Origin of the sequence: Nonomuraea ferruginea, assembly GCF_039540635.1 — a bacterium.
GTDB lineage: Bacteria > Actinomycetota > Actinomycetes > Streptosporangiales > Streptosporangiaceae > Nonomuraea > Nonomuraea ferruginea.
In genome coordinates, this window is sequence record NZ_BAABFD010000007.1 from 1 (window position 1) to 56391 (window position 56391).

Consider the following 56391-nt stretch of genomic DNA (forward strand, 5'->3'; position numbering starts at 1 on the left):
GGGTTCGGTGGCCTGCGGCTGAGATGTGGGGGCGGTGGAGTCCGTCAGGGAGTGGGGGGTTTTCGGTGGAGATGGGGTGGTGGGGGAGTGGTCTGCTTGAGGTTGGGGGGACTGAGTCCGGTGGGGAGGTTCGAGCGGGGGGAGGCGGAGGGCTGAGGGTAGTTCGTGGGGGAGGACCTTGGTGTGCCAGTCCGCTACCCGGGCTTCCACCTCGTGGAGGATCCGGCCTAGCTCGTCGCGCCCCGAGATGCCGAGCCGGGTCTCGCCGGTGGGCTCCATGGCGATGACCTCGCCCTGCCAGAGCGGTGGGATCTCCTCCCGGCGGGGGTGGGTCTCCATGACGCCGCTCCGGTAGGCGGCGATGATCTGCTCGGCCCGGGCGTGCACGGCCTCCACCTCGTGGTCGTGCTCGACCAGGGCGTTCTCCCACTCCTGCGCGTACTGGCCGATGCGGGCGCCGGCGCGTTGCACGCTCTCCTGGCTCTCCCGCACCGCCTCCCGCCGCCGCGCCTCACCCCGCCTCCATCGGGCCTCGGCGATGGAGATGAACGCGTCCTCCTCGTAGGGAGCCGCCGGGTGCCCGTCGCGATCACCGTACGATCCCGCCGCACGTGCCCCTGAGCCACCGTACGGTCCTGCTGCGCGTGCCCCAGAGTCACCGTACGGTCCCGCGGAATCGGGGTCTGGCGGATCGCCGTACGGTCCGGGTGAAGGCCTGGAACCTGGTGGATTGCCGTACGGTCCTGCGGAATCGGGTGAAGGCCTGGAACCTGGCGGATACGGATCAGCGGGTGGGCCGGGGTGGCCGTTGGGTGGGGGCTGGGGGAGGAGGTCGGTGCGGCTGAGTTCCAGGAGGATCGCTTCCCGGGCGGCCAGGGACTGGTCGAGTAACTCGCCGCGCCGGGCGGCCAGCCGGCGGCCGGCCTCGGCGATCTGCTCGCGGGCGCGGGCACGTACCTCGGCGACGAACGGGGGCCGGCTCTCAGGGTCGGTGAAGGTCGTCAGCGGGTGTCGCCGGGCGTCGCGCATGCCCTGCCGGCGCGCCTCCTCACGCTCGGCCAGCGGGTCGCCCCGCTTGAACAGCCGCGACAAGAACGCCATCCGGCTCCTCCGGCTCAGAGTCCCTGAGTCCTCAGCCTAAACGCTCCCCTCGCGGAAGCCGGGGTGCCGGAGGAAACGCGAAAGGCGGGGCCGTGAGGGCGGCCCCGCCTTTCGCGTAGGGGAGATCAGGCTTTCTCGGCCTCGCCGGCGGCCTGCTCCAGCGCGTCCTCGGGGGACTGCTCCAGGTCCTGCTCGGCGTCGGCGGCCGCCTGGGCCGACGCCTTGTCCAGGCGGACCCAGCTCGTCACGCTCTCGACGGCGAACAGCACGAACAGGTAGGCCGTCAGCACCGCCAGCACCGGCGTGACCAGGCCGAACGCCGCGCCCGCGCCGATGATGAGGAGCCGCAGCTCCCAGCCGAGCCCGGCGTAGAACACCCAGGCCGGCGGCCAGATGCTCTGCCGGGTCCGGTAGACGGTGTCGTAGGTGTGGTAGCCGACCACGTACACCAGCACGAACAGCAGCCACTTCGGCGCCCCCGCCGCGAGGCCGACCACGATCATGGCGAGGAACTCGGCGGCGCGCAGCAGCGGCGGCGTGAGCCAGTCGAAGCGGCCCAGGTGGTCGCGCGGCGCGGTCGGCAGCACCAGCAGCAGCACGATCAGCGACGGCAGCAGCATCGTGAAGCCCGGCTGGACCAGGCCGGTCACCGTGACGGCGATGACGGCCAGCAGCGCGGCCAGCGTGGCGGGGACCGGCGGCAGGCCCTTGCCGAGCCTGCCCGACAGCACGTGGACGAGGGGACCGTCGTCGCGGTAGGCGAGCAGGCGGGCGGTCTGGATGCGCCGGCGCTCCTCGTCGGGGTCCGGCGTGGGGGTTGCGGCGGCCTGCGGCTGGGTGATCATGCGAGCGACCTCATGAGGCGTCCGGTGAGAGTGTAAACGGCGGCGACGGAGCCCCAGATCACCAGCGTGAGGAAGGTAATGCGGGCGTCGAAGAGCGCAGCGGTGATCGCGATGGCCGCGAACCGCTCGCCGATGGGGAACACGATCATTTTACGCGCCCAGTGGACCGCGCGGTACTTGCCGGCCTTGGACCACATCTTGAGCATGCGCTTGACGCCACTGCTCTGCTCGACCTTGCGGCGCTCCAGGGCCTGGCGCAGGTCACGGTCGTCGCGGGCGTCGAGCGCCAGCGTGGGCAGCTTGGCCGGGGGCTTGCGGCGGTTGGAGATGCCGAAGGAGAAGTCGAGCAGGTGGCGCACGGACTGCAGGCCGATGGCGGCCAGCGCGAAGATCCAGATGTCGTCGCCGCCGTTGCCCGCCACGACCCAGCCCACGGCCAGTCCGGCGAAGACGACGTACTCCTTGAACCGGTCGAACGTGGCGTCGAGCCACGCCCCCAGCACCCCGAACTTGCGGGCGTAGCGGGCGACCTGGCCGTCGACGCAGTCGAACACGAAGGCGAAGTAGATCAGCAGCCCGCCGGCGATCATCCACGGCCGCTGGCCGGTGGCGAAGCAGGCGGCGGCGGCCACGCCGAGGGCGATCGAGATGAGCGTGACCTGGTTGGGCGTCAGCCCCCGCCGGGCCGCCCAGCGGGCGATGAACCGGGAGTAGGTCGAGACGAAGTAGGTGGTGAAGAAGCCGTCGGCGCCCTTGACCGCGTTGTTGAGCCTGGCGCGGTCCTCGTCGAAGCCGGACATCTCGACGGCGGCCTCGTTGGCCTGCTCCTGGGAGGTGACGCGGCGGTAGAACAGGTCGCGGCGGCCCCGGATGCCGACCGACACGCCCTTGCGCACCAGACCGAAGGCGATGATCTGGACCAGGTCGTCGTCGTCGCCGAAGGCGGACGCCATCGCGGCCAGCTCGCGGCAGGTCTCGGCGAGCATCGGCGCGTTGCGCGCGCTGATGTACATCGGGCCGAGCAGCACGGCGTTGGGCCTGGTCACCAGGTGGGTGGCGGTGCCCACCGAGATGACCCTGGTCTTGCCGATGCGGGAGCGGACCGGCAGGCCCTCCACCTCGTTCATGCCGATCTCGGGCTCGGCCTCCGCTATCGGGACGTTACCGTTGAGCTGGTCGTCCTCTGTCTCCTCGCCCTCCTCTTCCGCCACCGGGCGCGGCTCCTTGGCGACGAGGACCAGCGCGCCGCGCTTGGTCTTGTTGATCTGGTAGATCAGCTCGTCGTGGATGACCGAGTTCTCCGGGATGATGAACAGGGGCTCGGTCGCGGACTCCGCGACCTCCGCCAGTGCGCGCAGGGCGGCGGCCACGTCGCCGGAGCCGATCGTGGCGGGCGTCGGGTCCATGGTGAGGACCTGGTTGCGCAGTCGCTCCGCGACGGTGGGATTGCCGGGAAGTGCGGCGAGCCTCAAGCCGGTCGGAGCGGTGTCGGGGCCGGGTGAAGAGCCCAGCAGGACCACGCGGGTCATGACTACCTTTCGGCGGTAACGGAGGGGTGAACAGTGGGCAATGCGGAACAGGCGTCAAAGTCTAGTGACGGTTGCGGAAAGGCGTGTCACACCGCCATGGGAGTAGCACGAAGTGTCGTCACTTTGATACGACCGTAGGATGGCCGGGTGAGTCTCTATCGTGACGAGGGCGTGGTCCTGCGCACGCAGAAGCTCGGCGAGGCCGATCGCATCGTCACGGTTCTGGCCAAGCGCACCGGCAAGATCCGGGCCGTCGCCAAGGGGGTGCGCCGCACCACCTCGCGCTTCGGGGCGAGGCTGGAGCCGTTCACCCACGTCGACCTCCAGCTCCACACCGGCCGCACGCTCGACGTCGTCACCCAGGCGGAGACGATCAGGCCGTACGGCGAGGCGCTGGCGAGCGACTACCCGCGCTACACCGCCGGCACCGCGATGCTGGAGACCGCCGACCGGCTGACCCACGGCGAGAAGGAGCCGGCCCTGCGGCAGTTCCTGCTGCTGGTGGGCGGGCTGCGCACGCTCGGCGAGGGCGATCACGAACCCCGGCTGGTGCTCGACGCCTATTTCCTGCGCTCGCTGGCCGTCGCCGGATACGCGCCCGCGCTGGAGGCGTGCGCCAAGTGCCGGGCGCCCGCGATCAGGGCGTTCGCCATCGTGGCGGGCGGCGTGGTGTGCGGGGCGTGCCGGCCCGCCGGCGCGGCGGTGCCCGCCGGTGAGACGATCGGCCTGATGACGGCGCTGCTGCGCGGCGACTGGGCGACGGCCGACGCGTCCGAGCAGCGACACCGCAGCGAGTGCAGCGGCCTGGTCGCCGCCTATCTGCAATGGCACCTCGAACACGGGATACGCTCGCTCCGCCACGTAGAAAGGGAGCCCGTTTGAACGTCCGCCCGCCGACACCCCATCCGTCCGGCGCGACCCCGCCGCCGATCCCGCGTGAGCTGGTGCCCCGCCACGTGGCCATCGTCATGGACGGCAACGGCCGGTGGGCCAAGGCCCGCGGGCTGCCCCGCACCGAGGGGCACAAAGCGGGGGAGTCGTCGCTGTTCGACGTCATCGAGGGCGCTCTGGAGCTGGGCATCCCCTACCTGAGCGCCTACGCGTTCTCGACGGAGAACTGGAAGCGCTCGCCCGACGAGGTGCGCTTCCTCATGGGCTTCAACCGCGACGTGATCCGCCGCCGCCGCGACGAGCTGCACGCGATGGGCGTGCGGGTGCGCTGGGCGGGCAGGCCGGGCCGGCTGTGGAAGAGCGTGATCTCCGAGCTGCAGTCCGCCGAGGAGATGACCCGGGCCAACCGCAAGCTGACGCTGCAGTTCTGCGTCAACTACGGCGGCCAGGCCGAGATCGTCGACGCGGCACTCAGGCTGGCCGACGACCTCCAGGCGGGCCGGGTCAAGCGGTCCAAGGTCGACGAGAAGGTCTTCGCCCGCTATCTCGACGAGCCCGAGATCCCGGCCGTCGACCTGTTCGTGCGCTCGTCGGGCGAGCAGCGCTTCTCCAACTTCCTGCTGTGGCAGTCGGCCTACGCGGAGATGGTCTTCCTCGACCGGCTCTGGCCCGACTTCGACCGCAGGGACCTGTGGGAGGCGTGCGAGATCTACGCCAAGCGCGACCGGCGTTACGGCGGAGCTCTGCCCAACCCGGTCTAACCGTTCCCCGCGCGGGGAACTCTTCCCGCATGCGGCGACTCGCCTGGCACACCGCGCTGATCATCGCGGCCTACTACGTGGTGCCCCTGCAGGAGGACCAGCCCGACTGGGTGCGGTTCCTGCGGGTGGCCTGCGTGATCGCCGGTCTCGCCCTGGTGTGCTGGAGCGTCGTGAGGGAGGCCAGGCAGCAGTCGGCCGGCGACGAGGGCGGGCTGACCCCGGCCACGCTGGCACTGATCACCGTGGCGGGCGTGGTGCTGTTCGCGCTCGCCGACTACAACGTGGCCTACTGGCGGGAGGGGGAGTTCGCAGGCCTGGAGACCAGGACGGACGCGCTCTACTTCGCGGTCTCCACGCTGGCCACCGTCGGGTTCGGCGACGTGCACGCGCAGGGTCAGCTGGCCAGAGGGCTGGTGCTGGTGCAGATGGCGTTCAACCTCATCGTGCTGGCCACCGCCGCGACCCTGCTGACCGGCAAGCTCAAGGCGGGTCAGGCGCGGCGGCGGGCGCGGTAGGCGGCGACGTGCATGCGGTTGCCGCAGGTGCGGCTGTCGCAGTAGACGCGGCTGCGGTTGCGCGACTCGTCGACGAAGACGTGCTCGCAGTCGGGCGCCGCGCAGGTGCGGAGCCGCTCCCACTCGTCCTCCACCAGCAGGTGGGCCAGCGCGACGCCGCAGTCGGCGGCCAGGTGCTCGGCCAGCGTGGCGTCCGGGGCGAAGTAGTGGACGTGCAGCGGATGGCCGTCGTGCTCGGTCAGGCGCGGCGTTATGCGCGTCTCGGAGAGCAGCCCGTTGAGCAGGCGCACCGCCGTCGGCTGGTCGGCCGCGGTGAAGACGCGGTAGAACGCCTCCCGTATCATCCGGACCTGGCCCAGATCACGCGCGGTGAGCCCGCCCAGACCGCTGACCTGCCGCCCCTCGACGAAGGACTGCAGCTCGGTCAGAGTGGCGAGCCGGTCTTCGCCGCCCGTCGACGGGGAGGTGTTGACGAGCTCGACGACGGTGCCCAGGGAATGCTGCATGTCATGGCCAAAGGGCATGTTGACTCCTGTCGGGGCCGGTTCTAGCGTGGTCGCAGCGTATCTCTCCCACGGGGGGCCTGGGATTTCCGATGAGTTCACACCGCCGAATCGTGCTGATCGCGATCGCAGGCGCTCTGATCATTTCCACCTCCGGGCCGCTCGTCCGGCTCGCCGACGTGGCGCCGGCGACCTCGGCGATCTTCCGGTGCGCGTACGCGATCCCGCCCCTGATCGTGCTCGCCACGCTGGAGCGGCGCCGGCGCGGGCCGTTCAGGGGCAGGCCCCGCCTGCTGGCGTGGGTCGCGGGCGTGATGTTCGCGCTCGACCTGTTGTTCTGGCACCACTCGATCGCGTACGTGGGCGCCGGGCTGGCCACGGTGCTCGGCAATCTCCAGGTGTTCATCGTGGCGTTCGCCGCCTGGGCGATCTTCCGTGAGCGGCCGTCGCGCGCCCTGATGGCGGCCACCCCGGTGGTGTTCGGCGGCGTCGTGCTGATCTCCGGCGTGTTCGACCGGGCCGCGTACGGCGTCGACCCGGTGCTCGGGGTGGTCACCGGCGTCGCCACGTCGCTCTCGTACGCGGCCTTCCTGCTGCTCATGAAGAGCGCCTCCGACCGCTCGGCGGCGCCGCTCGCGCACGCCACCGTCGTGGCCACGCTCGCCATGACGGCGCTCAGCCCGGTCTTCGGCGGCGCCGACCTCACCGTCAGCTGGCCCGAGCACGGCTGGCTGCTGGTGCTCGCGCTCGGGCCGCAGGTGCTCGGCTGGTCGCTCATCACGTACTCGCTGCCCCGCCAGCCCGCCGCGCTGACCGCGCTGCTGCTGCTCGTCCAGCCGATGACGACGGTCGGCCTGTCGGCGGCCGTGCTCGGCGAGCGTCCGTCGGCGCTGCAGCTCGCGGGCTGCGCGGTGGTCGTGCTCGGCGTGCTGTGGGGGTCACGTCGCGATCAGCCCGCCTCCGGCGGCTTGGAGCAGGACGAGCAGGTGCCGAAGACCTCGACGGTGTGAGTGATCTCGGTGAAGCCGTGGTCGGCGCCGATGGTTTCGGCCCAGCGCTCCACGGCGGGGCCCGCCACCTCGACGGTGTGGCCGCAGCGGCGGCAGACCAGATGGTGGTGGTGCTCGCCGGTGGCGCACGCGCGGTAGACCGACTCGCCTTCGTCGTTGCGCAGCACGTCGACCTTGCCGTGGTCGGCCAGCGTCTGCAGCGCGCGGTAGACCGTGGTCAGCCCGATCTTCGCGCCGTGCTGGCGCATCTCCGTATAGACGTCCTGGGCGCTGCGGAACCCCTCGCTCTGACGCAGGGTTTCGTGGACGGCCTGCCGCCTGGAGGTCATCTGACCTCCTTGACGCGGACGCTGCCTGCCTGCTGGCTCACGTTCGACTCCTGGGATCGGCCTTGACGTACGAATCTACCGACACCGAGGGCCAGGACGAAGCCGGCCAGGGCGAGAAGGACGATGGCCGCCCCCGGCGGCACCCGCGTGGAGGCGGTCGAGGCGAGGAGCCCGCCCACCGACGCCACCACGCCGAACACCATGGCCAGCAGCATCGTCGTGCGGAATCCTCTGGTGAGCTGCTGGCTGGTCGCCACCGGGATCACCATGAGCGCGCTGACCAGCAGCAGGCCGACCACCCGCATGGCGATGACCACGGTCAGCGCGGCCGTGACCGCGACCAGCACGCTGAGGAAGCGCACCGGCAGCCCGCTGGCCCTGGCCATCTCCTCGTCCTGGCAGAGCACGAACAGCTCCCTGCCGAAGACCGTGACCACCCCGAGCACCAGCACGGCCAGGCCGCCGATGACCCAGATGTCCTCGGTCGTGACGCTGGCGATGGCGCCGAACAGGTAGGAGTTGAGCTTGGCGTTGCTGCCGCCGGGCGCGATGCCCATGAGCATGACGCCGCCCGCGATGCCGCCGTAGAACAGCAGCGCCAGCGCCACGTCGCCGCTCGTGCGGCCGCGCGCCCTGACCAGCTCGATGGCGAGGGCCCCCGCGATCGCCACCACGACGGCCGTCAGCACCGGGGCGGTGCCGGTCAGGAAGCCGAGCGCGACGCCGGTCAGCGCCACGTGGCCGATGCCGTCGCCGAGCAGGGCCAGCCTGCGCTGCACGATGAACGTGCCCACGGCGGGCGCGCAGAGCCCCACCAGCAGGGCGGCGATCAGCGCGAGCTGGAAGAACTGCTTGTCGAGCAGGCTCAGGTCGATCATGGTTCTCCCTGCCAGCCGCGGAGCGGGCCCGCGGCGGCTTCGGCGGCGTGCGGGTGCACGTGCTCGTGACCCGGTCTGGCGCAGTCGCCCTCCGGCTCGGGGGGCGGCCCGTCATGGGCGATGCGGCCCTCCCGGACCACCACGCCGCGCGTGATGAGCGGCTCCAGCGGGCCCAGCTCGTGCGCGACCAGGACGATGGTCTTCCCGGCGGACACCAGGCGGGCGAGCGTGTCGGCGAGCAGCCGCTGGGTCCCGGCGTCGACGCCGGCGGTCGGCTCGTCCATCACGTAGGTGTCGGGCTCCCCGGCCAGCGCGCGGGCGATGAGCACCCGCTGCTGCTGACCTCCGGACAGGGCCTGCGCCGAGTCGCCGGCCCGGTCGGCCAGCCCCACCGCATCCAGGGCGCGGGCCACGGCCTCCCGGTCCTCCTGACGGTAGGGGCTCAGCCTGCGCCGCCGGGCGACCCGGCCGGAGGTGACGACCTCCCGTACGGTGGCGGGCACGCCGCCGCCGATCGCCAGGCGCTGCGGCACGTAGCCGATGCGCCACCAGTGGCGGAAACGCGCGGGCGGTGAGCCGTAGAGCAGGGTCGTGCCGCCGGACAGCGGCGTGAGCCCGAGCAGCGCGCGCACGAGCGTCGACTTGCCCGAGCCGTTGGCGCCCATGATGGTCACGACCTCGCCCTCGCGGACGGTCAGGTCGACGCCTGCCAGCACAGGCCGGCCGTCGAGCGCGACCCGCCCGCCGGTCATCGCGAACGCGGTCTCGCTCATGTGGTGCACCCCAGGGCCGTCTGCAATGTCCTCAGATTGTCGCGCATCGCGGACGCGTAATCGCCGGAAGGCGCGCTCTCCAGCGGGTCGAGCACCGCGGTCTTCGCGCCGACCTCGCCGGCCAGCACCTCGGCCACCTTGGGGCTGACCAGCGCCTCGGTGAAGATCGTGGTCACCTTCTCGCGCTTGGCCAGCTCGGCCACCTCGGCCAGCCGGGCGGGCGAGGGCTCGGACTCGGGGTCGAGCGTGATGCCCACCTGCTCCAGCTTGTAGCGGTCGGCCAGATAGCCGAACGCCTCGTGCGCGGTGACCATCGTGCGCGTCGAGCAGGTGGCCAGGCCCTGGCTGAACTCCTCGTCCAGCGCGGTGAGCGAGGCGGCGGTCTTGGCGGCGCGGTCCTTGAACGCCTGCGCGTGCGCGGGGTCGGCGGCGGCCAGCCGCTCGCCCAGCTCCGTGGCGACGGCGGCGAACCTGGACGGGTCGAGCCACAGGTGCGGATCGTAGGAGACCTCGTGGTCGTGGGCCTCCTCGCCTTCCTCGTGCTCGTGCTCGTCGTGCCCGCCCGCCGGGATCGTCCGGACGGCGGTGGCGGCGTCGAACGCCGTGTCGGGCGTGACGGCCTCGTCCACGGCGGGCTGGACGCCCTTGATGTAGACGGTGAGCGCCGCGTCCTCCAGCTGGGCCATCTGGTGGGCGCCCAGCTCCATGTCGTGCGGCTCGACACCGGGAGTGGTCAGGCTCGACACCTGGACGTCGGAGCCGCCGACCTGCTCGGTGATCCACTGCAGCGGATAGAAGGCGGCGACCACCTGCGGAGTGTCTCCGGTGGCCGCGCCGGTCCCGGCGTCGGCGCCGCACGCGGTCGTGGCCAGCAACGTCGCGCCCGCGAGCGCCCCAGCGACCCGCATACGGGAATGTCCTGACATCATGTGAGTCAGTATGCCGGGAAATGAAAATGGTTGTCAAAATCGATGGCTTGGGATGCCGGACGGCGGCTGGGGGCCAGGCCTTCCGCACGGCATCCCGCCATCACCTCGGGGGAGGTACGCCGGCTGAGCCGTAGCCGGCACCCGAGGTGAGGTCCAGCCGCTGTTCGCCCGCGTAGACGTTCATCGAGTCCCCGCGCAGGAACCCGATGAGCGTCAGGCCCTCCTCGGCGGCCAGCTCGACCGCGAGGGAGGACGGGGCGGAGACCGCGGCGAGCACCGGGACGCCCCCCATCACCGCCTTCTGCACCAGCTCGAAGGAGGCCCGGCCGGACACCATCAGGACGGTGCCGCGCAACGGCAGCCGCCCGTTCCTGAGCGCCCAGCCCAGGAGCTTGTCCACCGCGTTGTGCCGGCCCACGTCCTCGCGGACGCAGAGCGGCTCCCCCTCGGCGGTGAACAGACCGGCGGCGTGCAGCCCGCCGGTCCGGTCGAAGACCCGCTGGGCCGCGCGCAGCCTGCCGGGCAGGGCCGCCACGGTCGCCCGGCCGAGTTCGACGGGGTCGTCGTGCGCGGCCCAGCGGGCGACGGTGCGCACCGCCTCCAGCGAGGCCTTGCCGCAGACCCCGCAGGAGGAGGTGGTGTAGAAGTTGCGCGGGGCCGGGGCCTGGACGCCTGGCGCGAGCCGCACGTCCAGGACGTTGTAGGTGTTCTGCCCGTCTGCGGTGGCGCCCGCGCAGTAGCGGATCGTGGCGATGTCGTCCGCCGAGCCGACGGCCCCCTCGCTGACGAGGAAACCGGCGGCCAGGTCGAAGTCGTCGCCCGGGGTCCGCATGGTGACGGTCAGCGGGGTGCCGTCGAGCCGGATCTCCAGCGGCTCCTCCGCGGCGAGCGAGTCGATCCTGCGCGTCGGGGCGGCGTCCCTGATGCGCAGGATGCGGCGCTTGACGGAGACCCTAGACATAGCCGAACCCGAACCGTCCCTTGACGCAGAGATTGCCATGGGTGACCGGGTTGTCGTGCGGCGACGTCACCTTCACGATCTTGTTGTCCTGCACGTGCAGGGTCAGGTTGCAGCCGACCCCGCAGTAGCTGCAGATCGTCGTGGTCTCGGTCTGCCGCGACTCGTCCCAGGTGCCCTCGGCCCGCATGTCGAACTCGGTCTTGAACGACAGCGCCCCGGTGGGGCACACCTCCACGCAGTTGCCGCAGTAGACGCAGGCCGAGTCGGTGAGCGGCGCGTCGAACTCGGTGGAGATCGTCGCGTCGAAGCCCCGGCCGGCCACGCCGATGGCGAACGAGTTCTGCCACTGCTCGCCGCACGCGTCGACGCACTTGTAGCAGAGGATGCATTTGCCGTAGTCGCGCACGTACAGCTCGTTGTCGACCTTGGCGGGCTGCTCGACGGTGGCGGCGTCGTCGCCGAACCGGCCGGGTTCGGCGCCGTACTCCTCGATCCACTCGGCCGCCCGCGGCGTCGTGGACAGGTCGACCGACGAGCCGAGCAGTTCCAGCACGACCTTTCGGCTGTGGCGGGTGCGCTCGGTGTCGGTGCCGACCGTCATGCCCGGCTCCACCTTCCTGGAGCAGGCGGGGGCGAGCGTCCGCGACCCCTCCACCTCGACGACGCACACCCGGCAGGCGTTCTTCGGGGTGAGCGTGTCGCCGTAGCAGAGGGTCGGGACGTCCTTGCCCGCCGCCGCGCAGGCGTCCAGGATCGTCGAGCCTTCAGGCACGCGGACGTTCTCGCCGTCGATCTCGACGTCGACGAGCCGCCGAGGCGGCTGCAGCGGGATCACCGGTACACCCCCAAGCGGTCGATGGCTGATTCCACGGCGTTCCAGGCGGTCTGGCCGAGCCCGCAGATCGAGGCGTCCCGCATGGTCTGCCCGACCTCGCGCAGCAGCAGCAGGTCCCGCTCGTCCACCCGCTCCGACAGGCGGTGCAGCGCCTCCTCCTGTCGTACGGTGCCGACCCGGCAGGGCACGCACTGCCCGCACGACTCGTCACGGAAGAACTCGGCGATGCGCAGCAGGATCGCCTTGAGGTCCACGCTGTCGTCCAGCACGAGCACCACGCCGGAGCCCAGCGTGGCGCCCGCCTGCCTGGTGCCCTCGAACGTCAGCGGGATGTCGGGATCGGTCACGAACGCCCCGGCCGCGCCGCCGAGGAGCACCGCCCGCGGCTCGCCCACCGGGCCCGCCAGGTCCATCAGCTCGCGGAGCGTCGCCCCGAACGGCAGCTCGTAGATGCCGGGCCGGGCGACGCCGCCGGACACGCAGAACAGCTTCGTGCCGGTCGAGGACCCGGTGCCGGTCGCGGCGTACGCCTGGGCGCCGTGCTCCAGGATCGGCAGCACGTTGACCAGCGTCTCCACGTTGTTGACCACCGTGGGCTTGCCGAACAGGCCCTTCTCCACCGGGAACGGCGGCTTGCTGCGCGGCTCGCCGCGGAAGCCCTCGATGGAGTTGAAGATCGCGGTCTCCTCGCCGCAGATGTACGCGCCCGCGCCCCTTCTCAGCTCGATGTCGAAGTCGAAGTCGTGGCCGAGGATGCCGGCGCCGAGCAGGCCCCTGGCGCGGGCGGTGGCGATCGCGTGCTCCAGCCTCCTGACGGCCCTCGGGTACTCGCCCCTGATGTAGAGGTAGCCCTTGGCGCAGCCGGTGGCGTAGGCGGCGATCGTCATGGCCTCGACGAGCGCGTACGGGTCGCCCTCCATGATCACGCGATCCTTGAAGGTGCCCGGCTCGCTCTCGTCGGCGTTGCACACCAGGTAGTGCGGGTGGTCGGGCTGGCGTGCGGCGGCGTCCCACTTGCGGCCCGTCGGGAAGGCCGCGCCGCCCCGGCCGACCAGCCCCGACTCCAGCACCTCGCGGATCACCCCGGCGGGGCCGAGCCGGAAGGCCCGGCGCAGCGCGGCGTACCCGCCGTTGGCCCGGTAGTCGTCCAGGCTCGCCGGGTCCGCCACGCCGATGCGGCGCAGCAGGACGAGCCCGTCCTGCCCGGCCTGGGGCACGGCGGCCTCGGCGGGAGGCTCCCCGGCGTCCCCCGTCTGCCTGGCGCGCGGCCCGTCGGAGGCGGCCGTGCCGTTCGCGGCCGCGCCGTTGGAGGTCGTGCTGGAGGAGTCGTTGAGCGGGACGCCGCCCGAGCCGGGCAAGCCCGTCCAGATTCCGTCCCCGATCGTCTCCGGGAGAACCGGCCCGTACACGTCGGCCGTGGGCGGGTCGCCCGCCTCCAGGGCGAGGGCCGCCGGGGCGCGCTCGCACAGGCCGAGGCACGGGCTCGGCTGCCAGGACTCGCCGGGCGGGCCGAGCCGCTCCTCGACGCGCCGCCGTACCGCGTCCGCGCCCTTGGCGTGGCAGGCGAGGTCGGTGCAGACGTGCAGCACCCGGGGCGGGCGCGGTTTCACGGAGAGCAGCGAGTAGAAGGTCGCCACCCCGTACGCCTCGGCGGGCGGCACGGTGAGGCGGCGGCAGATGTAGTCGAGCGCGCCCTCGCTGATCCACCCCACCCGGTCGTTGACCGCGTGCAGGGCCGGCAGCAGCAGGTCGCGGGAGCTCTCGGCGCGGGCCGCGACCCGCAGGTCGGTCGCGGTCCGCTCGCCGCCGTCCCAGGCGGAGGCGGGCGGCCCGAGCAGCGCGTCGACCGCCTCGCGCTCCTCGGCCGTCGGCTCCGCGTCACGGAATCGCAGATCCATCGCTCACCCGACCTTGACGAGCTTCTCGACGCGTACGGCGGCCGCCTTGAACTCGGCGGTGCCCGCGATGGGACAGGTGGCCTCGATGGTCAGCGAGTTGACGTCGACCTCGTCCGGGAAGTGGAACGTCATGAACACCAGCCCCGGCCGCAGGGCGGGGTCGATGTACACGGGCGCGACCACCGAGGCCCGGCGCGAGGTGATGCGCACCTCCTCGCCGGCCACGAGGCCGAGCCGCTCGGCGTCCTCCGGGCACATGTCGATCGTCTCCCCGCGCCGCAGCGGCGAGGCGAACCCCGAGGACTGCACACCCGTGTTGTACGAGTCGAGCCTGCGCCCGGTGGTGAGGCGGAGCGGATACTCCTCGTCCAGCAGGTCGACCGGCGGCGAGTGGCGCAGCACCGCGAACGCGGCGGGCATGCCGCGCTTGACCGGGTCGGTCTCCCACAGCCGCGCGTGCAGGTACGGCGGCTCCAGCGTGTCCTCGGAGAAGCACGGCCACTGGATGCCCTGGTGCTCGTCCAGCCGCCGGTAGGTCATCCCGTGGTGCACGGGGGAGACCGAGCGCAGCTCGTCCCAGACCTGCTCGGCGCCGTCGTAACTCCAGTCGTGGCCCAGCCTGCGGGCCAGCTGGCAGAGGATCTCGATGTCGTCGCGGGCCTCGCCCGGTGGATCGAGCGCCTTGCGCACCCGTTGCACCCGCCGCTCGCTGTTGGTGAACGTGCCGTCGGCCTCGCACCACGCGGCGCTGGCGGGCAGCACCACGTGGGCCATCTGGGCGGTCTTGGTGAGGAAGATGTCCTGCACCACGAGGTGGTCGAGCATGGACAGGCGCTTGATGCAGGCCAGCGAGTCGGCCTCGGACTGAACCGGATTCTCACCGATGAGATAGCAGGTGGTGACGTGGCCCTCGGCCATCGCCTCCAGCATCTCGGTGAGGTTGTGGCCGTACTTCGGCTGGATCGGCGCCCCCCACGCCCGCTCGAAGGTGGCCCGGATCTCCGGGTCCAGGATGTCCTGGAAGCCCGGCAGCCGGTTGGGGATGGCGCCCATGTCGCCGCCGCCCTGCACGTTGTTCTGGCCGCGCAGCGGCGACAGGCCGGAACCGTAGCGGCCGACGTGGCCGGTCAGCAGGCTGAGGTTGATCAGCGCGCGGACGTTGTCGGTGGCGTTGTGGTGCTCGGTGATGCCGAGCGTCCAGCAGAGCTGGGCGCGGTCGGCGCGGGCGTAGGCGTGCGCCAGCTCCCTGATCGCGTCCGCGGGCACGCCGGTGACCTGCTCGGCCACGCCGAGCGTCCACGGCTCGACCGACGCGCGGAACTCCTCGAAGCCGGTCGTGGCGCGCTCGATGAACGCCTCGTTGTGCAGCCCGGCGTGGATGATCTCGCGGGCTATGGCGTGGGCGAGCGGGATGTCGGTGCCCACGTTCAGGCCCAGCCACAGGTCCGCCCACTGCGCGGTGCCGGTGCGCCGTGGATCCACGGCGAACATCCGGGCGCCGTTGTGTATGCCCTTCAAGACGTGCTGGAAGAAGATCGGATGCGCGTTCCGGGCCGCCGAGCCCCACATCACGATCACGTCGGTGTCCTCGACCTCCTGGTATGAGGAGGTGCCGCCGCCACTGCCGAACACCGCGGAGAGCCCCGCCACGCTGGGCGCGTGACAGGTGCGGTTGCAGGAGTCCACGTTGTTGGTGCCGATGACCACGCGGGTGAACTTCTGCCCCACGTAGTTCATCTCGTTCGTCGAACGGGCGCACGACAGCATGGCGAAGCTGTCGGGGCCGTGCTCGGCGACGTTGCGGCGGAAACCCTCGGCGGCGCGGTCGAGCGCCTCTTCCCAGGTCGCCCTGCGCAGCACGCCGTCCTCGCGCACCAGTGGATGGGTCAGGCGGTCATAGCTCATGATCCCTCCATTCTGTATACAGACTACGGTATGTGTCCTCAGACCGCACGGACAAGGTTCTCGTTGAGCAGATCGCTCACCGCGTGGATGGCGCGCAACGTGGGCACGTCGGCCCCGGTGAGATCGGCCAGCTCGACCACCGCCGCGAGCAGCACGTCGAGCTCCAGCGGTTTGCCCTTCTCCAGGTCCTGGAGGGTGGAGGTCTTGTGCTCGCCGGCCTTCTCCGCTCCGCGCAGGCGGCGCTCGATCGAGATCCCGGGATCGCAGCCGACCCGCCTGGCCACGTCCACCGTCTCGGTCATCATCGATCTGACCAGCTCCCGCGCGCCGTCGTGGCGGCAGATCCCGGCCATCGTGGCCCGGGCCAGCGCGCTGATCGGGTTGAAGGCGATGTTGCCCATGAGCTTGATCCACACGTCCCGGCGCAGATCCGTCTCCACCGGGCACTTCAGCCCGCCCGCCACCATGGCCTCGCTGAACTCCGCGCAGCGCGCGGTCGGCTCGCCGCTCGGTTCCCCGATGGAGAAGCGGGTGCCCTCGTAGTGACGGATGACTCCGGGCCGCTCGATCTCGGTGGCCGCGTAGACGACACATCCGACAGCCCTGTGCAGGGGGAGCGCGGCGGTGACCGTGCCCCCCGGGTCGACGCTCTCGATGCGGTAGCCCTCGTAGGGGCCCTTGAGTCCGTGGAAGTACCACCACGGGATGCCGTTCTGCGCGGCGATGACGCTCGTGGCCTCGTGCAGCAGCGGCTTGATCATGGGGCCCGAGGCGGCGTAGTGGTTCGCCTTGAGGCCCAGGAAGACGTGGTCCACCGGGCCGACCTCGGACGGGTCGTCGGTGGCATGGGGGTGGGCGACGAAGTCGCCCCGGGGGCTGAGCACCATCACACCGGACTTGCGTATGGCCTCGAGGTGCGGCCCTCTCGCGATGAGGTGGACCTCGACTCCCGCCCTGTGGAGGGCGGCCCCCACATACGCGCCGATGGCGCCGGCGCCAAGAACAGCGACCTTCATGCTCTCGCTCCGTTCTCGCGTCGGATTTGCATTCGGTATACAGTATGGAAAAATTCGGGTCAAGGAGCACGTCGATGACCGTTGTTCGACATGAGGCCGCCGTGCGCGCGCTCTCGTGGCCGGCCGCCCGCGACCTCGCGGCCCGCTCCGCCCGTCCGCTGCCCCCGGCTGACCTGCCCCTCTCCTGGGCGCTCGGCTGCCGCCTCGCTGGGCCGCTGCGTGCCCTGGTGGCGGTGCCCGGCTCGGACGTGTCGGCGATGGACGGGTACGCGGTGGCGGGGGCGCCGCCCTGGCGCGTGGTGGGCCGGGTCCTCGCGGGAGGTCTCCCGTACGGGGACGCGCTGCGGCCTGGTGAGGCGGTGGAGATCGCCACGGGCGCCCCGGTGCCGCCGGGGTCCGAGTCGGTCCTCCCGTACGAGCGGGCGTCGGGCGGGACGTGGGTGGACGGGCGGATCGAGGCCGGGCGGCACATCCGGCGGCGGGGCGAGGACATCGCCGAGGGCGCCGTCGTGCTCGGGGCCGGGGCCGTCGTGACGCCTGTCGTCGCCGGGCTCGCCGCCGCGCTGGGTCACGACATCCTCACCGTACGGCCAGTGCCGTCCGTCGCGGTGCTGGTGACCGGCGACGAGGTGGTCGACCACGGCCTCCCGGGACCGGGCCGGGTCCGCGACGCCATCGGCCCGTTCCTCCCGGGACTGATCGCCTGGGCCGGAGGACGCCTCGCCTCCCACACCCGCCTCCCCGACGGCGCCACCCCCCTCCACACAGCCCTGTCATCCCTCGCCCCGCCACCCCACCCCAGACAGAACCCCCAAGAACACCTCAGCTCCTGCCCCGGCGAGAACCCCCCACCCCGAGAAGGTTCTTCTCCCGAACCCCGAGGCGAGGAGCCTTCGCGAGAGGGGTTCTCTCCCGGAGAGAACCCCCAGCTCCGAGAAGACCTCCGGTTCCGTTCCGGTGAGGAGTCCCCGCCACGGGAGGGTTTCCGTTCCCGCGAGGAGCTTCCTCTCCGCGGAGACCTGCCGCTTCTTCCCGAAGAGGGCCGTGAACCCCGAGAAGACGTTCGGTTCCGCTTTGGTGAGCAGCCTTCGCCTCGAAGGGGGTCTTCTCCCGAAGAAAGTTCCCAACCCCGAGGTGATGAGCCTTCGCGAGAGGGGTTCTCTCCCGGAGAGAACCCCCAGCTCCGAGAAGACCTCCGGTTCCGTTCCGGCGAGAAGTCCCCGCCCCCGGAGGGTTTCCCTCCCCGGGAGGGACTTCCGCCCCGCGAAGACCCGCCTCTTCCCGGTGAGGGCCGTCCACCCCGAGAGGACCTCCGGTTCCGTTCCGGTGAGGAGTCCCCGCCGCGGGAGGGACTTCCGTCCTGCGAAGACCTGCGGGTTCTTACTGATGAGGGTCGTGAAGCCCGAGAGGACCTCCAGGTCCGTTCCGGGGAGGGAGGTGGGGTGGAGGTGGTGGTGGTTTGTGGGGCGTCGTCGCGGGGGCCGGCTGATCATTTGCGGGGGGTGCTGGGGGAGTTGGGGGCGGAGGTGCTCGTGGACGGGGTGGCGGTGCGGCCGGGGCATCCGCAGCTGCTCGCCCGCCTGCCCGGGGGGACGCTCGTGGTGGGCCTGCCGGGGAACCCGTTCGCGGCGCTGGCCGCCGCCATGACGCTGCTCGTTCCCGTACTGCGGGGGATGCGGGGGGCAGGGGTGCGGCGGGAGAGCAGCGCGCTGGCGGGGCCGGTGCGGGCGCACGAGCGGGACACCCGGCTGGTTCCGGTGCTCAGGTCGGGCCGGGGCGCGATTCCCGTCGGGCACGACAGGCCGGGGTCGTTGTGGGGAGCGGCGCTGGCCGAGGCCCTGGCGGTGGTGCCGCCGGGGTGGTCGGGGGAGCAGGTCGAGCTGATCGAGTTGCCCACTGGGGGCTAGACAGCTCGGTGAGGAGAGGGTAACCATTGCCTTCATACGGTATGCAGTATGCGATAGACAGTCGCCGGAAAGGGTGCATGATGTCGGAAACGATCTCTGGCGGTCATCTGGTAGCCAAAGCGCTCAAGGCCGAGGGCGTGGAAGTGATCTACACGCTCTGCGGCGGCCACATCATCGACATCTACGACGGTTGTGTCGATGAGGGCATCGAGGTCATCGACGTACGACACGAGCAGGTGGCCGCGCACGCCGCCGACGGTTACGCCCGCATCACCGGCAAGCCCGGTTGCGCGGTCGTCACCGCGGGGCCGGGCACGACCGACGCGGTGACCGGCGTGGCCAACGCCTTCAGGGCCGAGAGCCCGATGTTGCTGATCGGCGGCCAGGGCGCGCTGAGCCAGCACAAGATGGGCTCGCTGCAGGACCTGCCCCACGTCGACATGATGGCCCCGATCACCAAGTTCGCGGCCACGGTGCCGACCACGGAACGGGTGGCCGACCTGGTGTCGATGGCCTTCCGCGAGTGCTATCACGGCGCGCCGGGGCCGTCGTTCCTGGAGATCCCGCGTGACGTGCTGGACGCCAAGGTGCCGCTCGACAAGGCCAGGATCCCGAAGAACTACCGGGCCTCCACCCGCCAGGCCGGCGACCCGGAGTCGATCGAGCGCCTGGCCGACATGCTGGCGCACGCGGAGAAGCCGGCGATCCTGCTCGGCAGCCAGGTGCAGACCTGCCGGGCCACCGACGCGGCCATCGACTTCGTGCGCGGCCTCGACGTCCCGGCCTACATGAACGGCTCGGCGCGCGGCACGCTGCCGCCGGGCGACCCGATGCACTTCCAGCTCAGCCGCCGCTACGCCTTCACCGAGGCCGACCTGATCATCATCGTCGGCACCCCGTTCGACTTCCGCATGGGCTACGGCAAGCGCTTGTCGCCCACCGCCAAGGTCGTCCAGATCGACCTCGACTACCGCACCGTCGGCAAGAACCGCGACATCGACCTCGGCATCGTCGGCGACCCCGGCCTCATCCTGTCGGCCGCGGCGCAGGCGGCCAGCGGGCGGGTGGAGAACGGCGCCGCCCGCCGCAAGGAGTGGATCGAGGAGCTGCGCGCGGTCGAGACGCGAGCGTACGAGAAGCGGCTGCCCCGCCAGCTCTCCGACGCCCAGCCCATCGACCCGTACCGGCTGGTCCACGAGATCAACGAGTTCCTCACCGAGGACACCATCTACATCGGCGACGGCGGCGACATCGTCACCTTCTCCGGCCAGGTCGTGCAGCCCAAGTCGCCCGGCCACTGGATGGACCCGGGCCCGCTCGGCACGCTCGGCGTCGGCATGGCGTTCGCGATGGCTGCGAAGAAGGCCCGCCCGGACAAGGAGGTGCTCTGCCTCTTCGGCGACGGCGCCTTCAGCCTCACCGGCTGGGACTTCGAGACCATGGTCCGCTTCGACCTGCCGTTCATCGGCGTGATCGGCAACAACTCGTCCATGAACCAGATCAGGTACGGCCAGGCCGCCAAGTACGGCGAGGACCGCGCCCGCGTCGGCAACACGCTGGGCGACGTCCGCTACGGCGAGTTCGCCAAGCTGCTCGGCGGCCACGGCGAGGAGGTCCGCGACCCGGCCGACATCCGCCCCGCGCTGGAGCGGGCCCGGGAGTCCGGCAAACCGTCGCTCATCAACGTCTGGGTCGATCCCGACGTGTACGCCCCGGGAACCATGAACCAGACCATGTACAAGTAGGCAGGTCCGAACATGAAGGCACTCGAAGGTGTCCGCGTCCTCGACATGACCCATGTCCAGTCGGGCCCGTCCGCCACCCAGTTGCTCGCCTGGCTGGGCGCCGACGTGGTCAAGCTGGAGTCCATCACCGGCGACATCACCCGGCAGCAGCTGCGTGACCTGCCCGGCGTCGACAGCCTCTACTTCACGATGCTGAACTGCAACAAGCGCAGCATCACGCTCAACATGAAGTCCGAGCGCGGCAAGGAGATCTTCACCGAGCTGGTGAAGCAGTCCGACGTCCTGGTGGAGAACTTCGGCCCCGGCGCCGTCGACCGGATGGGCTTCACCTGGGAGCGGCTCCAGGAGCTCAACCCGCGCCTGATCTACGCCTCCATCAAGGGCTTCGGCCCCGGCCGCTACCGCGCGTTCAAGGCGTACGAGGTGATCGCCCAGGCGATGGGCGGCTCGATGACCACCACCGGCTTCGAGGACGGCCCGCCGCTGGCCACCGGCGCGCAGATCGGCGACTCCGGCACCGGCATCCACGCCGTCGCCGGCATCCTGGCCGCGCTCTATCAGCGCCAGACCACGGACCGGGGCCAGCGGGTGCAGGTGGCCATGCAGCACGCGGTACTGAACCTCGCCCGGGTCAAGCTCCGCGACCAGCAGCGGCTGGCGCACGGCCCGCTGCGCGAGTACCCGAACAAGACCTTCGGCGACGAGGTGCCCCGCTCCGGCAACGCCAGCGGCGGCGGCCAGCCCGGCTGGGCGGTGCGCTGCGCGCCCGGCGGGCCGAACGACTACATCTACGTGATCGTCCAGCCGGTCGGCTGGAAGCCCATCTCGGAGATCATCGGCCGCGCCGAGCTGGCCGACGACCCCGAGTGGGCCACGCCCGAGGCGCGGCTGCCCAAGCTGGACAAGATGTTCCAGCTCATCGAGGAGTGGACGATCAGGCACGACAAGTGGACGGTCCTCGACAAGCTGAACGCGGCCAACGTGCCGTGCGGGCCGATCCTGTCCACCAAGGAGCTGATCGAGGACGAGTCGCTGCGCGAGGAGGGCATGGTCGTCGCGGTCGACCACCCGGAGCGGGGCGAGTTCCTCACCGTCGGCAGCCCGCTGCAGCTGTCCGACTCCCCGGTGGAGGTCAGGACGTCGCCCCTGCTCGGCGAGCACAACCAGGAGATCTACGGCGAGCTGGGCGTGAGCCCCGACGAGCTGGCCGAGCTCAAGACGAACGGAGTCATCTAGTGGAGCAAGGGGCGCGCGGCGCGGTCAGGGACGTGCTGGACAAGGCGCTGGCCGAGGGCCGCACGGCACTGACCGCCCCCGAGGGGCGCGGCATCTGCCAGGCGTACGGGATCGCCACCCCCGGGGAGGGCCTGGCCACCTCGGCGGGGCAGTCCGCCGAGCTGGCGGCCGAGATCGGCTTCCCGGTCGTCCTGAAGATCGTCTCACCGGACATCCTGCACAAGACCGACGCCGGCGGCGTGCTGGTCGGGGTGAAGACGGCCGAGGAGGTACGGGAGGGCTTCGACGAGATCCTGGCCAACGCGCGGGCGTACGACCCCGACGCCCGCATCGACGGCGTCCAGGTGCAGCAGCTCGTCGGCGGCGGCCACGAGGTCATCGTGGGCGCGGTCACCGACCCCACCTTCGGCAAGGTCGTCGCGTTCGGCCTCGGCGGTGTCCTGGTCGAGGTGCTCAAGGACGTCACCTTCCGGCTTGCCCCGGTTTCGGGTGATGAGGCGCTGGGGATGCTGGACGACATCAAAGCGGCTGAGGTGCTGCGTGGGGCACGCGGCGCGGAGCCGGCCGACCGCAAGGCGCTGGCGGAACTGATCGAACGCGTGAGCAGGCTCGTCACGGACTTCCCCGAGATCGCCGAGGTGGACCTCAACCCGGTCTTCGCCGACGCGCGCGGGGCGGTCGCCGCGGACGTGCGCATCATCATCGGCGAGCCGGCCAGGGAGCCCGACCGGCTGCCGAGGGAGGAGATCCTGCGGCAGATGACGCGGATCTTCAAGCCGCGCTCGGTGGCCGTGATCGGCGCCTCCGCCGAGGACGGCAAGATCGGCAACTCGGTCATGCGCAACCTCATCAACGGCGGCTACCAGGGCAGGATCTTCCCGATCAACCCCAAGGCCCCCGAGATCATGGGGCTGCCCGCGTACCAGAGCATCTCCGACGTGCCGCACGACGTGGACGTGGCCGTGTTCGCCATCCCCGCCAAGTTCGTCCCGGCCGCGCTGGAGGACGCCGGGCGCAAGGGAGTGGCCGGCGCGATCATGATCCCGTCGGGGTTCGCCGAGACCGGCAACGTCGAGGGCCAGCAGGAGATCGTGGAGATCGCCAGGCGGCACGGCGTGCGGATGCTCGGCCCCAACATCTACGGCTACTACTACACGCCGGAGAACCTCTGCGCGACGTTCTGCACCCCGTACGACGTCAAGGGCAGCGTGGCGCTGACCTCGCAGAGCGGCGGCATCGGGATGGCCATCCTGGGCTTCAGCCGGACCACCAAGATGGGCGTGTCGGCGATCGTCGGCGTCGGCAACAAGGCCGACGTGGACGAGGACGACCTGCTGACGTTCTTCGAGCAGGACGACAACACCAAGGCCGTCGCCATGCACCTGGAGGACCTCAAGGACGGCCGCGGCTTCGTCGACGCGGCCCGCCGGGTCGTCAAGGAGAAGCCGGTCATCGTGCTCAAGGCGGGGCGCACCGCCATGGGCGCGCGGGCCGCCGGCTCCCACACGGGGGCGCTGGCGGGCGACGACAAGGTGTACGACGACATCCTGCGGCAGGCCGGCGTGGTGCGCGCGCCCGGGCTCAACGACATGCTCGAGTACGCGCGGGCGCTGCCGATCCTGCCCGCGCCCAAGGGCGAGAACGTCGTCATCATCACCGGGGCGGGCGGTTCCGGGGTGCTCCTCTCGGACGCCTGCGTGGACGCCGGGCTGACGCTGATGGACATCCCGCCGGACCTGGACGAGGCGTTCCGCGCCTTCATCCCGCCGTTCGGCGCGGCCGGCAACCCGGTCGACATCACCGGCGGCGAGCCGCCGTCGACCTACCAGAACACGGTCCGGCTCGGCCTGGCCGACGACCGGATCCACGCGCTCGTGCTGGGCTACTGGCACACCATCGTGACCCCGCCGATGGTCTTCGCGGAGCTGATCGCCCGCGTCGTGGCGGAGGAGCGGGAGAAGGGCAACGTCAAGCCCGTCGTGGCTTCGCTTGCCGGAGACACCGAGGTCGAGGAGGCGTCGGAGTACCTGTTCGAGCACGGCGTGGTCGCGTACCCCTACACGACCGAGAAGCCGGTGGCGGTGCTGGGCGCCAAGTACCGCTGGGCAAGAGCGGCCGGGCTGCTGAGCTAAGAGCCGAGCTCATCACCTGGCGAGGGGGCGATCGGGGCAGCGCAGGAGAACAACCAACCCCCCAGGAGGTCCGTAGGTGGACACATCCAACACCCCGGCGACGTCTGCGCCGCCGGATGAGGACAAACGAGTATGGAAAGCGGGCCGGCTTGAGCCGATGCCCATCAGGAAACTCCCCGATGCGCCTCCCTCGGTGCACATCCTGGGGCCCACCGTCTTCCTCGTCGCCCTGGGCGTGGGGATGGGCGAGTCCTACATGTGGCCCAGGCTCGTGCTGCTGTTCGGGCCGGAGATCAGGTGGCTGTTCCTGATCGGCGTCACCCTGCAGGCCGTGGTGATGCTGGAGATGGCGCGGTACGCCATGGCCACGGGGGAGAGCATCTTCTCCGGCGCGGCCCGGGTGTTCAAGCCCATCATGTGGTTCTTCTTCATCGTCGCCGTCCTGGTCTACATCTGGCCGGGCCACCTGTCGGCCGGCGCGGCGGCGTTCGAGCAGATAACCGGGATCCCGTGGATGGTCACGGCCATAGCCGGGCTCATCCTGGTCGGGGTGATCTTCAGCCTGGCCAAGGTGATCTACAACGTCCTGGAGAACGTGCTGTCCTTGCTCATCGGCACGCTCGTGATCGGCACCTCCGTGGTCGCCGCGATGGTGGGCTCGTGGAACGACGTGGTCACCACCATCACCGGCATGTTCGCCTTCGGCTATCTTCCGGAGGAGGCCATGACAGCGGCGTGGTTCCCGGTCATCGTGGGCGCCTGCGCCTTCGCCGGACCGTCGGGCATGCAGCAGATGTGGTACACGCTGCACCTGCGCGACTCCGGAGCCGGCATGGGCGCGCACATCCCGAAGGTCCGCGGGCTGCGGCACGCGGGCGAGGAAGAGGCCATGCCCTCGCGGGGCTTCATGTTCGACACCGAGGACCCCGCGGAGATGGCCAAGTGGAAGGGCTGGCGGCGCTGGGTCACCTTCGACGCGCTGGCGCTCTTCTGGGGCATCACCATGCTGGTCACGATCTCCTTCACGGTGATCGCCCAGTCGGCGGCGCGGCTGAACCCCGAGGTGCAGACCGCGCTGCGGGGCGACGACCGGGACGTGGCGCTGAGCGCCATGTCCGAGGCCGTCTCCTCGGCGGGCAGCTCGGTGCTCGGCGGCGTCTTCCTTGGGTTCATCGCGCTGATCGGGCTCAACGCCACGCTGGGGCTCTTCGACTCGTTCTCGCGCGGCCAGGCCGACATGACCTACAACTTCGTGCCCGGCGCGAAGAAGCTGCGCATGTCGCACCTGTACGCGGGCTTCCTGTGGGGCGTGATCATCTTCGGCATCCTGATCCTGCTCTTCGGCCCGGCCGACGGGCCTGAGGGGATCCTGGACACGCTGGCGTTCCTGTCGACGTTCGCGATGGGCGCGTACTGCGTGACGCTGCTGCTGGTCAACAACCGCATGCTGCCCAAACCGATCAGGCCGAAGTGGTGGACCAACGTGATCATCGGCCTCGGCGCGGTGTTCTATCTGGGCATGCTGTTCTACAGCCTGTTCGCCTTCGGGGTGGTCGTGGGTTGATGATCGATCGGGACGACCTCGAACTCGCCCTGCCCGGGGCGACGATCGGAGCCGTCGCCGGTGCGCTGGCCGGCGGGCTGACCCTCCTCGCGGAGGTCCCCGCCGGCCTGGCCGCCCAGTCCGCGCTCGCACTGTCCGCGCCGCTCGCCTTCTTCGGCGGGCTGTACGGGGTGCTGCTCGGACGCGGCGTGTTCCGGCCCGGCACGTTCGGCCCCACCGGGCTCTACTGGATGGCCGCCTTCCCGCTGTCCCGGCTGCTCCAGGAGAGCGTCGCCGGGGCCGGGGCGAACGACGGCGTGCTCACCTTCCTGCTGTTCCAGGCGATGGTGAGTCTCGGCTTCGCGATCGGCTTCGTCTTCCTGCACGAACGGGTCATGCCGCCCTGGCTGATGCGCCGCCGCGCGGGCAACCCCCGCGCCGAGGCGCTGTTCGGCCTGTACGTCCGCCATGCCCAGGTCATGCAGACCAGGAAGGGAGCTCGTCGATGAACCTGCCCGCCTGGGTCTGGCTCGCCACGATCGGCGGTTTCGCGATCGTGCTCGCGCTGGACTTCTACCTCGTCGCCCGCAACCCCCGCGAGCCCTCCTTCCGGGAGTGCGTGGCCTGGGTGTCGTTCTACGTCGCCCTGGCCATCGCCTTCGGGTGCGGGCTGCTCTTCGTCTCGGGGGCGCAGCACGGCGGCGAGTTCTTCGCGGGATGGATCACCGAATACTCGCTCAGCGTCGACAACCTGTTCGTCTTCATTCTGATCATGAGCAGGTTCAGGGTGCCTCGGCAGTACCGGCAGAAGGTGCTGCTCATCGGGATCGTCCTGGCCCTGTTGATGCGCGGCGCCTTCATCGCCGCCGGCGCCGAGGCCGTGGCCAGGTTCGACTGGCTGTTCTACGTCTTCGGCGCCTTCCTGGTCTACACCGCCTGGAAACTGATCGGGCACGAGGAGGACGAGGCCGAGTTCAGCGAGAACGCCGCCCTGCGCGCGGTGCGCCGGGTGCTCCCGACCACGGACACCTACTACGGCGCCCGGCTCACCGTGCACCTGGGCCGCAGGATGGTGACGCCGATGCTGATCGTCATGGTCGCCATCGGCACCACCGACCTGCTGTTCGCGCTCGACTCGATCCCGGCCATCTTCGGGCTCACCAAGGAGCCCTACCTCGTGTTCACCGCCAACGCCTTCGCCCTCATGGGGCTGCGGCAGCTGTTCTTCCTGATCGGCGGCCTGCTCGACCGGCTGGTCTACCTGAGCAAGGGACTGTCGGTGGTGCTGGCCTTCATCGGAGTCAAACTCATCTTGGAGGCGATGCACCACGACGGCGTGTCGTGGGCGCCGGAGATCCCGATCCTGGTCTCTCTGGGCGTCATCCTCGGGACTCTCGCCGTGACCACGGTGCTGAGCCTGATGAAGTCGGCCCGCGACGCGAAGGCGGCAGGGGAGCCGCTGGAGGAGGACTCGGCGTCGTCCGATCCGGTGCGTTCGGACTCGGAGCGCTGAGGCGCGCCGCGCGCGGGGGGCGCCACCCCTGTGCGCGGCACCTCAGCCGTCAGCGCGCGCTCTTGTGCACGTGGCGCTGCTCGGCCCACCGGGTCAGGAACCGCTCCGCGTCGTCGGCGGAACGCTGCTTCCTGAGCGCGGTGGCCAGGCCGATCCCGATCGGCCGGCCGTCGGCGGGCTGACCGAGGGGATCTCCAAGGAGGAAGCGGGCAAGCTTCTTCATCTCTGTTCACCTCCTTTCGTCGCCTGGTTTCAGACAAAAATCGTCCCAAACCTCTGCTCGAAGTGCCGGGGGCGACTTCCGCGTCCCCATCCTCTGCCCGAGGTGTTACGGGATAGGCGTCCGGGTGTGAACGCCGGGTCAACCGGTGGCCGGCGTCCGCGGGCGGCGGCGCCGGACCGGCTTGGGTGCGGGCTCCACCGGCTCGCTCTCGCGCTGCTCCATGTAGGAGGCGCGGGTGTGCTCGGTGTGCTCGCGCATGATGTGGGCGGCCCTCTCCTGGTCGCCGCGCTCGATGGCGTCGATCAGGGCGGTGTGCTCCTCCCAGGAGGCCATGCCGCGCTGCCGGGCCACGGGCGTGTGGTACCACCGCACGCGGCGGGCGACCTGGCTGGCCAGCTCGGACAGCACCTTGTTGCCGGACAGCTCGGTGACCAGGGCGTGCAGCTCGGAGTTGGTGGCCACCGCGCCGTCCACGTCGTCGGACTGGACGGCCTCGATGCCGCGCCGGCACAGGGCGCGCAGCCGGGCCACCCCGTCCTCGCCGGCGTGCCGCGCGGCGAGCCTGGCGGACTCGGTCTCCAGCAGCGCGCGGACTGCGAGCAGCTGGTCGGCCTCCTCCATCGTGGGGATGTGGACGAACGCGCCCTGACCGGGGTGCAGGTCGACCCAGCCCTCGCCGCTGAGCTGCTGCAGCGCCTCGCGGACGGGCTGCCGCGACACGCCGAGCAGCTCGGCCAGCTCGCTCTCGACCAGGTGCTGGCCGGGCTTGAGCTGGCCGGAGACGATGAGCTCCTGGATGGCCTCGATCACGCTCTCCCGGAGCGTGGCTGGGCGGGGGATCTTGGGGGCCGCCGCCCGACCGGCCTGATCCGACAGCAACATGATTCTGACTCCAGGGGCTGACGAAATGGTTTTGGTCGACTGCCTACAGCATACCGCCCCGTACCTTCGGCTGATCGTGAGTCTCATCACAGAGACCGAGGTCACAGGGGCATCATGACGGGGAGGCCCGTCATAGGGGGGATCGTGACGGGCCGGCCCGTCACAACGGGATCGTGGCGGGCAGGCCGGGGGTGCGCAGCCGCGTCGACGCCAGCGCGGGCAGCGCGGCGAGCCCCGCGGCGAGCAGGAGCGCCGTCGCGGGCGCGGTGAGCGCGTACGCGGCCATGGCCACACCGAGCACTCCTGCCACGGCCTTGGCGCTGTAAACAACCGCGTGGATCTCGCAGGTCTGCCGTTCGCCGAAGAACTCCCTGACCAGGCTCGCGACCAGCGGGTAGAACGCCCCGCCGCCCAGCCCGGCGGCGATCGCGCCGAGCCAGAGCAGCGGGCTCCCGGCCGCGACCCCCAGCACGGCCCCGGCGTCCAGCGCGGCCCCGGTCCCTGGCGCGGCCCCCGCGTCCAGCGCGGCCGCGTTCGCGGCTTCCGGGGGCAGGCCCGCCACGCCGCCGGCCGGTCTGGCGGTGGGGTTCATGGCGCCTGCCAGGAGGACCTGGCCCACCGCGAGGAGTCCGAGCACCGAGGCCAGCACCAGGCGGCGGCCGAAGAACTCCGACAGCCGCATCGCGACCGCCCGCCCGCCGCCGTTGAGCGCCACCATGAGGGCCAGCGCGCCCCACGCTCCGGTGCTCGCCACGACCACCACGTCGAACACCGACACCGCGCCCGCGCAGGCCAGGATCACCGCCAGGGCCGGCAGCGCCCGGGTGCGCAGCGCCTGGGCCAGCCCGAACTGCCGCACCGCGCCGGGCGTCCTGCGCAGCCGCGCCGCCTCCAGCGCGTGCGCGCGGGGCTCCACCGTCTCCGGCCACCAGCCCTCGGGGGCCAGCCGCAGGGACCTGGCCGCCGTCCCGATCGCCGCCGCGGCCAGCAGCGCCGCCACCGCGAACACGGCCGGCGTCATGGCGGGCGCGAGCCCGGCCCACACCAGGAGCGGCGCGGACCCGTACCCGAAGGCGCCCGTCACCATGCTCACCCGGGCGGCGGGACGGTCGGGATACCAGGAGGAGACCACTTCGCCGCAGACCCCGTACACGGCTCCGGCGCCGAGTCCGCCGAGCACGGCGTATCCGAGCAGGGCGAGGGGGAACGCCGCCGTTCCGGTTCCGGCGCCCACGACGGCGGCCGTCAGTAAGCCGAGCGTCGTCAGGGCGGCGCCGGCGGCCAGCGCGGCGCGGACCGGCAGGCGGCCGCGGCGGACCAGTCGCAGGGTGGGCAGCGCGCCCACGGCCTGGAAGACGATGCAGGCGGCCAGCAGGATCAGCCCGTTCGCGTCCGTGGCCAGCAGGGCCGCGAAGCCGTACTGCAGGGGACCGATCGCGGCCATGGCGGCCAGCGCGAGACGGAACATCCGGGTGCGGTCGGCGGGCACCGGTCCCACGAGGTAGGAGCGCCCGCGCCAGTCTCTGACAGTTGTTGCATTCTCCATACCGTATGGAATATCCGGTACACCGAGCCCTGTCGAGGGTCTGGACGAGGGATATTCCATACGGTATACCGTCTACAAAGGAGGCTCGAATGGACCTGTACGAGTATCAGGCGAAGGAGCTCTTCGGGCGCCACGGGATACCGATCCCCGCGGGCAGGGTCGCGGCCACCCCCCAGGAGGCCCGCGCGATCGCCGCCGAGCTGGGCGCGCCCGTCGTCATCAAGGCCCAGGTGAAGACCGGCGGACGCGGCAAGGCGGGCGGCATCAGGACCGCCCCCGGCCCGGCCGCCGCCGAGGACGAGGCCGGCCACGTGATCGGCATGGACATCAAGGGGCACACCGCGCACCGCGTGCTCGTCGAGACCGCCACCGTGCCCTTCGAGGAGTACTACGCGGCCTTCCTCGTGGACCGGGCCGAGGGCGGGTTCCTCGCCATGGTGTCCGCCCAGGGCGGCATGGAGATCGAGGAGCTGGCGGCCACCGACCCCGACGCCATCGTGCGCGTCCAGATCGACCCTGAGACCGGTGTGGACGCGGAGACGGCCCGGCAGCTCGCGGCCAAGGCAGGGCTGCCGGAGGCCGCCGCGCAGGTGCTGGAGCGGCTGTGGCGGGTGATGGTGGCCGAGGACGCCGTCCTGGTCGAGGTGAACCCGCTGATCTGCACCGCAGACCAGCGGATCGTGGCCCTCGACGGCAAGGTGACGCTCGACGGCAACGCCGCCTACCGCCACTCCTGGGAGTACGCGGAGCCCGCGGACAGCCTGGAGGACAGGGCCAGGGCCAAAGGGCTCAACTACGTGAAGCTCGACGGGCGGGTCGGCGTCATCGGCAACGGCGCCGGCCTGGTGATGAGCACGCTGGACGTGGTGGCGGGCGCGGGCGCGGCCCCGGCCAACTTCCTCGACATCGGCGGCGGCGCCTCGGCCCAGGTGATGGCCGACGGGTTGGAGATCATCCTGGCCGACCCGGACGTGCGCTCGGTGCTGGTGAACGTCTTCGGCGGCATCACCGCCTGCGACGCGGTGGCCAACGGCATCGTGACGGCTCTGGAACTGCTCGGCGAGCGCGGCCTCGGCCGGCCGATCGTCGTACGGCTGGACGGCAACAACGCGGAGGCCGGGCGGCGCATCCTGAGCGAGGCCAGGCACCCGGCGGTCCGGCAGGTCCCCACCATGGACGGCGCCGCCGAGACGGCGGCCAGACTCGCGGCAGGTGCGTGATGGCGATCTTCCTGACCAAGGACAGCCGGGTGCTCGTGCAGGGCATGACCGGCGCGGAGGGCACCCGGCACACGGCCCGCATGCTGGCCGCCGGCACCGACGTGGTGGCCGGGGTGACGCCCGGCAAGGGCGGCCGCACGGTCGACTTCGGCGAGCGCACGGTGCCGGTGTTCGGCTCGGTGGCCGAGGCCGCGGCGGAGACCGGCGCGGAGGTGTCGGTGGTGTTCGTGCCGCCGCGCTTCACCTTCGGCGCCGTCGAGGAGGCCGTCGCCGCGCGGGTGCCGCTCTGCGTGGTCATCACCGAGGGCGTGCCGGTGCACGACACGGTACGGTTCCGCGCCCTGGCGGCCCGCGCCGGCACCCGGATCATCGGCCCGAACTGCCCCGGCCTGATCAGCCCCGGCCAGTCGTCGGCCGGGATCATCCCCGCCGACATCACCTCCGCCGGGCGGATCGGCCTGGTGTCCAAGTCCGGCACGCTCACGTACCAGCTCATGTACGAGCTGCGCGACCTCGGCTTCTCCACCGCGGTCGGGATCGGCGGCGACCCGGTGGTGGGCACCACGCACATCGACTGCCTGGCGGCCTTCCAGGAGGACCCCGGCACCGACGCGATCGTGATGATCGGCGAGATCGGCGGCGACGCCGAGGAGCGGGCCGCCGCCTACATCGCCGGGCACGTCACCAAGCCGGTCGTGGCCTACGTCGCCGGGTTCACCGCGCCGGAAGGCAAGACCATGGGGCACGCGGGCGCGATCGTGTCCGGCTCGTCCGGCACCGCCCAGGCCAAGAAGGAGGCCCTGGAGGCGGTCGGCGTCCGGGTCGGCCGCACCCCGTCCGAGACGGCGCGGCTGCTGCGCTCGGCGCTCGGGAGGCTCTCGCCATGAGGTTCGACGTCAACCTGTCCATCCTGTTCACCGACCTGCCGCTGCTGGAGCGGCCCGCCGCCGCGGCCAAGGCCGGGTTCGACGCGGTGGAGCTGTGGTGGCCGTTCGGCACGGCCGAGCCGTCCCGCGCCGAGCTGGACGCGCTCCGCGCGGCCATCGAGGACGCCGGCGTGCGCCTGGTGGGGCTCAACTTCGACGCCGGGGACATGGCGGCGGGCGAGCGCGGCCTGCTCGCCCGGCCGGACGACTCCGCGCGCTTCCTGGCCAACGTCGGCGTCGCCGCCGACTTCGCCGCCGAGCTGGGCTGCGGCACGCTCAACGCGCTGTACGGCAACGACCCGGGCACCGACCGGGCGCTGGCCGTGGCGAACCTGCGGGCGGCTGCCGACGCGGCGGCGGACGCCGGCGCCACCGTGGTCGTCGAGGCGCTCAACTCCCGGGAGAACCCGCACTACCCGATCACCTCGTCGGCCGCCGCCTTCGACCTGATCGACGAGGTGGGCCGGGACAACGTGGCCTTCCTGGCCGACCTGTACCACCTGCACGTGATGGGGGAGGACGTGCTCGCGCTCATCGACGCGCACGCCGCCCGGTTCGGTCACGTGCAGATCGCCGACGACCCCGGCCGCGGGCAACCCGGCAGCGGGCGCATGCCGTACCCGGAGATCTTCGCCCGGCTGGCGGCGGCGGGCTACCGGGGGCACGTCGGGCTGGAGTACCGGCACGAGGGGCCGGGCGCGTTCGCTTGGAGGCGGCAGTGACCATAGCTTTCATCGGCCTCGGGATCATGGGCAGCCCGATGGCCGCCAACCTCGTCAAGGCCGGGTACGACGTCGTCGGCTACGACGTCAGCGCCGAACGGGTCGCCGAGCTGGAGGCCCGCGGCGGCAAGGGCGCGGCCGGGGTGGCCGAGGCGGTCGCCGACGCGGACGTGGTGATCACCATGCTGCCCGACTCGCCGCAGGTCGAGGAGGTCGCGCCGGTCGTCGTCGCGCACGGCGCGTCCGGCCTGATCTACCTGGACATGAGCACGATCAGGCCGGACACCTCCCGGTGGGTCGCCCGCGAGGCCGCCGCCAAGGGCGTCCGCGCCCTGGACGCGCCGGTGAGCGGCGGCGAGCGCGGCGCCGTCGACGGCACCCTGTCGATCATGGTGGGTGGCGACCCCGAGGACTTCGCGGCGGCCCGGCCGGTGCTCGGCGCGCTCGGCACCACGATCGTGCACGTCGGCCCGCCCGGCGCGGGCCAGACGGTCAAGGCCGCCAACCAGCTCGTGGTGGGCGGGATCTACGGCCTGGTGGCGGAGGCCATCGTGCTCCTGGAGGCGTCGGGGGTGGACCCGGTGGCCGGTCTGGACGTGCTCGCGGGCGGTCTGGCCGGCTCCCGGATCCTCGACATCAAGCGGCACACCATGATCAAACGGGAGTTCGCCCCGGGCTTCCGCATCGACCTGCACCACAAGGACATGGGCATCGCCGTGGCCGCCGCCCGCGAGGCCGGCGTCGCGCTGCCGCTCACCGCGCAGGTGGCCCAGCTCGTCGCGGCCGCCCGCGCCCAGGGCCACGGCTCGCTCGACCACTCCGCCCTGCTCAAGGTCGTCGAAAGGTTCAACGGATGAACGCCGTCCCGTGCATGGAGGCCGTGGTCAAGGTGCTGGAGTCGGAGGGCGTGGACACCGTCTTCGGCATCCCGGGCGCCGCCATCCTGCCGCTGTACGCGGCGCTCCAGCACAGCTCGATCCGGCACATCACGGTCCGCCACGAGGAGGGCGGCACGCACGCCGCCGACGGCTGGGCCCGCGTGACCGGGAACGTGGGCGTGTGCATCGGCACCTCCGGCCCCGCCGGCACCAACATGATCACCGGGCTCTACACGGCGATGGCCGACTCGATCCCGATGATCTGCGTCACCGGTCAGGCGGTCAGCTCGAAGCTGCACCAGGAGGCGTTCCAGGCGGTCGACATCGTGGAGATCGCCAAACCGGTCACCAAGTGGGCGGTGCAGCTCAAGGAGCCCGCGCAGGCGCCGTGGCTGTTCCGCGAGGCGTTCCGGATCGCCCGCTCGGGCCGGCCGGGGCCGGTGCTCGTCGACCTGCCGCTGGACGTGCAGCGCGGGACCTGCCGGTACGATCCCGCGGTCGACGCGCCGCTGCCCGTCGAGGAGCCCAGGCCGCTGCCCCAGGCGGTGCGCAGGGCGGTGGACCTGCTGGCCGCCGCCAAACGGCCGCTGATCCTGGCCGGCGGCGGCGTGATCATCGCCGACGCGCACGAGGAGCTGCGCCGCCTGGCCGAGCACCTTCAGGTGCCGGTGCAGGTGACGCTCATGGGCAAGGGCGCCTTCCCGGAGGACCACCCGCTGTTCGCCGGGATGGCCGGCATCCAGACCCAGACCCGGTGGGGCAACGCCGCCTTCCTCGACAGCGACCTCGTGCTGGCCGTCGGCGCCAGGTTCGGCGACCGGCACACCGGCGACCTCGACGTCTACCGGGGGAACCGGCGGTTCATCCACGTCGACATCGAGCCCATGCAGCTCGGCCGGGTCTTCGAGCCCGACCTCGGGATCGTCGGGCACGCCCGGCCGGTGCTGGCCGGGCTGCTGGACGAGGCGCGCTCCCGGCACCCCGCCCCGCGCCGGCCGGGCAAGTGGGTGCGCCGGGTCGGCGAGCTGCGCGCCACCCTGGTCCGCAGGGACGACTTCGAGGACGTGCCGATCAAGCCGCCGAGGGTGTTCCGCGAGATCAACGAGCACTTCGGCAGGGACACCACGTTCGTCACCGCCATCGGGCTCTACCAGATCTGGTCCGGCCAGTTCCAGACGACCTACCTGCCGCGCCGCTACCTCGTGTGCGGGCAGGCCGGGCCGCTCGGGTGGGAGGTGCCGGCCGCGATCGGGGTGAAGACCGCGCACCCGGAGCGCGACGTCGTGGTGGTCGTCGGCGACTACTCCTTCCAGTTCCTCATGGAGGAGGTCGCGGTCGCCGCCCAGTACAACATCCCGTTCGTGATCGTCATGATCAACAACGAGTATCTGGGTCTCATCAGGCAGGCCGAGATCCCGTACGGCATGAACTTCGCGGTGGACCTGCACTACGGGGAGGGCGGCATCGACCATGTCAAGGCCATGGAGTCCTTCGGCTGCCCGGCACGCCGGGTGGAACTGCCCGGCGACATCCGCGACGCGCTGGCATGGGCGTCCGGCGAGGCGGCCCGCCGGCGGCTTCCGGTGCTGGTGGAGGTGATGGTGGAGCGCGAGGCCAACGCCGCCATGGGTCCTTCGCTGGACGCCGTCAAAGAGTTCGAGCCGCTGCCCGAACTCGTCGCCGTCGACTGGTCAGACTGAGAGGAAGGCTCATGCAGGTCAAACCGGGCACGTCCTGGCAGGACGCGTACGACAGGTGCTGCGAGGGGGCGCCGGAGGCGTTCCACCACGACAGGGTGCTCAACCACTGGGGCGGGTTCTGGCAGCGGGACGGGCGGCCCGCGCCGGTGTTCTCGCCGGTGGACGGCACCGCCATCGCCGGGCCGCCCCGGCTCGACCGGGCCGGCGCCGCGCGCGCCGTGGCGGGCGCGGTGGAGGAGCACCGGCGGTGGCGGCACGTGCCGCTGGAGGAGCGCAAGGCGCGGGTGTCGGCGGCCGTGGAGTCCATGGCCGCGCACCGCGACCTGCTCGCGCTGCTGCTGGTGTGGGAGATCGGCAAGCCGTGGAAGACGGCCCGCGCCGACGTCGACCGCTGCCTCGACGGGGTGCGCTGGTACGTGGAGGAGATCGACCGGATGGCGGCGGGGCGCGCCCCGCTGCCCGGCCCCGTCAGCAACATCGCGAGCTGGAACTACCCGATGAGCGTGCTCATGCACGCCATGCTCGTGCAGGCGCTGGCCGGCAACGCGGTCATCGCCAAGACGCCGACCGACGGCGGGCTGTGCTGCCTCACCCTGGCGTGCGCGCTCGCGGTCCGGGAAGGGCTGCCGTTCACGCTGGTCAGCGGGAGCGGGGCGGAGCTGTCACCGGTGCTGGTGGCGGGCAGGTCGCTGGGCTGCGTGTCGTTCGTGGGCGGCAGGGACGCCGGCGGGAACGTCGCGGGCTCGCTGTCCGACCTGGACCGGCGGCACGTGCTGGAGCAGGAGGGGCTCAACTGCTGGGGCGTGTGGGAGTACTCCGGCTGGGAGCTGCTCAGCCGGCAGATCCGGGCCTCCTTCGACTACGGGAAGCAGCGGTGCACCGCCTACCCGCGGTTCGTGGTGCAGCGGTCGCTGTTCCACGAGTTCCTCGGGGCCTACCTGGAGGCGGTGGGGTCGCTGCGGTTCGGGCATCCGCTCGCCGTCGCCCATCCCGGCGATCCGCTGCCGGAGCTGGACTTCGGGCCGCTGATCAACGCCTCGAAGGCCAAGGAGCTGGCCGACCAGGTGGACGAGGCGGTGGCGCGGGGGGCGGTGCCGCTGCACCGGGCGTCCGTGGAGTCCGGAAATTTCCTGCCCGGTCAGGATATTTCGGCTTATTTTGCGCCGGTGGCCCTGCTCGACCCGCCCCGCTCGTCCCCGCTCCACCACGCCGAGCCGTTCGGCCCCGTCGACAGCTTCGTGCTCGTCGACACCGAGGCGGAGCTGCTGGCCGCGATGAACGCCAGCAACGGCGCGCTGGTCGCCACGCTCTCCTGCGACGAGGAGGACACGTACCGCAGGCTCGCCCCGGACGTGCGGGCGTTCAAGGTCGGCCACAACCGGCCACGCTCGCGGGGTGACCGCGAGGAGCTGTTCGGCGGGCTCGGCGCCTCCTGGCGCGGCGCGTTCGTCGGCGGCGAGCTGCTCGTCAGGGCCGCCACCCAGGGCCCCGACGGAGAGCGCCTGCCGGGCAACTTCCCCGGTTACACGCTCATCCCCTAGAGGAGCCCGAACCGGGTCGCCACCAGCAGCACCAGGAACGTCAGCATCGCCACCCGCAACAGCTTGCCGCCCACCCCGAGCGACGGCCACGACAGATAGGCCAGCCAGCCGACGAACACCACGACCGGCAGCGCGGCCAGCCCGCCCAGCCAGCTCTGCACCGCGAACCCGGCCAGCAGCAGCACCACCATCACGGCGGGCGTCACCCAGCGCGGCACCTGCGTGAACAGGAACGCCATCGGCGCCGCGCTGCGCCGCTCCACGGCCTTGCGCATCCCCGTCGCCCCGGGCGTGAAGAACTGCTCGCCCGGCGGCAGCGGCCGCTTGGGCTTGCCCTGGTGATCCTTGCGGGGCTGCGCCAGCGGATGCCTGAGGCGGTCGTCGTCAGTGGCCACGGCCCGAGCCTAGCGCCGCCCGAATCGCCCCGGCATCCATCGAACGTCTGACATGCTGGGGGCGTGCTCGCCGTGATCCGTTACACCGTTCCAGAGGCCCAGTCGCAAGGCTTCGCCAAGCAGGCCGAGGTCATCCTCGACACGCTCGCCGCCCAGCCCGGCTACCTGCGCGGCAGGCTCGCCAGATCGGTCGACGAGCCCAACCTGTGGGCCCTGGTCACCGAGTGGGAGGGCGCCGGGTTCTACCGCCGGGCGCTGTCCACCGCCCGGATGGAGATGTACCCGCTCATGATCCTCATGGTGAACGAACCGTCCGCCTTCGAGGACGTTCTCGTCCAAGACGGGGCGTAGCGATAGTCGGGCGCGGAGCCGCTCGCCCTTCCCCTAAGCTGGGATCTCACACATTCATTTCCTCGCCGACCTCCAGCCGGAAAGAGATCCGATCAACATGGCACGACGCACCGACGTCATGGACACCATCGTCAGCCTCGCCAAGCGCCGCGGGCTCGTATACCCGTCGAGCGAGATCTACGGCGGACTGCGCGCGTCCTGGGACTACGGCCCGCTGGGCGTCGAGCTGAAGAACAACGTCAAACGGCAGTGGTGGCTGTCGACGGTCCAGTCGCGCGACGACGTGGTGGGCCTCGACTCCAGCGTCGTCCTGGCCCGCGAGGTCTGGCAGGCCAGCGGCCACGTCGAGACCTTCACCGACCCGCTCACCGAGTGCCAGTCCTGCCACAAGCGCTACCGCGCCGACCACCTGCTCGAGGCGTACGAAGAGAAGAACGGCAAGGCCCCCGAGCGCGGCCTGGCCGACGTCACCTGCCCCAACTGCGGCAACAAGGGCGCCTTCACCGAGCCCCGCCAGTTCAGCGGCCTGCTCAAGACCTACCTCGGCCCGGTCGAGGACGAGTCCGGCCTGGCCTACCTCCGGCCGGAGACCGCGCAGGGCATCTTCATCAACTACCTCAACGTGCAGCAGTCGGCGCGCAAGAAGATCCCGTTCGGCATCGGCCAGATCGGCAAGTCGTTCCGCAACGAGATCACGCCGGGCAACTTCATCTTCCGCACCCGCGAGTTCGAGCAGATGGAGCTGGAGTTCTTCGTCAAGCCCGGTTCTGACGAGGAGTGGCACCAATACTGGATCGACGAGCGCTTCCGGTGGTACTCCGATCTCGGCATCGCCAAGGACAACCTGCGCCTCTACGAGCACCCGCAGGAGAAGCTCTCCCACTACGCCAAGCGCACCGTCGACATCGAGTACCGCTTCAACTTCGCCGGCGGCGAGTGGGGTGAGCTGGAGGGCATCGCCAACCGGACCGACTTCGACCTGACCGCCCACTCCAAGGCGTCCGGCACCGACCTGAGCTTCTTCGAGCAGGAGACCGGCGAGCGCTACGTGCCCTACGTGATCGAGCCGTCGGCCGGCGTCGACCGGGCCACGCTCACCTTCCTCATCGACGCCTACACCGAGGACGAGGCGCCCAACGCCAAGGGCGTCATGGAGAAGCGCACGGTCATGCGGCTCGACCACCGGCTCGCCCCGGTCAAGGCCGCGGTGCTGCCGCTGTCGCGCAACGCCGACCTGTCGCCCAAGGCCCGCGACCTGGCCGCGGCGCTGCGCAGGCGGTGGAACGTCGAGTTCGACGACGCGGGCGCGATCGGCCGCCGCTACCGCCGCCAGGACGAGATCGGCACTCCGTTCTGCATCACGGTCGACTTCGACACGCTCGAGGACAACGCCGTGACCATCCGCGAGCGCGACTCCATGGGCCAGGAGCGCATCTCCATCGACCAGGTGGAGAGCTACCTGCGCCAGCACCTCAACGACTGACGCGCGCCGCGTCGCGGGGGGCCTCTCTACGGAGGGGCCCCCTTCTGTTGTGTGCCGCGCCGCTCACTCCAGACCCCGTGCACCGAAAAATCATGTAAAAGCCGGTGTTACGCCCTTTTTCGCGTGCCCTTGATGGAGTGGCCCCCATAGCTGAAAGACAGGGGGATCCATGGCACGCACAACACTTCTCGCGCTCGTCCTGGCCGCCGCCGGTGCGCTCCTCGCGACCGGCGGCGCCGCCATGGCCGAGCCGGAGCCTTCGGCGCTGGAACTGCGGGTCGTCGTCGACGACTGCCCCGAGGCCAGGCCATGACCGACGCCGCGCTGCTCGAACGGGCGCTGTTCGAGGTCAAGAGGGTGATCGTGGGGCAGGACCACATGGTGGAGCGGCTGCTCGTCGCGGTCCTGGCCCGCGGGCACTGCCTGCTCGAAGGGGTGCCCGGCATCGCCAAGACGCTGGCCGCCGAGACCACCGCCACGGTCGTCGGCGGCACGTTCTCGCGCATCCAGTTCACGCCCGACCTGGTGCCGTCCGACATCGTCGGCACCCGGATCTACCGGCCGTCGACCGAGACCTTCGACATCGAGCTCGGCCCGGTGATGGTCAACCTGCTGCTCGCCGACGAGATCAACCGGGCGCCCGCCAAGGTGCAGTCGGCGCTGCTGGAGATCATGGCTGAGCGTCAGGTCAGCATCGGCGGGCGCACCTACGAGGTGCCCAGGCCGTTCCTGGTGCTGGCCACCCAGAACCCCATCGAGTCGGAAGGCGTCTACCACCTGCCGGAGGCGCAGCGCGATCGGTTCCTGCTCAAGGTGGACGTCGGCTATCCCAGCGAGTCGGAGGAACTGGCGATCGCCTACCGCATGAGCGTGGACCCGCCGCGACCACAGCCGGTCCTCACCCCTGATCAGGTTGTGGCGCTGCAACGGCGCGCCGACGAGGTGTTCGTGCACCACGCCGTCGCCGAGTACGCCGTCCGCCTCGTCCACGCCACCCGCGAGCCCGAGCGTTACGGGCTGCCCGACCTGCGCGGGCTGCTCGCCTTCGGCGCCGGCCCGCGCGCCACCCTCGGTCTGCTCGCCTCCGGCCGGGCGCTGGCGCTCATGCGGGGTCGCGAGTACGTGCTGCCCGAGGACGTGCGAGACCTGGCGCACGACGTGATGGCGCACCGGCTGGTGCTGTCGTTCGACGCGCTGGCCGACGACGTCCCGCCGCGGGCCGTCGTGGACCGGGTGCTCGCGGCGGTGCCGCTGCCGGTCGTCGCCCCGCAGCAGGAGTCAGCGGCATGAGCTCCTACCTGACGGCCGAGCCCGCGCTGCGCAGGCTGGAGCTGACCATCACCAGGCGGCTGGACGGGCTGCTGCAGGGCGAGCATCTCGGACTGTTCCCCGGGCCGGGCAGCGAATCCGCGGAGGCTCGCCCGTACCTGGCCGGAGACGACGTGCGGCGGATGGACTGGAACGTCACCGCGCGCACGAACGAACCCCATGTGCGCGAGCTCGTCGCCGACCGCGAGCTGGAGATCTGGGCGCTGCTCGACGCCAGCGCCAGCATGGACTTCGGCACGGCGTCGATGGAGAAGCGGGAGCTGGCGCTGGCCGCCCTCGCCGCGGTCGGCTTCCTCACCCAGCGCACCGGCAACCGCATGGGCGCGCACCTGCTGCACGGAGACGGCGTCCGGGTGCTGCCGGCCAGGACCGGGCGGCCGCACCTGATGGCGCTGCTGCGAGCCGTGTTCTCGCTGCCGCGCACCCCGCCCGGCACCCCTGGGTCGCTCCTGGGCGCCGCCGCCGATCAGCTCTGCCGGCCTGTCAGGCGGCGCGGCCTCGTGGTCGTGGTGTCGGACTTCCTGGACGCGCCGCGGACGTGGGAGGGGCCGCTGCGACGGCTCACCGCCCAGCACCAGGTGCTGGCGGTCGAGGTCCTGGACCCGCGGGAGCTGTCGCTCCCCGACGTGGGCGTCCTGACGCTCGTCGACCCGGAGACGGGGCGGCGGCGCGAGGTCTCCACGGCCGGCGTCCGTCTCCGCCTGCGCTACGCCGAAGCGGCCGCCGGCCAGCGGGCCGCCATCGAAGCCGGCCTGCGCCGCGCGGGGGTCGCCCACCTGCGCCTGCGCACGGACGGCGACTGGGTACGCGACCTGGTGCGCCACGTCCTGAAACACCGCCGCCTCGCCCACCGCTCCGCCACCGCGGGGCCTTCCCCGGCACCCCTTTCAACCACCACGACGGCAGGCCGCCCTTCCGGAAACGGCCCCTCACCCGAGCCCGCTGGATCCGGAGAGGGCCGGAGACGGGGGCTTGCCCGGCTCGCCGCCTTCCGCCGCGCCCTCGCCCGCTCCGACGCCCCGTCTGAGGAAGACCGTCCGCTCGGTCAGGGGCGGCCGGCTGGGAGGGGGCAGGTCGTCGGTGAGGGGCCTCCGCCGGGAGGGGGTGAGGTCGCATGACGCTGCTCTCGCCGATGTGGCTGCTGTTGCTGGTGCCCGTCGCGTTGCTCGCGGCAGGGTACGTGGTCGCGCAGAGGCGGCGCACCGAGTACGCGGTGCGGTTCACGAATCTCGATCTGCTGGACAAGGTCGCCCCGCGCGGGCCGGGGTGGCGCAAACACGTGCCGGCGGCGTTGTCGCTCGCCATGTTCGTGCTGCTGGTGGGCGGGTTCGCCAGGCCGACGGCCGAGGTGACGGTGCCGAGGGAACGGGCCACGATCATGGTGGCGTTCGACGTGTCCGCCTCGATGGCGGCCACCGACGTCAGCCCCGACCGGTTCAGCGCGGCCAGGCAGGCGGCCACCCAGTTCGTGGAGCACCTGCCGCCCCGGTTCAACCTGGGCCTGGTGGCGTTCTCCGAGAACGCTTCGGTCGTCGTGCCGCCGACCACCGACCGCCCGGCCGTGCTCGGCGCGCTCGACCGGCTGACCACCACCGCGGGCACCGCCATCGGCGAGGCCGTCTACTCCTCGCTGGACGCCATCGAGGCGCTCGACACCGAGGAGCAGGCCCCGCCCGCGCACATCGTGCTGCTCTCCGACGGCGAGAACACGACCGGCCGGACCGTCGAGGAGTCGGCGCGCGAGGCGGCGGCCCGAGGCGTGCCCGTCACCACGATCGCCTATGGCACGCAGGAGGGCGTCATCGAACTCCAGGGAAGACAGTTGCCCGTGCCGGTGGACGGCCCCGCGCTGCAACGGCTCGCGGAGACGGCCGGTGGCGGCTTCTACGAGGCGGCCAGCGGCGATGAGCTCCAGGCCGTGTACGAGGACATCGGCACCTCGGTCGGCTATCGGACCGAACGGCAGGAGATCTGGCAGTGGTTCGTCGCGGCGGGACTGATCGCGGCGCTGCTGGCGGCGGCCACCTCGATGCTCTGGTTCGCGAGGCTGCCGTGAACGGGCTCGGCAGGCCCAGCGGCCCCGCCTTCACGCAGGTGCCCCTTGCCGTCCCGCCGCCCTCCCGCCCCGTGGAACCCGCGCGCCGGGGCGGTCGTCTCCTGGTGACCGCCGTGCTCGTCGCGGCGGTCACCGGTGCCGCGGCCGGACTGGCGGGGGCGGCCGCCTTCCGATACGGGGAACCCGCCACCGCACTGCCCCGGGCGGCGCCGGCCGTCTCGGGCGGCGCGACCGGGCTGAGCGCGACGGCCTCGATGGTCCTGCCGAGCGTGGTGTCCGTCGAGGCGGGCCGGGCAGGCGGGTCCGGCTTCGTGGTGGACGGGAGCGGCCATGTCCTCACCAACGCGCACGTGGTGCGGGGCGCGTTCGACGTGACGGTGGTGCTCAGCGACGGCCGCAGGCTGGGCGCGCGGGTACTCGGCTCCGACGACGACGAGGACCTGGCCGTGCTGGAGGTGGTGGGCGCGGGTTCCGCCCGGCTGCCGCCGGCCACGCTGGGCCGGTCGGCGGACCTGTCGGTGGGGGAGCAGGTGCTCGCCATCGGCTCGCCGCTCGGCCTGTCGGGGACGGTCACCGCCGGCATCGTCAGCGCCACCGATCGGGAGGTGCGGCTGGGCGGCGCGTCCCGTACCGCGGTGCAGACCGACGCCTCCATCAACCCGGGCAACTCCGGCGGCCCGCTGGTCAACGCCCGCGGCCAGGTCGTGGGGGTGAACACCGCGATCGCGGCCGGGCGGGGCGGTGGCAACATCGGCATCGGGTTCGCCATCCCCATCGACCGGGCCGCGCCCATCGCGGACCGCCTCATCCGAAACTAGGGTCCGAAGTATGCGATTGCTGGTCGTCGAGGACGAGGAAGACCTGGTGGAGGCGTTACGCGTGGGCCTGGTCCGGGCCGGATACGCGGTCGACGTGGCCGCCGACGCCCTCACCGCGCACGAGAAGCTCCAGGTCAACTCCTACGACCTGGTGCTGCTCGATCTCAACCTGCCCGGCGGCGACGGTTTCCAGCTGTGCCGGGCGGTCAGGGCGACGGGCGACGGCGTGCGCATCATCATGGTCACCGCGCGGGACCGGCTGGACGACCGCGTGCGCGGACTCGACGAGGGCGCCGACGACTACCTGGTCAAGCCGTTCGCCTTTCCCGAACTGCTGGCGAGGGTCAGAGCCCTGCTGCGCAGGGACACCGGCGGCACCTCCGTCCTCGAGGTGGGAACGCTGCGGATCGATACCGCGAGGATGGAGGTGTCGCTGGACGGGCGGGCGCTGGCGCTCACCCCCAAGGAGTACGGCGTCCTGCACTACCTGATGACCAGACCGGGCTACGTGGTCTCCAGCGAAGAACTGCTGGAGCACGTCTGGGACGAGCACGCCGACCCGTTCACCAACACCGTCCGGGTGACCGTCGGCAACCTGCGCCGCAAGCTCCAGGCCGACGGCCTGATCGAGACCGTCATCAGCCGGGGGTACCGGCTCAGGGAGCCCGCATGATCCACACCATCCGGTTCCGGCTCACCGTGCTCTACTCGGGGCTGCTCTTCCTGCTCGCGGCGCTGGTGCTGGGCGGCATCTACTACGCGGTCTCCCGTACGACCGAGCAGCGCTCGTACGCGACCGAGATCGCGAAGACGTACCGGGACGGCGAGTACGTCGGCAAGCAGGAAGTGGTGTTCATCGAAGAGGTGGAGAACGCGATCAACGTCGGGACGCTCGCCACCCTGCGCGACTACTCGCTGTACACGCTGGGCGGGCTGTTCGCGGCGAGCCTGGGCATCGGCTGGCTGCTGTCGGGCCGGGTGCTGCGGCCGGTCCGGTCGATCACCCGTACCACCGAGGAGATCCAGGCGACGGACCTGTCACGGCGGATCACCCTGCGCGGCCCGAGCGACGAGTTGAAGGACCTGGCCGACACCATCGACACCATGCTCGACAGGCTGGAGGAGGCGTTCCGGGCGCAACGGCAGCTCATCGACGACGCCTCCCACGAGCTGCGCAGCCCGCTGACGATCATCAGGGCGAACGTGGACGCGGTGCTGCTGTCGCCGGAGACGAGCGAGGAGGAGCGCGGCCGGGCCGTCGCCGTCGTGGACCGGGCCACCACCCGGATGACCCGCCTGGTCGAGGACCTGCTGGCCAGCGCCCGCAGGCAGGGCACCGCGTTCGCCGACACCGACCTGGACCTGTCGCGGGTGGCCGTCGAGGCCTGCGAGGAGTACGCGGCGCTGGCCACCGCGCGCGGCCTCACCATCACCAGGCGGCTGGTGCCCGGCCTGGAGACGACCGGCGACCAGGACGCGCTCCGGCGGGCGGTGGCCAACCTGCTGTCCAACGCGGTGCGGCTGTCCCCGCCGGGCGGGCGCGTGCGGGTGGCCGCCGGGCGGTGGGGGGCGACGGACATGATCTCCGGCGGAGCGTCCCGCCTGCGGCCGCTGCACCGCGCGGCGGGCTGGGCGGCCGCGAGGTCCGGCCACCAGAAGGCCGGTCACCGGGAGGCCGCCGTGGACGAAGCCGGCGGCTGGCTGTGGGTGGCCGTGCGCGACGACGGCCCGGGGCTGGCGGCGGAGGACCAGGCGCGGGTGTTCGACCGGTTCTGGCGCGGAGAGGCCAGCCGCCGCGACCGGCACACCGGGCTGGGGCTGGCGATCGTCAGGCAGATCGTGGAGTCGCACGGCGGCAGGGTGGCGGTGCACTCGCGGATCGGGGAAGGGGCCACGTTCGTGCTGTGGCTACCGGCCCGCGGCGGCGCCCCCGGCCCGGCGCCCGACCACAACCCGTTCCCCTGACGGTCCGGCCTGCTGCCATCGTCGCGCCTGCGGCATCCGCGGGCCGCCGCGCGGGTGCCGGCTGATCTCCATGACCGACCCGTACGCCAGCCCTTCCGACGGCTTGTATAGCAGTGATCCGATTCTGCGCCCGATGCTCAAGAATTGGTTTGAACCATTGGTATAAACCACTTCCCGAAGTGGTCGGAATAATCAATGGATTAGACCTCTGAAGGGCGTCTGAGCTGGGGAAACGTTGACTTAACCGAAGAGTGTAGTTTCATCATCAATTCCGCCGGTAGAGTCCGAGTAGAAGCGTTGATTGGAGCTGTGGTGGCCAAGTACGTTTACGACTTCACCGAGGGCAACAGGAATCTCAAAGATCTCCTGGGCGGAAAGGGCGCCAACCTCGCCGAGATGACCAATCTCGGGCTGCCCGTTCCTCCGGGGTTCACGATCACTACTGAGGCGTGCCGCCACTACCTGGCAGAGGGCGCCCTGCCCGAAGGTCTCGACCGGGAGGTCGAGGAGCACCTGCGGGCGCTTGAGGAGAGCATGGGCAAGCGGCTCGGCCAGGCCGACGACCCGTTGCTCGTCAGCGTGCGCTCGGGTGCCAAGTTCTCGATGCCGGGCATGATGGAGACGGTGCTCAACATCGGGCTCAACGACGAGTCCGTGCACGGCCTGGCGAAGCAGGCGGGCGGCAACGACCGCTTCGCCTGGGACTCCTACCGCAGGCTCATCCAGATGTTCGGCAAGACCGTGCTCGGCATCGACGGCGACCTGTTCGAGGACGCCCTCGACGCTCTGAAAGACGGCCGCCAGGACACCGACCTCGACGCCGGTGAGCTCCAGCGCCTGGTCGAGTCGTACAAGGGCATCGTCCGCGACCAGACCGGCGACGACTTCCCCGCCGACGCGCGCGAGCAGATGCGGATGGCCGTCATGGCCGTCTTCGACTCCTGGAACGCGCCGCGCGCGATCCTCTACCGCCGCCAGGAGCGCATCCCGGCCGACCTCGGCACCGCCGTCAACATCTGCTCCATGGTCTTCGGCAACTGCGGCGGCGACTCCGGCACCGGCGTCGCCTTCACCCGCGACCCCGGCAGCGGCCGCCAGGGCATCTACGGCGACTACCTGCAGAACGCGCAGGGCGAGGACGTCGTCGCCGGCATCCGCAACACGATCCCGCTGCAGGAGCTGGAGCGGCTCGACAAGCGCTCCTACGACGAACTGCTGTCGATCATGGAGACGCTGGAGAACCACTACCGCGACCTGTGCGACATCGAGTTCACCATCGAGCGCGGCAAGCTCTGGATGCTGCAGACCCGCGTCGGCAAGCGCACCGCCGGCGCCGCCTTCCGCATCGCCACCCAGCTCGTCGACCAGGGCCTCATCACCATGGACGAGGCCGTCACCCGGGTCACCGGCGACCAGCTCGCCCGCCTCATGTTCCCCCGCTTCGACGCCGGCGCGGACAAGCGGCGCATCGCCAAGGGCATGAACGCCTCGCCGGGCGCGGCCGTCGGCAAGGCCGTCTTCTCCTCCGAGCGGGCCGCCGAGCTGGCCGCCCAGGGCGAGGACGTCATCCTGGTGCGCCGCGAGACCAACCCGGACGACCTGTCCGGCATGATCGCCGCCCGCGGCATCCTCACCAGCCGAGGCGGCAAGACCTCGCACGCCGCCGTGGTCGCCCGCGGCATGGGCAAGACCTGCGTGTGCGGCGCCGAGGAGCTGGACGTCGACACGGCCGGCCGCACGTTCTCCGCCCCCGGCGGCGTGGTCGTCAACGAGGGCGACGTGATCTCCATCGACGGCACCAGCGGAGAGATCTTCCTCGGCGAGGTGCCGGTGGTCGCCTCCGCCGTGGTCGAGTACTTCGAAGGCGCCGAGCCCGAGGACGACCTGGTCAAGGCGGTCGACCGCATCATGCGGCACGCCGACGGGGCACGCCGCCTGGGCGTGCGGGCCAACGCCGACAACCCCGAGGACGCCGCCAGGGCGGTCCGCTTCGGCGCCGAGGGCATCGGGCTGTGCCGCACCGAGCACATGTTCCTCGGCGACCGCCGCCAGCTCGTCGAGGACCTGGTGCTCGCCGCCGGAGCCGAGGAGCGGCAGGCCGCGCTGGACGCGCTCGAACCCCTCCAGAAGTCCGACTTCGTGGGCATCTTCCAGGCGATGGGTGACCGGCCGGTGACCATCCGGCTCATCGACCCGCCGCTGCACGAGTTCCTGCCCGACATCGTCGGGTTGTCCGTCAAGGTCGCCACCGGCGAGGCCACGGACAAGGACCGCGCCCTGCTGGCCGCCGTCAAGAGACTGCACGAGCAGAACCCGATGCTCGGCCTGCGCGGCGTACGGCTCGGCCTGGTCATCCCCGGCCTGTTCGCCATGCAGGTACGCGCCATCGCCCAGGCCGCCAAGGAGGTCCCCGGCGCCCGGCCGGAGATCATGATCCCGCTCATCGCCGCCGTGCAGGAGCTGGAGTGCGTCCGCGAGGAGGCCGCCGCCATCCTCGCGGAGGTGGGTGTCGACGCGCTGATCGGCACCATGGTCGAGACGCCGCGGGCCGCCCTGACCGCCGGGCAGGTCGCCGAGGCCGCCGAGTTCTTCTCGTTCGGCACCAACGACCTCACCCAGATGGCGTGGGGCTTCTCCCGCGACGACGTCGAGGCCTCGTTCTTCTCCCGCTACCTGGAGCTGGGCATCTTCGGCGTCTCCCCGTTCGAGACCCTCGACCGCGAGGGTGTCGGCCGGCTGGTCGCGATCGCCACCGAGGAAGGCCGTGCCACCAGGCCCGACCTCAAGATCGGCATCTGCGGCGAGCACGGCGGCGACCCGGACTCCGTCCATTTCTGCCACGACACCGGGCTCGACTACGTCTCCTGCTCACCCTTCCGCATCCCGGTCGCCCGCCTCGAAGCCGGCCGCGCCGCCCTCAGCGACACCGACTCCGACACCCGCTGACCGACCTTCCCCCACCGGAAAGACCCCGTCCGAGGAAGTCCTCGTACGGGGAGCTCCCGGGCCGGGTCCCGTCCGGGGAGGTCTCGTACGAGGAGAGGCCCCCGTACGGGGAGTTTCCGGCGGACGATGGTCCCCTACGGAGAGTTTCGGGGACGCGCCCTATCTGGGGGAGATCCCGTACGAGAAGAGGTCTCGTACGGGAAGTTCCGAGACGGGTCCCGTCCGGGGGATAGTCCCGTACGGGGAGGGTCCTGTACGGGGAGTTCTGTGGCGGGGGGATGGTCCCGTGCGTGGAGTTTCGGGGACGGTCTCGTCCGGGGGACGGTCCCGTACGGAGGGTCTCGGGGACGCGTCCTACCTCAGGGAATGTCTCGTATGGGGAAGGTCCCGTACGGAGACTTCCCGGGATGGTCTCGTGCGGAGATGGTCCCGCGCGGAGAGTTTCGGGAACGGGTCCTGCCTGGGGAGGGTCTCGCATGGGGGTTCGGGGACGGTCTCGTCCGGGGGATGGTCCCGTATGGAAGGTTTCGGGGACGCGTCCTACCCGGGGAGGGTCTCGTACGAGGAGAGGTCTCGTACGGGGAGTTTCGGGGTCGGGCCCTGTCTGGAGGTCCGACCGAGGAAGGTCCCCTCCGAGGAAGGTCTCGTACGGGGAAGGTTCGTACGAGGAAGGTCCCGTACGGGGAGTTTCGGGGACGCGTCCTGTCGGGGGGAGGTCTCGTACGGGCGAGGGTTCGTACGAGGGAAGGTCCCGTACGGAGAGTCTTGAGGATGGGGCTCGTACGGGGGAGGTCAGGGGGACGGGATGGGGGTTGGTTCGGCGTTGGCTGGGATGTAGTCGTGGCGTACGCCGAGGTCGCCGAGCCAGGTCCGGAGGCCGCCGATGGCCGCGGGGTCGGCGGACACCTGGGCCGCGTAGCCGGAGAGGGCCACCTCCTCGCCGTCGTCGTACAGCAGCCGCGCCGGCCCCGACCAGGACAGCGCCCAGCGGGCCTGGCCGTGCTGGATCAGCAGGCCCTCCAGGGCGGCGCCCAGCACGCGCGCGAGCAGTCCCTCCTCGGCGGCCCACCCCAGCTCGCGCAGAGCCGCCTCCAGCTCCGCCTGACGCCCTCTGGCGATGGCCTCGAAGGCCGCGTCCAGGTACGGCCTGGACGCCCCGACCACCCGGGCACCCGCCACCGCCAGGTCGCGCAGCGCCTCGGCGTTGCGACCCTCGTACATGCCCTGTGAGACCAGCTCGTCCCAGGACACCGGACGCAGGGCGGCCGCCGCCTGCGGCGTCCACAGGGACCCTTCCACGGCGTTGGCGGCAACGTCGGCGTCGTGCAGCAGCATCAGCGCTGAGCGCGGGTCGGGCACGTGCTCGGGCTCCGGCAGCCGCTCCACCGCCGCCAGCCGCTCGGACAGGCTCGGATGCGAGTCGTACGGGGACGTCTCCTCGGGCCGCGCGGCCAGCTCGGTCAGCTGGGCCCGCCGGGACTCGTCGTTCAGCAGCGACTGGAAGCCGCCGAACACGGCCGCGGGCCGGCAGCCGCCCGCCCCCGCCATCGACAGGTACGTGGCCGTGTAGAGCTCCCAGGCCGCCGCCGTGTAGTGGATCTTGCGCAGCGCGTCGGCCATCGCCTGCCGCCCGCCGATCGCCACCGCGAGCTCGTCGGCCTCCAGCTCCTGCCTGCGCGACACGGCCTGCGACACCCGCATGTAGAGCTTGGCGTACCAGGTGAACAGCCGCTGGACGAACGGGTGGCGGTCCAGGCCCCGCACGGTCGCGATGAGCGAGACCCGCCCGCGGTAGACGGGCGCGCCGAGCCGGGTGTGCGCGCCGCTGTAGTGGCCCAGCTCGTGCCCGAGCACCGCCCGCATCTCGTCGACCGTGAGCGTCTGCAGCAGCGGCAGCCCGATGTACATGCGCCGCCTGGTGGCCTTCAGCCCGAGGAACCGGGTGTCTTCCGCGACCGCCGCGTTGACGTCCGGCAGCAGCCGGATCTCGTCAGGCGGCGCGGTGCGGACCCGGCGGGCCAGGTCCTCGACGGTCTGCCACAGCACCGGCTCGTGCTCCCTGGTGACCGCCACGCCCGGCTGCTCGCCGCTTTGCCTGCGGCTGACCATGATCAGTGTCCGGACGAGCGCGGCGGCGGCCAGCGTCAGCACCACGGCGAACTTGATCAAGTTGGCGTGGAAGTCGATGATCAGCAGCACGTCGAGCGCGACCGCCGCCAGCACGATCACGCCGACGAGCACGTAGAAGCCGGCGAGCAGGCAGAAGGCGAGGACGGCCCGGAACGCGGTCGTCATGGGTGAGGGCTCCCGGGGACGGGGGGACTCTGGCGTGGCTTCGACCCTAGCGAAAACCGGAAACCGGATAAAATCGCTCCCTTATGGCCGGCTACGACGAACACGACACCGCACGCTGGGTGCCCGAACCACCCGGCAACCCCGAGCGCAGCGCGTTCGAACGAGACCGCGCACGGGTGCTCCACAGCGCCGCGCTGCGCAGGCTCGCCGCCAAGACGCAGGTGGTCGGCCCGGCCGAGGCGCTCGGCGCCGGCCAGCACATCCCGCGCACCCGGCTCACCCACTCGCTGGAGTGCGCCCAGGTCGGCCGCGAGATGGGCGCCACCCTCGGCGTCGACCCCGACCTGGTGGAGACCGCCTGCCTCGCGCACGACCTGGGCCACCCGCCGTTCGGCCACAACGGGGAGACGGCGCTCGCCGAGCTGGCCGAGCCCTGCGGCGGCTTCGAGGGCAACGCGCAGAGCCTGCGGCTGCTCACCCGGCTGGAGGCCAAGGTCATCGCCGACGACGGCACCAGCGCCGGGCTCAACCTCACCAGGGCCGCGCTGGACGCCTCCATCAAGTACCCGTGGACCCGCGGCGAGTCGCCCAAGTTCGGCGTCTACGACGACGACCTGCCGGTGTTCCGGTGGATCAGGGACGGCGCGCCCGACGGCCGGGTCAGCTTCGAGGCGCAGATCATGGACTGGGCCGACGACGTCGCCTACTCGGTGCACGACCTGGAGGACGCGCTGCACTCCGGCCACGTCGTCCCGGAGGCCCTGCGTTCGCCCGCCGAGCGCGCGGCCGTCTGCGTGACGACCCGCACCTGGTACGCGCCCGGCGCCGACCTCGCCGAGCTGGAGGAGCTCTTCGCGGAGCTGGTCGCCGCCCCGCCGTGGCCCCGCCGCTTCACGGCCACCCTCTCCGACCTGGCCGGGCTCAAGGCGCTCACCAGCGGGCTCATCGGCCGCTTCTGCCGCGCCGCCCAGACGGCCACCAGGGAGTCGTACGGCCTGCGCCACCGGACCAGCCTCGTCGTGCCGGAGTCGACCCGCCTGGAGTGCGCGCTGCTCAAGGGCATCACCGCCCACTACGTGATGGCCACCGAGGACCACCACGCCAACCAGGCCAGGCAGCGTGAGCTGATCATGGAGCTGGCCTCGCTCATCACCCTCGGCGCGCCCGGCACGCTGGAGCCCGCCTTCAGGCGCGCCTTCGACGAGGCGGCCGGCGACGCGGACCGCGTGCGGGTGGTCATCGACCAGATCGCCTCGCTGACCGACACCTCCGCCGTCGCCTGGCACCGGCGGCTGTCACGCTGAGCGCGTCACCGCACGGTGCCGACCGACGCCGTCGGCGCGAGCGTGATCGCGAGCTCCGGCGTGGGGGTGGCGCGCTTCTTCTTCCGCGTCGGCGTCGGGGTCGGCTCGGCCGACGCGGGCTCGGCCCGCTTCCCGCCGCACAGCAGCCTGCACGGCGGCGTCTCGCCGAGCTTGCGGCGTAGCGCCAGCGTCTCCTGGCGGGGCGAGAACGTGCGGTTGCCGGACCGCCACGCGTCGAGATAGTCCCACGGCTCGACCATGCCCCTGCGCACCCACCAGAACGCCGGGCCGGTCTTCCAGGAGATCGCGAAGTAGAGGTTGGGGCCGGTGTCGCGGGCGTTGCCCGACGTGCCGACCCGGCCCAGCGTCTGGCCGCCCTTCACCTTCACACCCGGCCGGATGCCCTCGGCCACGCTGTCGAGGTGGGCGCCCAGGTAGCGCACCCCGTCGTCGCCGATGACCGTGACGAACCTGCCCTCGCGGTGGGCGCCCTCGTCGGTGGACGGCAGCCACCGGTTGGCGGTGTTGACCTCGTCGACCACGCCGTCGACCGGCGCCACGAACGCGCATCCCCGCGGCGCCCAGATCGTCGTCTTCGGCAGCACCAGCAGCTTGCTCTGGTAGGTCACCTCGCAGCCCTTGACGGGGAAGGTGTAGGTGTACTTGGAGAGCTTCGGAGGCGGCACCCGCACCGGGTCGTCGCCCGCGGGCGGCTCGACGGGGCCCTGCGGGGCCGGTGTCGGGGCCGGCGAGGTCACCGCCGCGGAGCCCGCGCCGGACGTGGTGGCGGCCGACCGCACGCCCGCGATCCCGGCCGGCTGGCTGCAGCCGCTCACCAGCAGCGCGGCGCCGGCCGACGCCGCCAACAGGCCGATCCGCCCCGCTCGCATGATCTCCACCGTATCCGAGGACAACCTTTACCTTTGTAGCCGACAGGGAGCGGTCCCATAACGTCTTTCGGACCAACGGGTGCGACCTGTTCCATCCCGCTGCTTCCTCTCCGTCCCGCAGGTCACATCGCTCTCAGTGGGAGAAGTGTCGGGCGCTCCGCATAGACTCACCGGCGTGGCTGGCCGGATCCGTGACGTCGACATCGCGCTCGTACGCGAGCGTTCCCCCATCGCCGACGTGATCGGCGAGCACATCCAGTTGCGCAACGCCGGAGGCGGCAACCTCAAGGGGTTGTGCCCGTTCCACGATGAGAAGTCGCCTTCCTTCAACGTCACCCCCGAGCGGGGGATGTACTACTGTTTCGGCTGCTCCGAAGGCGGTGATGTGATCACCTTCGTGGAGAAGGTCGAGCATCTGACCTTCGGCGAGGCGGTCGAGCGGCTGGCGCAGCGGGCCGGCATCCAGTTGCAGTACGAGCAGGGCGGCTACGTGCCGCGGCGCGACCACGGCGAGCGGGCGCGGCTGATCGAGGCGCACCGGCTGGCCGCGGAGTTCTACGCCGCCAAGCTGTTCGCGCCCGACGCCGGCGCCGGGCGGCGGTTCCTGTCGGAGCGGGGGTTCGAGCGGGCCGACGCCGAGCTGTTCCAGGTCGGTTACGCCCCGGCCGAGTGGGAGGCGCTGACCCGCCACCTGCTGGCGCGCGGGTTCAGCGCCGAGGAGCTGGTCAAGGGCGGGCTGGCCAAGCAGGGGCGGCGCGGGCCGATCGACCGGTTCCGCGGGCGGCTGATCTGGCCGATCAAGGACTCGACCGGCGACGTGATCGGGTTCGGCGCCCGCAAGCTGCTCGACTCCGACGACGGCCCCAAATACCTCAACACCCCCGACTCCCCGCTCTACAAGAAGAGCCAGGTGCTCTACGGCATCGACCTGGCCAAGCGCGAGATCTCCAAGCGGGCCCAGGCGGTGATCGTCGAGGGCTACACCGACGTGATGGCCTGCCACCTGGCGGGCGTGCCGACGGCGGTGGCGACCTGCGGCACCTCGTTCGGCGAAGAGCACATCAAGATCCTGCGCCGGTTCCTGCTCGACCAGGCCGAGTTCCGGGGCGAGGTGATCTTCACCTTCGACGGCGACGCGGCCGGCCAGAAGGCGGCGCTGCGGGCCTTCGCCGACGAGCAGAAGTTCGTCACGCAGACCTACGTCGCCATCCAGGCCGACGGGCTCGACCCGTGCGACCTGCGGGTCAAGCAGGGCGACGCGGCGGTGCGCGACCTGGTCGCGAGCCGCGAGCCGCTGTTCCAGTTCGCCATCCGCAGCACCATCGACCGCTACGACCTGCGCAGCAACGAAGGCAAGATCGCGGCGCTCGACGCGGCGGCGCCGATCGTGGCCGGCATCAAGGACGCGGGGCTGCGCAAGCGCTACGCCATCGACCTCGACCGGTGGCTCGGGTTCATGGACGAGCGGTTCGTCATGCAGCGCATCGGCGAGGTGGGGCGGGCGCAGGCGGGCCGCCCGCAGCAGGCCCCCCGGCCCGCTCCGGTCGATCCGCACGTACGGGTGGAGGCCGAGCTGCTCAAGCTGGCCGTGCAGCGGCCGGCGCTGCTCGGGCCGCGCTTCGACGCGCTCGACCCGCAGGCGTTCACCGCGCCCGACCACGTGACGCTGCAGCGGTTGATCGCGGCGGCGGGCGGGCTGGCGGCGGCGGGTCACGGCGGCCGCCCGTGGGTCGACCGGCTGCTCGAACACGCCCACGAGGAGGGCGCGGCGGCGCTGGTGACCCGGTTCGCGGTGGAGACCATCCAGGCCGACTCCCACGCCGAGGAGCGCTACGCGGGCGCGATGCTCGCGGCCATCGAGGCCATCGCCGTCGACCGGGCCATCGCCCAGGTGAAGTCCCGCATCCAGCGGCTCAACCCGGTCGACGAGCAGCAGGAATACAACAAGCTCTTCGGCGAGCTGGTGGCCCTGGAGCAGCAGCGCCGGGTCCTGCGCGACCGGGCGGCCGGAAGCTAGCCCGCCGGACGCCGGCGAACTTTCGCCGGGCGGCCTCTGTCCAACACCCCGTGAAGATCCGAATGGTGACCGTTCTGGTGGCGGGGTCCGCCGTCCTGGCGGGCGGTGGCGGCGTCGCCGTCGCGGACGTCCCGGTGCGGACGGGATGGCTGCCCAACTGCGGCGGCGACTACTTCAAGCCGTGCGAGGGCGAGCCGTACCGGCTGCTGATGCGTGACGGGCGCTGGGTGAAGCTGCCCGACGCGGCCCGCTACGCGACGAAGGCCGACGGGTCGCGGGCGGGCGAGGCGGAGGACGGGCCGTCGCCGCTGGAGGTCAGCGGCGACGGCCGCGCCATCGCCTACTTCCGGGCCGGCGACGGGCGGCTGGTGGTGCGACGGGGGCCCGGCGGGAAGCCGGTCGTGCTCCCGGCCTACGGCGAGGGGGCCGGCACCGCGCACGTCCGGTTGCTGCTCTCGGCCGACGGGCGGCGGCTGCTGGTCGACTTCAGCGACGCGGCGAAGCGGCGCGACGGCGTGGTGGTCGACACGTCGTCCGGGCGGACGCTGAGGGGCGTCCCGGCGGGGGACCGGGCGCTCGGGTTCAGCGCCGACGGGGACGAGGTGCTGGCCACCCGGGACCGGCCCGACCGGACCGTCCAGGTCGTCGTCCACCGGCTCCGCGGCGGTTCGCACGCGGTCACGCCGCCGCAGGAGGTGGTGATCCACCACACCGCCCTGGCGCTGGCCGCCGACGGGCGGACGCTCCTGGCGCTGCTGCCGCAGGGATTGACGAGCGAGAAGGCGCCGCAGCAGGTGCGCCGCTACGACCTGCGGCGCGGGGCGTGGCTGGGCCCCGGCAGGGTGGTCGGGCCCCGGTACGGCGCGGGCTCGCTGGAGTGGGGGCCGAACGGCCGGCTGCGGCTCGTCAGGGAGCTGGGGGACATGGGCGCCGCGTCGTTCTGGATCCACGCCCTCGATCCGGTGACCGGGAAGACCCGGCGGCTGGACGCGTACGAGATCGCAGCCACGGGACCGGTGAAGTGATGATCAACGCGATGCTGGTGCTCTCCCTCGTCATCACGGGCGTTCCGGCTGGCGCGGAGGGCACGCACATCCGCTACGCCGTGCAGCGGGTCTGCGGCGAGAAGGCGTGTGGCAAGCTGCGCCTCGTCCTGGCCGACGGGAGCGCGCACGAGTTGCCCGACACCTCGACCGGCGAGGGGCACGAGCCGGTGGCGGTCAGCGCCGACGGCAGCCGCGTCGCCTACTTCCGGGCGGGGGACCGCAGGCTGATCGCCTACGAGCTCGGCGGGAAGCGGCGGTTCGTCGGCACGGTCAAGCAGCCCGCGAACGAGGTCGGCGTGGACGCGACCCGCCTGCTGCTGTCGCCGGACGGGTCGCGGCTGGCGTACCTGCCCAACGACCCGGGCAGGCGGATCCGGGTCTACGACGTGCGCTCGGGCCGGGCCGTCGGCACGCTCCCGGCCGAGGACGGCTTCTCCTGCACGGCCGGGTTCAGTGGCGACGGCGGGGAGCTGCTGCGGGTGGAGGAGAGCATGCTGATCGCCGCGCGGGTCACCGATCTGCGCGGGCGCACCCTGCGCAGGGACGTGCCGCCGCAGGTGGTCGCCCACAACCTGCCCCGCCGGCCCTCGTCCGTGGCCGACGGCGGGGGCGACGACCGGCCCAGGGTGGCGGCGGCGGCCGCCGACGGACGGCGGCTGGCCGTGTACGTGCCGGGGGAGCGGCCGTCGATGATCGTCTACGACCTCGGCTCGCGGAAGGTGACCGCGAGGGTCCAGCTTCCGGCGGGCGTCCGCCCGGCCGCGGCGACATGGACCGGAACGGCGGAGGTGACCGTACGCGGCGACGGCGGGGGAATGGACCGGCGGGTGCGCGTGGATCTCGATGAGAAGCGGGCCGAGATCGTCGAAACGTACGACAGGCCCGCCGGAGGGACGGTCTACCACGCGGGTGGCTGATCGGCGCATAGCCGAGTGGTAGACCCGGTAATGCCGCACAAAGCGGCATCCGGGCAGACCCATGTGTCCGGCGCTTCACCGAGCCGGACACACCAATCCAGACCGCGTAATTGACTTTACTTTCCTGATCAAACTCCGGCTAAACCTTAAAGGGATCTCAATTCGGTAAGGGTGATGGCCTTACCT

General features: G+C 71.6%; 49 protein-coding genes and 3 pseudogenes. 32 read left to right on the plus strand and 20 right to left on the minus strand.

What is annotated here, in order from left to right:
* The 3 genes and pseudogenes from ABD999_RS14820 to ABD999_RS14830 all read right to left on the minus strand — a co-directional run.
* Positions 1–1101, minus strand: a pseudogene (locus ABD999_RS14820) (hypothetical protein); the annotation flags it as partial.
* 125 nt (positions 1102–1226) lie between these two features.
* Positions 1227–1946 carry a DUF5941 domain-containing protein gene (locus tag ABD999_RS14825; RefSeq protein WP_148033384.1) on the minus strand — a complete coding sequence of 240 codons (720 nt, stop codon included), beginning with the start codon at positions 1944–1946 and terminating at the stop codon, positions 1227–1229.
* Positions 1943–3475 (minus strand): CDP-alcohol phosphatidyltransferase family protein, encoded by a 1533-nt coding sequence (locus tag ABD999_RS14830; protein WP_148033383.1) that lies wholly within the window; start codon positions 3473–3475, stop codon positions 1943–1945. Before ABD999_RS14830 ends, ABD999_RS14825 begins: the two co-directional genes overlap by 4 nt.
* Positions 3476–3622: 147 nt before the next feature.
* Between ABD999_RS14830 and recO the strand changes: the two genes are divergently transcribed.
* Genes recO through ABD999_RS14845 form a run of 3 tightly spaced genes read left to right on the plus strand, consistent with a single transcriptional unit; the run spans position 3623 to position 5642 of the window.
* Positions 3623–4357, plus strand: coding sequence for a DNA repair protein RecO (gene recO / locus ABD999_RS14835; RefSeq protein WP_148033382.1), 735 nt, complete (start codon positions 3623–3625; stop codon positions 4355–4357).
* Entirely contained in the window at positions 4354–5127 is a 774-nt protein-coding gene (locus ABD999_RS14840; protein ID WP_148033381.1) for an isoprenyl transferase, read from the plus strand. The genes recO and ABD999_RS14840 overlap by 4 nt, the downstream gene beginning before the upstream one ends.
* 29 nt (positions 5128–5156) lie before the next feature.
* Complete coding sequence (locus ABD999_RS14845; protein ID WP_219549717.1) at positions 5157–5642, plus strand: potassium channel family protein; 486 nt, start codon at positions 5157–5159, stop codon at positions 5640–5642.
* Here the strand turns inward: ABD999_RS14845 and ABD999_RS14850 are convergent.
* A complete protein-coding gene (locus tag ABD999_RS14850; protein ID WP_148033379.1) occupies positions 5618–6166 on the minus strand; it encodes a CGNR zinc finger domain-containing protein in 549 nt (182 codons plus the stop codon). The two genes, ABD999_RS14845 and ABD999_RS14850, sit on opposite strands and share 25 nt — an antisense overlap.
* A 92-nt stretch (positions 6167–6258) precedes the next feature.
* Between ABD999_RS14850 and ABD999_RS14855 the strand changes: the two genes are divergently transcribed.
* The gene (locus tag ABD999_RS14855) at positions 6259–7155 is read left to right on the plus strand and encodes a DMT family transporter (RefSeq protein WP_271279832.1); all 897 of its coding nucleotides are present in this window, start codon (positions 6259–6261) and stop codon (positions 7153–7155) included.
* Here ABD999_RS14855 and ABD999_RS14860 read toward each other — a convergent pair.
* The 9 genes from ABD999_RS14860 to ABD999_RS14900 all read right to left on the minus strand — a co-directional run bounded on the left by ABD999_RS14860 (position 7095) and on the right by ABD999_RS14900 (position 16679).
* The gene (locus tag ABD999_RS14860; RefSeq protein WP_219549718.1) at positions 7095–7484 is read right to left on the minus strand and encodes a Fur family transcriptional regulator; all 390 of its coding nucleotides are present in this window, start codon (positions 7482–7484) and stop codon (positions 7095–7097) included. The genes ABD999_RS14855 and ABD999_RS14860 overlap by 61 nt on opposite strands.
* Positions 7481–8362: a metal ABC transporter permease gene (locus ABD999_RS14865; RefSeq protein WP_148033376.1), complete on the minus strand. Its 882-nt coding sequence runs from the start codon at positions 8360–8362 to the stop codon at positions 7481–7483. Before ABD999_RS14865 ends, ABD999_RS14860 begins: the two co-directional genes overlap by 4 nt.
* Complete coding sequence (locus ABD999_RS14870; protein ID WP_271279833.1) at positions 8359–9135, minus strand: metal ABC transporter ATP-binding protein; 777 nt, start codon at positions 9133–9135, stop codon at positions 8359–8361. The genes ABD999_RS14865 and ABD999_RS14870 overlap by 4 nt, the downstream gene beginning before the upstream one ends.
* Positions 9132–10043, minus strand: a complete 912-nt coding sequence (locus ABD999_RS14875) for a metal ABC transporter substrate-binding protein (RefSeq protein ID WP_261808748.1) — start codon at positions 10041–10043, stop codon at positions 9132–9134. Before ABD999_RS14875 ends, ABD999_RS14870 begins: the two co-directional genes overlap by 4 nt.
* A gap of 121 nt (positions 10044–10164) precedes the next feature.
* On the minus strand, positions 10165–11025 hold the full coding sequence (fdhD, locus tag ABD999_RS14880; RefSeq protein WP_148033373.1) for a formate dehydrogenase accessory sulfurtransferase FdhD: 861 nt from the start codon (positions 11023–11025) through the stop codon (positions 10165–10167).
* Positions 11018–11857, minus strand: coding sequence for a 2Fe-2S iron-sulfur cluster-binding protein (locus tag ABD999_RS14885; RefSeq protein ID WP_261808883.1), 840 nt, complete (start codon positions 11855–11857; stop codon positions 11018–11020). The genes fdhD and ABD999_RS14885 overlap by 8 nt, the downstream gene beginning before the upstream one ends.
* The gene (locus tag ABD999_RS14890; protein ID WP_345482746.1) at positions 11857–13758 is read right to left on the minus strand and encodes an NAD(P)H-dependent oxidoreductase subunit E; all 1902 of its coding nucleotides are present in this window, start codon (positions 13756–13758) and stop codon (positions 11857–11859) included. The genes ABD999_RS14885 and ABD999_RS14890 overlap by 1 nt, the downstream gene beginning before the upstream one ends.
* Before the next feature lie 3 nt (positions 13759–13761).
* Positions 13762–15663: a molybdopterin oxidoreductase family protein gene (locus ABD999_RS14895; RefSeq protein WP_271274740.1), complete on the minus strand. Its 1902-nt coding sequence runs from the start codon at positions 15661–15663 to the stop codon at positions 13762–13764.
* 38 nt (positions 15664–15701) lie between these two features.
* Positions 15702–16679 (minus strand): 2-dehydropantoate 2-reductase, encoded by a 978-nt coding sequence (locus ABD999_RS14900; protein ID WP_148033370.1) that lies wholly within the window; start codon positions 16677–16679, stop codon positions 15702–15704.
* A gap of 74 nt (positions 16680–16753) precedes the next feature.
* Between ABD999_RS14900 and ABD999_RS14905 the strand changes: the two are divergent.
* Positions 16754–17188: pseudogene (locus ABD999_RS14905) on the plus strand (molybdopterin molybdenumtransferase MoeA); the annotation flags it as partial.
* A 264-nt stretch (positions 17189–17452) separates the two neighbouring features.
* Here the strand turns inward: ABD999_RS14905 and ABD999_RS14910 are convergent.
* Positions 17453–18172 carry a hypothetical protein gene (locus ABD999_RS14910; protein WP_271274763.1) on the minus strand — a complete coding sequence of 240 codons (720 nt, stop codon included), beginning with the start codon at positions 18170–18172 and terminating at the stop codon, positions 17453–17455.
* Here ABD999_RS14910 and ABD999_RS14915 point away from each other — a divergent pair.
* The 7 genes and pseudogenes from ABD999_RS14915 to ABD999_RS14945 all read left to right on the plus strand — a co-directional run.
* Positions 18098–18586, plus strand: a pseudogene (locus ABD999_RS14915) (molybdopterin-binding protein); the annotation flags it as partial. The gene ABD999_RS14910 and the pseudogene ABD999_RS14915 overlap by 75 nt on opposite strands.
* Before the next feature lie 77 nt (positions 18587–18663).
* The gene (locus ABD999_RS14920) at positions 18664–20331 is read left to right on the plus strand and encodes a thiamine pyrophosphate-binding protein (protein ID WP_271274741.1); all 1668 of its coding nucleotides are present in this window, start codon (positions 18664–18666) and stop codon (positions 20329–20331) included.
* A gap of 12 nt (positions 20332–20343) precedes the next feature.
* Positions 20344–21567 (plus strand): formyl-CoA transferase, encoded by a 1224-nt coding sequence (frc, locus tag ABD999_RS14925; RefSeq protein ID WP_271274742.1) that lies wholly within the window; start codon positions 20344–20346, stop codon positions 21565–21567.
* Positions 21567–23699: an acetate--CoA ligase family protein gene (locus ABD999_RS14930; RefSeq protein WP_271274743.1), complete on the plus strand. Its 2133-nt coding sequence runs from the start codon at positions 21567–21569 to the stop codon at positions 23697–23699. Before frc ends, ABD999_RS14930 begins: the two co-directional genes overlap by 1 nt.
* Before the next feature lie 157 nt (positions 23700–23856).
* Positions 23857–25263: an Nramp family divalent metal transporter gene (locus ABD999_RS14935; protein ID WP_148033366.1), complete on the plus strand. Its 1407-nt coding sequence runs from the start codon at positions 23857–23859 to the stop codon at positions 25261–25263.
* Positions 25263–25751 (plus strand): hypothetical protein, encoded by a 489-nt coding sequence (locus ABD999_RS14940; protein WP_148033365.1) that lies wholly within the window; start codon positions 25263–25265, stop codon positions 25749–25751. Before ABD999_RS14935 ends, ABD999_RS14940 begins: the two co-directional genes overlap by 1 nt.
* Positions 25748–26755, plus strand: a complete 1008-nt coding sequence (locus ABD999_RS14945) for a TerC family protein (RefSeq protein ID WP_148033364.1) — start codon at positions 25748–25750, stop codon at positions 26753–26755. Before ABD999_RS14940 ends, ABD999_RS14945 begins: the two co-directional genes overlap by 4 nt.
* 49 nt (positions 26756–26804) lie before the next feature.
* Here the strand turns inward: ABD999_RS14945 and ABD999_RS14950 are convergent, their stop codons facing one another.
* The 3 genes from ABD999_RS14950 to ABD999_RS14960 all read right to left on the minus strand — a co-directional run bounded on the left by ABD999_RS14950 (position 26805) and on the right by ABD999_RS14960 (position 29406).
* Positions 26805–26978 carry a hypothetical protein gene (locus ABD999_RS14950; protein ID WP_187281307.1) on the minus strand — a complete coding sequence of 58 codons (174 nt, stop codon included), beginning with the start codon at positions 26976–26978 and terminating at the stop codon, positions 26805–26807.
* Between the two features lie 138 nt (positions 26979–27116).
* Positions 27117–27860 carry a GntR family transcriptional regulator gene (locus ABD999_RS14955; RefSeq protein WP_219549729.1) on the minus strand — a complete coding sequence of 248 codons (744 nt, stop codon included), beginning with the start codon at positions 27858–27860 and terminating at the stop codon, positions 27117–27119.
* Positions 27861–28020: 160 nt separating this feature from the next.
* On the minus strand, positions 28021–29406 hold the full coding sequence (locus ABD999_RS14960) for an MFS transporter (protein ID WP_271274744.1): 1386 nt from the start codon (positions 29404–29406) through the stop codon (positions 28021–28023).
* Positions 29407–29495: 89 nt separating this feature from the next.
* On the opposite strand from ABD999_RS14960, the gene sucC reads away from it, so the two are divergent.
* Genes sucC through ABD999_RS14990 form a run of 6 tightly spaced genes read left to right on the plus strand, consistent with a single transcriptional unit; the run spans position 29496 to position 36393 of the window.
* Positions 29496–30626 (plus strand): ADP-forming succinate--CoA ligase subunit beta, encoded by a 1131-nt coding sequence (sucC, locus tag ABD999_RS14965; protein ID WP_271274745.1) that lies wholly within the window; start codon positions 29496–29498, stop codon positions 30624–30626.
* Positions 30626–31513, plus strand: a complete 888-nt coding sequence (gene sucD / locus ABD999_RS14970) for a succinate--CoA ligase subunit alpha (RefSeq protein ID WP_219549733.1) — start codon at positions 30626–30628, stop codon at positions 31511–31513. The genes sucC and sucD overlap by 1 nt, the downstream gene beginning before the upstream one ends.
* Positions 31510–32274, plus strand: coding sequence for a hydroxypyruvate isomerase family protein (locus ABD999_RS14975; protein WP_271274746.1), 765 nt, complete (start codon positions 31510–31512; stop codon positions 32272–32274). Before sucD ends, ABD999_RS14975 begins: the two co-directional genes overlap by 4 nt.
* Positions 32271–33131, plus strand: coding sequence for a 2-hydroxy-3-oxopropionate reductase (locus ABD999_RS14980; protein ID WP_271274747.1), 861 nt, complete (start codon positions 32271–32273; stop codon positions 33129–33131). The genes ABD999_RS14975 and ABD999_RS14980 overlap by 4 nt, the downstream gene beginning before the upstream one ends.
* The gene (gene gcl, locus ABD999_RS14985; RefSeq protein WP_148033357.1) at positions 33128–34852 is read left to right on the plus strand and encodes a glyoxylate carboligase; all 1725 of its coding nucleotides are present in this window, start codon (positions 33128–33130) and stop codon (positions 34850–34852) included. The genes ABD999_RS14980 and gcl overlap by 4 nt, the downstream gene beginning before the upstream one ends.
* A gap of 11 nt (positions 34853–34863) precedes the next feature.
* Positions 34864–36393 (plus strand): aldehyde dehydrogenase family protein, encoded by a 1530-nt coding sequence (locus ABD999_RS14990; RefSeq protein WP_271274748.1) that lies wholly within the window; start codon positions 34864–34866, stop codon positions 36391–36393.
* Here ABD999_RS14990 and ABD999_RS14995 read toward each other — a convergent pair.
* Positions 36390–36788, minus strand: coding sequence for a DUF6703 family protein (locus ABD999_RS14995; protein ID WP_271274749.1), 399 nt, complete (start codon positions 36786–36788; stop codon positions 36390–36392). The genes ABD999_RS14990 and ABD999_RS14995 overlap by 4 nt on opposite strands.
* A 63-nt stretch (positions 36789–36851) precedes the next feature.
* Between ABD999_RS14995 and ABD999_RS15000 the strand changes: the two genes are divergently transcribed.
* The 10 genes from ABD999_RS15000 to ppdK all read left to right on the plus strand — a co-directional run bounded on the left by ABD999_RS15000 (position 36852) and on the right by ppdK (position 47736).
* Positions 36852–37139 (plus strand): antibiotic biosynthesis monooxygenase family protein, encoded by a 288-nt coding sequence (locus ABD999_RS15000; protein WP_148033355.1) that lies wholly within the window; start codon positions 36852–36854, stop codon positions 37137–37139.
* Between the two features lie 97 nt (positions 37140–37236).
* Complete coding sequence (locus ABD999_RS15005) at positions 37237–38622, plus strand: glycine--tRNA ligase (protein ID WP_187281306.1); 1386 nt, start codon at positions 37237–37239, stop codon at positions 38620–38622.
* Positions 38623–38791: 169 nt separating this feature from the next.
* Positions 38792–38935 (plus strand): hypothetical protein, encoded by a 144-nt coding sequence (locus ABD999_RS15010; protein ID WP_271274750.1) that lies wholly within the window; start codon positions 38792–38794, stop codon positions 38933–38935.
* The gene (locus tag ABD999_RS15015; protein WP_271274751.1) at positions 38932–39912 is read left to right on the plus strand and encodes an AAA family ATPase; all 981 of its coding nucleotides are present in this window, start codon (positions 38932–38934) and stop codon (positions 39910–39912) included. Before ABD999_RS15010 ends, ABD999_RS15015 begins: the two co-directional genes overlap by 4 nt.
* Positions 39909–41069, plus strand: a complete 1161-nt coding sequence (locus ABD999_RS15020; RefSeq protein WP_333485679.1) for a DUF58 domain-containing protein — start codon at positions 39909–39911, stop codon at positions 41067–41069. The genes ABD999_RS15015 and ABD999_RS15020 overlap by 4 nt, the downstream gene beginning before the upstream one ends.
* Complete coding sequence (locus tag ABD999_RS15025; protein ID WP_271274752.1) at positions 41066–42007, plus strand: VWA domain-containing protein; 942 nt, start codon at positions 41066–41068, stop codon at positions 42005–42007. The genes ABD999_RS15020 and ABD999_RS15025 overlap by 4 nt, the downstream gene beginning before the upstream one ends.
* Complete coding sequence (locus ABD999_RS15030; RefSeq protein WP_345482748.1) at positions 42004–42825, plus strand: S1C family serine protease; 822 nt, start codon at positions 42004–42006, stop codon at positions 42823–42825. Before ABD999_RS15025 ends, ABD999_RS15030 begins: the two co-directional genes overlap by 4 nt.
* 10 nt (positions 42826–42835) lie before the next feature.
* The gene (locus ABD999_RS15035) at positions 42836–43498 is read left to right on the plus strand and encodes a response regulator transcription factor (protein ID WP_148033350.1); all 663 of its coding nucleotides are present in this window, start codon (positions 42836–42838) and stop codon (positions 43496–43498) included.
* Positions 43495–44790, plus strand: a complete 1296-nt coding sequence (locus tag ABD999_RS15040) for a sensor histidine kinase (protein ID WP_271274754.1) — start codon at positions 43495–43497, stop codon at positions 44788–44790. The genes ABD999_RS15035 and ABD999_RS15040 overlap by 4 nt, the downstream gene beginning before the upstream one ends.
* A gap of 312 nt (positions 44791–45102) precedes the next feature.
* Entirely contained in the window at positions 45103–47736 is a 2634-nt protein-coding gene (gene ppdK / locus ABD999_RS15045; protein WP_271274755.1) for a pyruvate, phosphate dikinase, read from the plus strand.
* Positions 47737–48528: 792 nt separating this feature from the next.
* On the opposite strand, the gene ABD999_RS15050 is transcribed toward ppdK, so the two are convergent.
* Entirely contained in the window at positions 48529–50031 is a 1503-nt protein-coding gene (locus tag ABD999_RS15050; RefSeq protein ID WP_271274756.1) for a M48 family metallopeptidase, read from the minus strand.
* A gap of 83 nt (positions 50032–50114) precedes the next feature.
* Between ABD999_RS15050 and ABD999_RS15055 the strand changes: the two genes are divergently transcribed.
* Positions 50115–51335, plus strand: coding sequence for a deoxyguanosinetriphosphate triphosphohydrolase (locus ABD999_RS15055; RefSeq protein WP_271274757.1), 1221 nt, complete (start codon positions 50115–50117; stop codon positions 51333–51335).
* A gap of 5 nt (positions 51336–51340) precedes the next feature.
* On the opposite strand, the gene ABD999_RS15060 is transcribed toward ABD999_RS15055, so the two are convergent.
* A complete protein-coding gene (locus tag ABD999_RS15060) occupies positions 51341–52225 on the minus strand; it encodes a M23 family metallopeptidase (RefSeq protein WP_219549759.1) in 885 nt (294 codons plus the stop codon).
* Between the two features lie 175 nt (positions 52226–52400).
* On the opposite strand from ABD999_RS15060, the gene dnaG reads away from it, so the two are divergent.
* From dnaG to ABD999_RS15075, 3 genes are all read left to right on the plus strand, one after another.
* Positions 52401–54242, plus strand: coding sequence for a DNA primase (gene dnaG, locus ABD999_RS15065; RefSeq protein ID WP_271274758.1), 1842 nt, complete (start codon positions 52401–52403; stop codon positions 54240–54242).
* Positions 54243–54304: 62 nt separating this feature from the next.
* Complete coding sequence (locus tag ABD999_RS15070) at positions 54305–55267, plus strand: YncE family protein (protein WP_345482750.1); 963 nt, start codon at positions 54305–54307, stop codon at positions 55265–55267.
* The gene (locus ABD999_RS15075) at positions 55267–56205 is read left to right on the plus strand and encodes a WD40 repeat domain-containing protein (RefSeq protein ID WP_345482751.1); all 939 of its coding nucleotides are present in this window, start codon (positions 55267–55269) and stop codon (positions 56203–56205) included. Before ABD999_RS15070 ends, ABD999_RS15075 begins: the two co-directional genes overlap by 1 nt.
* Positions 56206–56391 lie beyond the last annotated feature (186 nt).

Excerpts from the sequence above, each read along its gene's own strand:
- ABD999_RS14825 (WP_148033384.1), bottom strand. The coding sequence starts at position 1,946 with ATGATCACCCAGCCGCAGGCCGCCGCAACCCCCACGCCGGACCCCGAC.
- ABD999_RS14830 (WP_148033383.1), bottom strand. The coding sequence starts at position 3,475 with ATGACCCGCGTGGTCCTGCTGGGCTCTTCACCCGGCCCCGACACCGCT.
- ABD999_RS14845 (WP_219549717.1), top strand. The coding sequence starts at position 5,157 with ATGCGGCGACTCGCCTGGCACACCGCGCTGATCATCGCGGCCTACTAC.
- ABD999_RS14850 (WP_148033379.1), bottom strand. The coding sequence starts at position 6,166 with ATGCCCTTTGGCCATGACATGCAGCATTCCCTGGGCACCGTCGTCGAG.
- ABD999_RS14860 (WP_219549718.1), bottom strand. The coding sequence starts at position 7,484 with ATGACCTCCAGGCGGCAGGCCGTCCACGAAACCCTGCGTCAGAGCGAG.
- ABD999_RS14865 (WP_148033376.1), bottom strand. The coding sequence starts at position 8,362 with ATGATCGACCTGAGCCTGCTCGACAAGCAGTTCTTCCAGCTCGCGCTG.
- ABD999_RS14870 (WP_271279833.1), bottom strand. The coding sequence starts at position 9,135 with ATGAGCGAGACCGCGTTCGCGATGACCGGCGGGCGGGTCGCGCTCGAC.
- ABD999_RS14875 (WP_261808748.1), bottom strand. The coding sequence starts at position 10,043 with ATGCGGGTCGCTGGGGCGCTCGCGGGCGCGACGTTGCTGGCCACGACC.
- fdhD (WP_148033373.1), bottom strand. The coding sequence starts at position 11,025 with ATGTCTAGGGTCTCCGTCAAGCGCCGCATCCTGCGCATCAGGGACGCC.
- ABD999_RS14890 (WP_345482746.1), bottom strand. The coding sequence starts at position 13,758 with ATGGATCTGCGATTCCGTGACGCGGAGCCGACGGCCGAGGAGCGCGAG.
- ABD999_RS14895 (WP_271274740.1), bottom strand. The coding sequence starts at position 15,663 with ATGAGCTATGACCGCCTGACCCATCCACTGGTGCGCGAGGACGGCGTG.
- ABD999_RS14900 (WP_148033370.1), bottom strand. The coding sequence starts at position 16,679 with ATGAAGGTCGCTGTTCTTGGCGCCGGCGCCATCGGCGCGTATGTGGGG.
- ABD999_RS14910 (WP_271274763.1), bottom strand. The coding sequence starts at position 18,172 with ATGATCAGCCGGCCCCCGCGACGACGCCCCACAAACCACCACCACCTC.
- ABD999_RS14920 (WP_271274741.1), top strand. The coding sequence starts at position 18,664 with ATGATGTCGGAAACGATCTCTGGCGGTCATCTGGTAGCCAAAGCGCTC.
- frc (WP_271274742.1), top strand. The coding sequence starts at position 20,344 with ATGAAGGCACTCGAAGGTGTCCGCGTCCTCGACATGACCCATGTCCAG.
- ABD999_RS14935 (WP_148033366.1), top strand. The coding sequence starts at position 23,857 with ATGCCCATCAGGAAACTCCCCGATGCGCCTCCCTCGGTGCACATCCTG.
- ABD999_RS14940 (WP_148033365.1), top strand. The coding sequence starts at position 25,263 with ATGATCGATCGGGACGACCTCGAACTCGCCCTGCCCGGGGCGACGATC.
- ABD999_RS14945 (WP_148033364.1), top strand. The coding sequence starts at position 25,748 with ATGAACCTGCCCGCCTGGGTCTGGCTCGCCACGATCGGCGGTTTCGCG.
- ABD999_RS14950 (WP_187281307.1), bottom strand. The coding sequence starts at position 26,978 with ATGAAGAAGCTTGCCCGCTTCCTCCTTGGAGATCCCCTCGGTCAGCCC.
- ABD999_RS14955 (WP_219549729.1), bottom strand. The coding sequence starts at position 27,860 with ATGTTGCTGTCGGATCAGGCCGGTCGGGCGGCGGCCCCCAAGATCCCC.
- ABD999_RS14960 (WP_271274744.1), bottom strand. The coding sequence starts at position 29,406 with ATGGAGAATGCAACAACTGTCAGAGACTGGCGCGGGCGCTCCTACCTC.
- sucC (WP_271274745.1), top strand. The coding sequence starts at position 29,496 with ATGGACCTGTACGAGTATCAGGCGAAGGAGCTCTTCGGGCGCCACGGG.
- sucD (WP_219549733.1), top strand. The coding sequence starts at position 30,626 with ATGGCGATCTTCCTGACCAAGGACAGCCGGGTGCTCGTGCAGGGCATG.
- ABD999_RS14975 (WP_271274746.1), top strand. The coding sequence starts at position 31,510 with ATGAGGTTCGACGTCAACCTGTCCATCCTGTTCACCGACCTGCCGCTG.
- gcl (WP_148033357.1), top strand. The coding sequence starts at position 33,128 with ATGAACGCCGTCCCGTGCATGGAGGCCGTGGTCAAGGTGCTGGAGTCG.
- ABD999_RS14990 (WP_271274748.1), top strand. The coding sequence starts at position 34,864 with ATGCAGGTCAAACCGGGCACGTCCTGGCAGGACGCGTACGACAGGTGC.
- ABD999_RS15005 (WP_187281306.1), top strand. The coding sequence starts at position 37,237 with ATGGCACGACGCACCGACGTCATGGACACCATCGTCAGCCTCGCCAAG.
- ABD999_RS15010 (WP_271274750.1), top strand. The coding sequence starts at position 38,792 with ATGGCACGCACAACACTTCTCGCGCTCGTCCTGGCCGCCGCCGGTGCG.
- ABD999_RS15015 (WP_271274751.1), top strand. The coding sequence starts at position 38,932 with ATGACCGACGCCGCGCTGCTCGAACGGGCGCTGTTCGAGGTCAAGAGG.
- ABD999_RS15020 (WP_333485679.1), top strand. The coding sequence starts at position 39,909 with ATGAGCTCCTACCTGACGGCCGAGCCCGCGCTGCGCAGGCTGGAGCTG.
- ABD999_RS15025 (WP_271274752.1), top strand. The coding sequence starts at position 41,066 with ATGACGCTGCTCTCGCCGATGTGGCTGCTGTTGCTGGTGCCCGTCGCG.
- ABD999_RS15035 (WP_148033350.1), top strand. The coding sequence starts at position 42,836 with ATGCGATTGCTGGTCGTCGAGGACGAGGAAGACCTGGTGGAGGCGTTA.
- ABD999_RS15040 (WP_271274754.1), top strand. The coding sequence starts at position 43,495 with ATGATCCACACCATCCGGTTCCGGCTCACCGTGCTCTACTCGGGGCTG.
- ABD999_RS15050 (WP_271274756.1), bottom strand. The coding sequence starts at position 50,031 with ATGACGACCGCGTTCCGGGCCGTCCTCGCCTTCTGCCTGCTCGCCGGC.
- ABD999_RS15055 (WP_271274757.1), top strand. The coding sequence starts at position 50,115 with ATGGCCGGCTACGACGAACACGACACCGCACGCTGGGTGCCCGAACCA.
- ABD999_RS15060 (WP_219549759.1), bottom strand. The coding sequence starts at position 52,225 with ATGCGAGCGGGGCGGATCGGCCTGTTGGCGGCGTCGGCCGGCGCCGCG.
- ABD999_RS15070 (WP_345482750.1), top strand. The coding sequence starts at position 54,305 with ATGGTGACCGTTCTGGTGGCGGGGTCCGCCGTCCTGGCGGGCGGTGGC.
- ABD999_RS15075 (WP_345482751.1), top strand. The coding sequence starts at position 55,267 with ATGATCAACGCGATGCTGGTGCTCTCCCTCGTCATCACGGGCGTTCCG.